Origin of the sequence: Micromonospora sp. WMMD967 (assembly GCF_029626165.1) — a bacterium.
GTDB lineage: Bacteria > Actinomycetota > Actinomycetes > Mycobacteriales > Micromonosporaceae > Micromonospora > Micromonospora taraxaci.
Genome location: NZ_JARUBK010000001.1, coordinates 5,166,237 through 5,223,307, shown reverse-complemented (window position 1 = coordinate 5,223,307; position 57,071 = coordinate 5,166,237). Strand labels below are relative to the sequence as shown.

General features: G+C 73.0%; 54 protein-coding genes and 1 riboswitch (2 of these 55 cut by a window edge). Of the genes, 22 read left to right on the top strand and 32 right to left on the bottom strand.

Translation table 11 applies throughout. The features are described from left to right. The 4 genes in view from O7631_RS23685 to O7631_RS23670 are tightly spaced (each overlapping or abutting the next) and all read left to right on the top strand, a layout consistent with a single transcriptional unit that may run on beyond the window. Positions 1-954 carry the 3' portion of a sugar ABC transporter permease gene (locus tag O7631_RS23685; RefSeq protein ID WP_278146237.1) on the top strand. The gene continues 30 nt to the left of window position 1, outside the view, so 954 of the gene's 984 nt are visible here — the last part of the coding sequence; its start codon lies off the left edge, out of view; it ends in the stop codon at positions 952-954. Continuing rightward, a complete protein-coding gene (locus O7631_RS23680; RefSeq protein WP_278146236.1) occupies positions 954-1,835 on the top strand; it encodes a carbohydrate ABC transporter permease in 882 nt (293 codons plus the stop codon). Before O7631_RS23685 ends, O7631_RS23680 begins: the two co-directional genes overlap by 1 nt. Continuing rightward, the gene (locus O7631_RS23675) at positions 1,819-2,529 is read left to right on the top strand and encodes a hypothetical protein (RefSeq protein WP_278146235.1); all 711 of its coding nucleotides are present in this window, start codon (positions 1,819-1,821) and stop codon (positions 2,527-2,529) included. Before O7631_RS23680 ends, O7631_RS23675 begins: the two co-directional genes overlap by 17 nt. Next, positions 2,526-3,377 (top strand): PmoA family protein, encoded by an 852-nt coding sequence (locus O7631_RS23670; protein WP_278146234.1) that lies wholly within the window; start codon positions 2,526-2,528, stop codon positions 3,375-3,377. Before O7631_RS23675 ends, O7631_RS23670 begins: the two co-directional genes overlap by 4 nt. Before the next feature lie 12 nt (positions 3,378-3,389). Here the strand turns inward: O7631_RS23670 and O7631_RS23665 are convergent, their stop codons facing one another. The 17 genes from O7631_RS23665 to O7631_RS23585 all read right to left on the bottom strand — a co-directional run bounded on the left by O7631_RS23665 (position 3,390) and on the right by O7631_RS23585 (position 19,037). Further along, positions 3,390-4,160: a hypothetical protein gene (locus O7631_RS23665; RefSeq protein WP_278146233.1), complete on the bottom strand. Its 771-nt coding sequence runs from the start codon at positions 4,158-4,160 to the stop codon at positions 3,390-3,392. 5 nt (positions 4,161-4,165) lie between these two features. Continuing rightward, complete coding sequence (locus tag O7631_RS23660; RefSeq protein WP_278146232.1) at positions 4,166-4,627, bottom strand: hypothetical protein; 462 nt, start codon at positions 4,625-4,627, stop codon at positions 4,166-4,168. Then, a complete protein-coding gene (locus O7631_RS23655) occupies positions 4,624-5,547 on the bottom strand; it encodes a hypothetical protein (protein WP_278146231.1) in 924 nt (307 codons plus the stop codon). Before O7631_RS23655 ends, O7631_RS23660 begins: the two co-directional genes overlap by 4 nt. Continuing rightward, positions 5,544-6,059 (bottom strand): phage tail protein, encoded by a 516-nt coding sequence (locus O7631_RS23650; RefSeq protein WP_278146230.1) that lies wholly within the window; start codon positions 6,057-6,059, stop codon positions 5,544-5,546. Before O7631_RS23650 ends, O7631_RS23655 begins: the two co-directional genes overlap by 4 nt. Continuing rightward, positions 6,040-8,772 carry a putative baseplate assembly protein gene (locus O7631_RS23645; protein WP_278146229.1) on the bottom strand — a complete coding sequence of 911 codons (2,733 nt, stop codon included), beginning with the start codon at positions 8,770-8,772 and terminating at the stop codon, positions 6,040-6,042. Before O7631_RS23645 ends, O7631_RS23650 begins: the two co-directional genes overlap by 20 nt. Then, positions 8,769-9,203 carry a GPW/gp25 family protein gene (locus O7631_RS23640; RefSeq protein WP_269679101.1) on the bottom strand — a complete coding sequence of 145 codons (435 nt, stop codon included), beginning with the start codon at positions 9,201-9,203 and terminating at the stop codon, positions 8,769-8,771. The genes O7631_RS23645 and O7631_RS23640 overlap by 4 nt, the downstream gene beginning before the upstream one ends. Further along, the gene (locus O7631_RS23635) at positions 9,200-9,538 is read right to left on the bottom strand and encodes a hypothetical protein (RefSeq protein ID WP_278146228.1); all 339 of its coding nucleotides are present in this window, start codon (positions 9,536-9,538) and stop codon (positions 9,200-9,202) included. The genes O7631_RS23640 and O7631_RS23635 overlap by 4 nt, the downstream gene beginning before the upstream one ends. Continuing rightward, a complete protein-coding gene (locus tag O7631_RS23630) occupies positions 9,538-11,130 on the bottom strand; it encodes a contractile injection system protein, VgrG/Pvc8 family (protein WP_278146227.1) in 1,593 nt (530 codons plus the stop codon). The genes O7631_RS23635 and O7631_RS23630 overlap by 1 nt, the downstream gene beginning before the upstream one ends. After that, entirely contained in the window at positions 11,127-12,002 is an 876-nt protein-coding gene (locus tag O7631_RS23625) for a hypothetical protein (protein WP_278146226.1), read from the bottom strand. The genes O7631_RS23630 and O7631_RS23625 overlap by 4 nt, the downstream gene beginning before the upstream one ends. Next, positions 12,002-13,387 (bottom strand): hypothetical protein, encoded by a 1,386-nt coding sequence (locus O7631_RS23620; protein ID WP_278146225.1) that lies wholly within the window; start codon positions 13,385-13,387, stop codon positions 12,002-12,004. The genes O7631_RS23625 and O7631_RS23620 overlap by 1 nt, the downstream gene beginning before the upstream one ends. Beyond that, complete coding sequence (locus O7631_RS23615) at positions 13,362-13,847, bottom strand: phage tail protein (RefSeq protein ID WP_269679096.1); 486 nt, start codon at positions 13,845-13,847, stop codon at positions 13,362-13,364. Before O7631_RS23615 ends, O7631_RS23620 begins: the two co-directional genes overlap by 26 nt. 1 nt (position 13,848) lies before the next feature. After that, complete coding sequence (locus O7631_RS23610) at positions 13,849-15,108, bottom strand: phage tail sheath subtilisin-like domain-containing protein (protein ID WP_278146224.1); 1,260 nt, start codon at positions 15,106-15,108, stop codon at positions 13,849-13,851. Positions 15,109-15,131: 23 nt separating this feature from the next. Continuing rightward, positions 15,132-15,830, bottom strand: coding sequence for a carboxypeptidase-like regulatory domain-containing protein (locus tag O7631_RS23605; protein WP_278146223.1), 699 nt, complete (start codon positions 15,828-15,830; stop codon positions 15,132-15,134). Further along, positions 15,827-16,435, bottom strand: a complete 609-nt coding sequence (locus O7631_RS23600; RefSeq protein WP_278146222.1) for a glycine zipper family protein — start codon at positions 16,433-16,435, stop codon at positions 15,827-15,829. The genes O7631_RS23605 and O7631_RS23600 overlap by 4 nt, the downstream gene beginning before the upstream one ends. Before the next feature lie 11 nt (positions 16,436-16,446). Next, positions 16,447-16,791 (bottom strand): hypothetical protein, encoded by a 345-nt coding sequence (locus O7631_RS23595; protein WP_278146221.1) that lies wholly within the window; start codon positions 16,789-16,791, stop codon positions 16,447-16,449. A 144-nt stretch (positions 16,792-16,935) separates the two neighbouring features. Continuing rightward, the gene (locus O7631_RS23590; protein ID WP_278146220.1) at positions 16,936-17,712 is read right to left on the bottom strand and encodes a DUF3153 domain-containing protein; all 777 of its coding nucleotides are present in this window, start codon (positions 17,710-17,712) and stop codon (positions 16,936-16,938) included. 161 nt (positions 17,713-17,873) lie between these two features. Continuing rightward, positions 17,874-19,037, bottom strand: a complete 1,164-nt coding sequence (locus O7631_RS23585; protein ID WP_278146219.1) for an FAD-dependent oxidoreductase — start codon at positions 19,035-19,037, stop codon at positions 17,874-17,876. 67 nt (positions 19,038-19,104) lie between these two features. On the opposite strand from O7631_RS23585, the gene O7631_RS23580 reads away from it, so the two are divergent. After that, positions 19,105-19,734, top strand: a complete 630-nt coding sequence (locus tag O7631_RS23580; protein ID WP_278146218.1) for a TetR/AcrR family transcriptional regulator — start codon at positions 19,105-19,107, stop codon at positions 19,732-19,734. A 6-nt stretch (positions 19,735-19,740) separates the two neighbouring features. Next, positions 19,741-20,883 carry an FUSC family protein gene (locus O7631_RS23575; protein ID WP_278146217.1) on the top strand — a complete coding sequence of 381 codons (1,143 nt, stop codon included), beginning with the start codon at positions 19,741-19,743 and terminating at the stop codon, positions 20,881-20,883. Between the two features lie 36 nt (positions 20,884-20,919). On the opposite strand, the gene O7631_RS23570 is transcribed toward O7631_RS23575, so the two are convergent. Next, positions 20,920-21,906: a LacI family DNA-binding transcriptional regulator gene (locus O7631_RS23570; protein ID WP_278146216.1), complete on the bottom strand. Its 987-nt coding sequence runs from the start codon at positions 21,904-21,906 to the stop codon at positions 20,920-20,922. Between the two features lie 160 nt (positions 21,907-22,066). Here O7631_RS23570 and O7631_RS23565 point away from each other — a divergent pair, with 160 nt between their 5' ends. Next, a complete protein-coding gene (locus tag O7631_RS23565) occupies positions 22,067-23,317 on the top strand; it encodes an MFS transporter (RefSeq protein WP_278146215.1) in 1,251 nt (416 codons plus the stop codon). 73 nt (positions 23,318-23,390) lie between these two features. Beyond that, a complete protein-coding gene (locus O7631_RS23560) occupies positions 23,391-24,287 on the top strand; it encodes an aldo/keto reductase (RefSeq protein WP_278146214.1) in 897 nt (298 codons plus the stop codon). Positions 24,288-24,306: 19 nt separating this feature from the next. On the opposite strand, the gene ileS is transcribed toward O7631_RS23560, so the two are convergent. Continuing rightward, complete coding sequence (gene ileS / locus O7631_RS23555) at positions 24,307-27,423, bottom strand: isoleucine--tRNA ligase (protein WP_347403543.1); 3,117 nt, start codon at positions 27,421-27,423, stop codon at positions 24,307-24,309. Positions 27,424-28,100: 677 nt separating this feature from the next. On the opposite strand from ileS, the gene O7631_RS23550 reads away from it, so the two are divergent. Further along, positions 28,101-28,631 (top strand): hypothetical protein, encoded by a 531-nt coding sequence (locus tag O7631_RS23550; protein WP_278146212.1) that lies wholly within the window; start codon positions 28,101-28,103, stop codon positions 28,629-28,631. On the opposite strand, the gene O7631_RS23545 is transcribed toward O7631_RS23550, so the two are convergent. The 5 genes from O7631_RS23545 to O7631_RS23525 form a co-directional block, all read right to left on the bottom strand. Further along, positions 28,561-30,015: a M56 family metallopeptidase gene (locus O7631_RS23545; protein WP_278146211.1), complete on the bottom strand. Its 1,455-nt coding sequence runs from the start codon at positions 30,013-30,015 to the stop codon at positions 28,561-28,563. The genes O7631_RS23550 and O7631_RS23545 overlap by 71 nt on opposite strands. Positions 30,016-30,500: 485 nt before the next feature. After that, positions 30,501-31,025 (bottom strand): hypothetical protein, encoded by a 525-nt coding sequence (locus O7631_RS23540; protein ID WP_278146210.1) that lies wholly within the window; start codon positions 31,023-31,025, stop codon positions 30,501-30,503. Between the two features lie 188 nt (positions 31,026-31,213). Next, positions 31,214-31,720 carry a hypothetical protein gene (locus tag O7631_RS23535; protein WP_278146209.1) on the bottom strand — a complete coding sequence of 169 codons (507 nt, stop codon included), beginning with the start codon at positions 31,718-31,720 and terminating at the stop codon, positions 31,214-31,216. Positions 31,721-32,045: 325 nt separating this feature from the next. Beyond that, positions 32,046-32,756: a hypothetical protein gene (locus tag O7631_RS23530; protein ID WP_278146208.1), complete on the bottom strand. Its 711-nt coding sequence runs from the start codon at positions 32,754-32,756 to the stop codon at positions 32,046-32,048. Continuing rightward, positions 32,749-33,204 carry an RNA polymerase sigma factor gene (locus O7631_RS23525; RefSeq protein WP_278146207.1) on the bottom strand — a complete coding sequence of 152 codons (456 nt, stop codon included), beginning with the start codon at positions 33,202-33,204 and terminating at the stop codon, positions 32,749-32,751. The genes O7631_RS23530 and O7631_RS23525 overlap by 8 nt, the downstream gene beginning before the upstream one ends. Before the next feature lie 248 nt (positions 33,205-33,452). Here O7631_RS23525 and O7631_RS23520 point away from each other — a divergent pair, with 248 nt between their 5' ends. After that, on the top strand, positions 33,453-33,788 hold the full coding sequence (locus O7631_RS23520; RefSeq protein WP_278146206.1) for a hypothetical protein: 336 nt from the start codon (positions 33,453-33,455) through the stop codon (positions 33,786-33,788). An 11-nt stretch (positions 33,789-33,799) separates the two neighbouring features. Here O7631_RS23520 and O7631_RS23515 read toward each other — a convergent pair whose 3' ends face one another. Then, complete coding sequence (locus O7631_RS23515; protein ID WP_278146205.1) at positions 33,800-34,516, bottom strand: MBL fold metallo-hydrolase; 717 nt, start codon at positions 34,514-34,516, stop codon at positions 33,800-33,802. Positions 34,517-34,859: 343 nt separating this feature from the next. Beyond that, a riboswitch (cobalamin riboswitch) is annotated at positions 34,860-34,989 on the top strand. Between the two features lie 282 nt (positions 34,990-35,271). On the opposite strand from O7631_RS23515, the gene cobN reads away from it, so the two are divergent. The 12 genes from cobN to cobA all read left to right on the top strand — a co-directional run bounded on the left by cobN (position 35,272) and on the right by cobA (position 51,622). Continuing rightward, positions 35,272-38,940, top strand: coding sequence for a cobaltochelatase subunit CobN (cobN, locus tag O7631_RS23510; protein WP_278146204.1), 3,669 nt, complete (start codon positions 35,272-35,274; stop codon positions 38,938-38,940). A gap of 89 nt (positions 38,941-39,029) precedes the next feature. After that, positions 39,030-41,279: a VWA domain-containing protein gene (locus O7631_RS23505; protein ID WP_278148008.1), complete on the top strand. Its 2,250-nt coding sequence runs from the start codon at positions 39,030-39,032 to the stop codon at positions 41,277-41,279. Beyond that, positions 41,279-41,890: a cob(I)yrinic acid a,c-diamide adenosyltransferase gene (gene cobO, locus O7631_RS23500; RefSeq protein ID WP_278146203.1), complete on the top strand. Its 612-nt coding sequence runs from the start codon at positions 41,279-41,281 to the stop codon at positions 41,888-41,890. Before O7631_RS23505 ends, cobO begins: the two co-directional genes overlap by 1 nt. Then, positions 41,884-43,248, top strand: coding sequence for a cobyrinate a,c-diamide synthase (locus O7631_RS23495; protein WP_278146202.1), 1,365 nt, complete (start codon positions 41,884-41,886; stop codon positions 43,246-43,248). The genes cobO and O7631_RS23495 overlap by 7 nt, the downstream gene beginning before the upstream one ends. Then, the gene (cobI, locus tag O7631_RS23490; protein ID WP_278146201.1) at positions 43,245-43,985 is read left to right on the top strand and encodes a precorrin-2 C(20)-methyltransferase; all 741 of its coding nucleotides are present in this window, start codon (positions 43,245-43,247) and stop codon (positions 43,983-43,985) included. Before O7631_RS23495 ends, cobI begins: the two co-directional genes overlap by 4 nt. After that, a complete protein-coding gene (gene cobM / locus O7631_RS23485) occupies positions 43,982-44,815 on the top strand; it encodes a precorrin-4 C(11)-methyltransferase (protein ID WP_278146200.1) in 834 nt (277 codons plus the stop codon). Before cobI ends, cobM begins: the two co-directional genes overlap by 4 nt. Next, complete coding sequence (locus tag O7631_RS23480) at positions 44,812-45,963, top strand: cobalt-precorrin-5B (C(1))-methyltransferase (protein ID WP_278146199.1); 1,152 nt, start codon at positions 44,812-44,814, stop codon at positions 45,961-45,963. The genes cobM and O7631_RS23480 overlap by 4 nt, the downstream gene beginning before the upstream one ends. 50 nt (positions 45,964-46,013) lie before the next feature. Further along, positions 46,014-47,429 carry a precorrin-6y C5,15-methyltransferase (decarboxylating) subunit CbiE gene (gene cbiE, locus O7631_RS23475; protein ID WP_278148007.1) on the top strand — a complete coding sequence of 472 codons (1,416 nt, stop codon included), beginning with the start codon at positions 46,014-46,016 and terminating at the stop codon, positions 47,427-47,429. Beyond that, positions 47,417-49,183: a precorrin-3B C(17)-methyltransferase gene (cobJ, locus tag O7631_RS23470; protein WP_278146198.1), complete on the top strand. Its 1,767-nt coding sequence runs from the start codon at positions 47,417-47,419 to the stop codon at positions 49,181-49,183. Before cbiE ends, cobJ begins: the two co-directional genes overlap by 13 nt. Then, on the top strand, positions 49,171-49,368 hold the full coding sequence (locus O7631_RS23465; RefSeq protein WP_278146197.1) for a 4Fe-4S binding protein: 198 nt from the start codon (positions 49,171-49,173) through the stop codon (positions 49,366-49,368). The genes cobJ and O7631_RS23465 overlap by 13 nt, the downstream gene beginning before the upstream one ends. Beyond that, complete coding sequence (locus tag O7631_RS23460) at positions 49,365-49,961, top strand: precorrin-8X methylmutase (RefSeq protein ID WP_278146196.1); 597 nt, start codon at positions 49,365-49,367, stop codon at positions 49,959-49,961. The genes O7631_RS23465 and O7631_RS23460 overlap by 4 nt, the downstream gene beginning before the upstream one ends. After that, a complete protein-coding gene (cobA, locus tag O7631_RS23455) occupies positions 49,958-51,622 on the top strand; it encodes a uroporphyrinogen-III C-methyltransferase (protein WP_278146195.1) in 1,665 nt (554 codons plus the stop codon). The genes O7631_RS23460 and cobA overlap by 4 nt, the downstream gene beginning before the upstream one ends. Before the next feature lie 3 nt (positions 51,623-51,625). On the opposite strand, the gene O7631_RS23450 is transcribed toward cobA, so the two are convergent. From O7631_RS23450 to O7631_RS23420, 7 genes are all read right to left on the bottom strand, one after another. Beyond that, on the bottom strand, positions 51,626-53,779 hold the full coding sequence (locus O7631_RS23450; protein WP_278146194.1) for an ABC transporter permease: 2,154 nt from the start codon (positions 53,777-53,779) through the stop codon (positions 51,626-51,628). Further along, positions 53,776-54,456, bottom strand: coding sequence for an ABC transporter ATP-binding protein (locus tag O7631_RS23445; protein WP_278146193.1), 681 nt, complete (start codon positions 54,454-54,456; stop codon positions 53,776-53,778). Before O7631_RS23445 ends, O7631_RS23450 begins: the two co-directional genes overlap by 4 nt. After that, positions 54,453-54,977, bottom strand: a complete 525-nt coding sequence (locus O7631_RS23440) for a PadR family transcriptional regulator (protein ID WP_278146192.1) — start codon at positions 54,975-54,977, stop codon at positions 54,453-54,455. Before O7631_RS23440 ends, O7631_RS23445 begins: the two co-directional genes overlap by 4 nt. An 87-nt stretch (positions 54,978-55,064) precedes the next feature. After that, complete coding sequence (crcB, locus tag O7631_RS23435) at positions 55,065-55,427, bottom strand: fluoride efflux transporter CrcB (protein ID WP_278146191.1); 363 nt, start codon at positions 55,425-55,427, stop codon at positions 55,065-55,067. Continuing rightward, positions 55,427-55,900 (bottom strand): CrcB family protein, encoded by a 474-nt coding sequence (locus tag O7631_RS23430; protein WP_278146190.1) that lies wholly within the window; start codon positions 55,898-55,900, stop codon positions 55,427-55,429. Before O7631_RS23430 ends, crcB begins: the two co-directional genes overlap by 1 nt. Positions 55,901-56,052: 152 nt before the next feature. Next, positions 56,053-56,811, bottom strand: a complete 759-nt coding sequence (locus O7631_RS23425) for a class I SAM-dependent methyltransferase (protein ID WP_278146189.1) — start codon at positions 56,809-56,811, stop codon at positions 56,053-56,055. A 141-nt stretch (positions 56,812-56,952) separates the two neighbouring features. Next, positions 56,953-57,071, bottom strand: the end of a protein-coding gene (locus tag O7631_RS23420; RefSeq protein WP_278146188.1) for an MFS transporter. Its footprint extends 1,102 nt past the window's final position; the window shows 119 of its 1,221 coding nt (coding positions 1,103-1,221); the start codon falls outside the window, past its right edge; its stop codon occupies positions 56,953-56,955.

The window sequence follows — 57,071 nt, the reverse complement described above, 5'->3', positions numbered from 1 at the left end:
CGACGCGGCGCCGGAACCGACCGGGCCCACACCGACCGGCGTGGGCCCGGCCGTCTCCGGCACAGCGAAGGTCTGGCGGGGTACGTCTTCCTGTCGCCGTGGCTCATCGGCCTGATGGGTGTCACGGCGGTCCCCATGCTGTTGTCGCTCTACCTGAGCTTCACCAACTACGACATCCTCACCCCGTTCTCCGAGGTGGAGTGGGTGGGGCTGGCCAACTACGAGCGGATGTTCACCGCCGACCCGTCGTACTGGCACGCGGTGCGGGTGACACTGACCTTCGCGCTGGTCGCCGTGCCGTTGAAGCTCGCCGCCGCCCTCGGCGTGGCCCTGCTGCTCAACCGCGCCTGGCGCGGCGTCGGGCTGTTCCGAGGGCTGTTCTATCTGCCGTCGCTGCTCGGCGGCAGCGTCGCGCTGGCCATCGTCTGGGTCAACATGTTCAACCGTGACGGCGCGTTCAACTCGTTGTTGAGCCTCTTCGGCATCACCGGCAAGCCGTGGGTCAACGACCCGGACTGGGCCCTGGAGACGCTGATGGTGCTCGCCATCTGGCAGTTCGGCGCGCCGATGGTGATCTTCCTGGCCGGGCTCAAGCAGGTGCCCACCGAACTCTACGAGGCCGCCGCGGTCGACGGGGCCGGCCGGTTCCGCCAGTTCCGCAACGTCACACTGCCGATGCTCTCCCCGGTCATCTTCTTCAACCTGGTGCTGGAGACCATCAACGGCTTCCAGGGCTTCACCGCCGCGTTCGTGCTCAGCAACGGCACCGGCGGTCCGGTCGACTCCACCCTGATGTACACGCTGAACCTCTACATCACCGGCTTCACCGAGCTCGACATGGGCTACGCCTCGGCGATGGCCTGGGTGTTCCTGCTCGCCATCGCGGTGATCACCGCGGTCTTCTTCAGCACCGGACGGTTCTGGGTGCACTACTCCGACGGTGAGGACCGGTGATGGCGACCCCGACGGCCGTAGCGCCACCGAGCCCACGCCGACGCCCCGGCGGCCGGCCCGTACTGCGGTTGCTGATCCTGGTGGCGATCGTCGCCGTGGTGCTCTACCCGTTGATCTGGATGATCGGCACCTCGGTGAAGTCCCAGGAGGAGATCGTCAACAACCTCGGGCTGCTGCCCGAACGGTTCACCCCGGGCAACTACACCGCCGGGTGGTCCAACTTCGACGTCAGCTTCGGCCGGTTCTTCCTCAACAGCGCGATGGTCAGCCTGCTCACCGTGGTCGGCAACGGGCTCTCCTGCCTGCTGGCCGCGTACGCCTTCGCCCGGCTGCGGTTCCGGCTGCGCGGCATGTGGTTCGCCGTGATGATCGGCACGCTGCTGCTGCCCCAGCACGTCCTGATCGTGCCGCAGTACATCCTCTTCCGGACGCTCGGGCTGGTCGGCGGCGACTGGCCCTACCTGCCGCTGCTCATCCCGCAGTTCCTCGCCACCGAGGCGTTCTTCGTCTTCCTCATGGTGCAGTTCATGCGCGGGGTGCCGCGTGAGCTGGACGAGGCGGCCCGGATCGACGGTGCCGGCCCGTTCGGCATCTTCCGGCACATCATCCTGCCGCTGAGCCGCCCCGCGCTGGTCACCACGGCGATCTTCTCGTTCATCTGGACCTGGAACGACTTCTTCCGACAACTGGTCTTCCTGTCCCAACTGGAGGACTACACCGTGCCGGTCGCGCTGACCCTGTTCATCGACTCGACCAGCCAGAGCGCCGTCGGGCCGATGTTCGCCATGTCGGTGCTGTCGTTGCTGCCGGTCTTCCTGTTCTTCGTCGCCTTCCAGCGGATGCTCGTCGAGGGGATCAACACCAGTGGCATCAAGGGCTGAACCGGCATCAAGGGCTGAACCGGCATCCAGGGCTGAACCCGTCGACGTCGCCGGTCGACGCGACTGGCGCGACGTCGTCCGCGACGCCGCCGACCTCGCGCTGCTCGGCATCCTGCTGACCCTCGCCGCCCTGCCGTTGCTCACCGTCGCCGCGGCGGTGGGCACGGCCAGCGCGGCGGTGCACGACTGGACGCGTACCGGCGGTTGGCCGTCCGCGCGTACCACACTGCGCCGCTTCGGTCGCGCGCTGCTGCCCGGGGTGCCGGTCAGCCTGCTCGCGCTCGCCGTGGCCGGGCTGCTCGCCGCCGACCTGGCGGCGCTGGCCACCGGCCGGGTGCCCGGCGGCCCGGTGGCGTTGCTGGTGACCGCGCTGGTCACGGCCGGCCTGGCCGGCTACGCCGGGCTGGTCGTCGTCGAGGTGGGCGGGGGCGGACGGTGGCGGGAGGCGGCCCGCTCGGCGGCGCGGGCCTGCCTCGACGCACCCACCCGCTGGGCCGCGCCCACCGGGGTCGTCGCGCTGGCCGGGCTGCTCGCCGTCCTGGTCACCCCGGTCGCGGTGCCGATCCTCGCCGGATACACGCTGGCCGCCCTGCACGCCGTCGCCAACCGCCGGTCGATCGCCGCCGGCCACCCACTGGCCACCGTCGACCCCGCCGGCGGCCGGTCGGTGCCGGCGCACCCGGAGTCGCTGTGAGCGGGGGAGAGGAGTCGGCGCGGCTACTGGTCGACGGGACCGAGGTGGCCCGGTACGTCATCGACCCGACGCTGGACGCGCGGCACGGCCCCCGGCCGTACCTGCACCCGGTACGCACCCTCGGCGGCACCGTCGTCACCGACGCGCTCCCCGCCGACCACGTGTGGCACCTCGGCGCGTCCCTGGCGGTGCAGGACGTCAACGGCAGCAACCTCTGGGGCGGGCGCACCTACGTGCGCGACGTCGGCTACACCTGGCGCGACGACCACGGCGTCATCGCCCACACCGGCGAGGTTGAGCGGTCCCCGGGCGGGTACGTCCACGACCTCCAGTGGCGCGACCGCGCCGGTGGGGTCCTGTTGACCGAGCGTCGGTGGCTCGCCGCGTCGGCACTGACACCGGACGTCTGGCGGCTCGACCTGGAGACCGTGCTCGTGGCACCGGACGACCGGGAGGTGCGTCTGGGCAGCCCGGCCACCAACGGCCGCCCGGGCGGGGCCGGCTACGGCGGGTTCTTCTGGCGGGCCGTCGCCGACGGCGAACCGGAGGTGTTCACCGCCGACGCCGCCGGGGAGGAGACGGTCAACGGCAGTTCGGCGCCGTGGCTCGCGCTGACCGGCGTCGGGTCGGACGGCGGGGCGTACACACTGGTCTTCGCGGGTCTTGGTCGGGGCGACAGGTGGTTCGTGCGGACCGCGATGTATCCGGGGGTCTGCGTGGCGTTCGCATTCGACCGCCCGGCGGTGCTGCCCGTCGGTGGGAGCCGGCACGGCCGGTACCGGGTGTGGGTGGTCGACGGGACCCTCGACCGGGACGCTGTCGTCGGCCTGGTCGCGATGGCGCCCTGACCTTGCGCGGCGTCAGCGGCTGGGCAGCGCGGCGGTGACGCGGATGGCCTTGACGATCGCCGGGATCGAGCCGATCAGCAGCACCAGCCCCCAGATGATCGCGATGATCGCGAAGACCAGCGCCGCCACGTCGTCGACGATGCTGACCAGGATCACCGGCACCAGGTTGTGCAGGAACTCCAGCACGACGGTGCACAGCAGGGTGGTGAGGATCAGCAGGACGAGGCCCTTGTTCTGCAGGAACCGGGGCTGGGCCAGCACCAGCAGCCCGGCCCACACGAGCTTGAGCAGCAGCACCAGCCCGAGCAGCACCGCCGCGTCGCCGACCGGGAAGAACCCCCACAGAGCGAGATACGCCAGTGTGCCGAACGGAACGGCCAGAAACAGCGACACCATGATCATTAGTTCGACGAAGGCGATGAGCAGCGCGATCAGCCCCACGATGATCAGGATGATCGAGAAGATCAGGCTGGCGACGCCCTGCACCCGGCCCTGGACCCGCTCCGGCAGCAGCAGACCCAGGCAGAACAGCCCGGTGCTCCAGACCGCCACCGCGTCGATCAGCGCCAGGTAGCCGGTGCCCCGGCCGGACGGCTCGCTGACCCCGGACACGTCGTCGATCTGGACGTCCAACGCTCCGGCGCTGTCCGCGAGCGCCGCCCCGGCGTCACCGCCGCCGATCAGCAGCCCGGCACCCAGCTCCACCCCGATCGCCAGGACGATGGCGAGCATGGCCAGCAGCAGGAACGGTTTGCGCAGGTCACCCACGGCGGAACCCTCCACTCAGCTCAGGACGTCGCCACGACGACAGTGCAGGATCCAAGGCCGGGACAGCGCACACCGACCACAGTGGCCTCGTCGACGGCCACCTTCGCCACGGCTCCGGTGCCGTCGGCGGCCGGTTCGACCTCGTCGCGGATGGTCAGGTCGGCGTCGCCCGGGGCGGGCGCGGTGACCGTGAATCGCGCCGCGCTGCGCAGCACCAGGGTGCGTAACCCACCGGGGTCGGCGACCCGCAGCTCGCAGCTACCCGAGAAGACCAGCCGACCGGGCTCCTCGAAGCAGTCGGCGCTGACCGTGCTCGGGTCCACTGCGGCGCGATCGCCGCCCAGTGCCCCCAACCGGTCGACCAGGCCGTGTCGGGCCCCCGGGTCACCCCGGTCGTCGCGACCCGCCCCGATCGCGACCACGAACAGCGCCACCAGCAGACCGGCGAGCACGCCCAGCAGCGCCTTCTGCCGGCCGCTCATCGCGCGGCGGCCGGTGACACGACCTCGCTGAACCGGAGCACGTCGACGCCGGCGAAGTAGCGGTTGGTGCCCTGCGTCTTGCCGACCACCAGCAGGGTGACCTGGTGCGCGCCCCTGGTGAGCTGGACCGTGCCGACGTCCAGGAACTCCGTCTTCCGCACCGTCGGTGTGAAGCCGAGGAAGGTGCCGCCGACCTGGTTGCCGTCGATGGCGAAGACGGTGTTGGCGTAGTCGAGGGCGGTGGTGCGCACCGCGGCGAACCGCCAGGTGCCGTCGGCCGGGATCTGCACCGTCACCGTCACCTTGTCGCCGATGGCCAGGCCCTGGAAGAACAGTTGCTCGCCGCCGGACCAGGTCACCTCACAGCAGTCCGGCTGCGCCACCACCGTCGCCTTGCTCTTGTTCGGCGACTCCACCACCGCGCCGTCGACCAGGCTCTCCGCCTCGACGGTGACCACCCGCGGATCGTCCGGACCCTTGTCGCGGGTCAGCAGGACCACCCCCACGGTCACCACCACCAACACCAACGCCGCCGCGGCGGCGATCCACAACCAGGGGGTACGCCGTGGCGGCGCGACCGCCCGCACCTCGTAGGTGACCCGGCCGCTGGAACGGGAACTCTCCTCCGGCGCGGTGTTCGCCGAGTACGCGAACCCGGTCATGTCGTAGCGCCGGGGGGCGGTGCCGGCCGGCACGGCGAGTTTGACCAGGAACGACACCGAGCCCTGCCCGGGCACCACCCGCTGCGGCTCGGCGACGGTGAACCACGCCCGCTGCGAACCGTCACCGGGAGCCACGTCGAACACCACGGTGTCCGGCGCGTTGCCCGGGTTGGAGACGGTGAACGTCAGCTCGCCGCCGTTACGCGGGTCGAGCGTGAACTGTTCGGCGGCGGCGACGACCGCCCACTCGGTGGTCATGACGACTCCCCTTCCAGGACGATCTCGACGGTGGTCGAGGCGGGCTTCTCCGCCTCGACGATGCGGGTGATCACGGCCAGCTGACCGGCGGCGGCCGCCGGCACCCGCACCACCACGTGGAACGGCTGCTCGGCGGGTTCGTCGATCGCGAAGCCCGACACACCGGTGGCCAGCTCGAGAGCGCGGCGTAACCCGTACGGGGTGCCACGCCACCGGGCCAGCAGCGCCGCGTTGGCCACCAGGTCACGCAGCCGGCCCACCGGCAGCGGCAGCGGGGTGTCCGGCCGGGGTGACGCCACCACGTGGTCCATCGCCACCCAGCGCGTCAACCCCACGACCAGCCCGTCCGGCGCCCGGTACGGGTCGAACAGGGCGTCCACCTCGGCGAGGATCGCCTCGTCCGGGGCGTGCAGCGCCTCCATGACGTCCAGCAGCGTCCAGAGCACGCTGCCGGGCACGCAGGCCCGCTGGTAGGCGGCGGGCAGCAGCCGCTCAATCGCCGAGCGTCGCATCCTGGCGCACCACCTCGATGTCGTGCTCGCCGGAGCAGAGCAGCCAGGTATCCGGGACGGTCACCACGTCGGCGGTGGCCTGGTTGGCGCTGGGTGTCCAGTCGACAGCTGTGGCGCTGCGGTACACACCGCGTTCGCCGCCGGCCAGGATGAGCCGCTCCGCCGCGCCGGAGCCGCCGACGCTCCCGCCGGCTGCGGCACCGCCGCTCCCGCCGGTCACCGGGCCGTTCACGGCGACGGCGTCGACCGGCACGAACCGCGTCCGGTCCCGCAGCGGCAACCCGCAGTTGACCGACACCGGCTGCCACTGCGGCTGCGTGGCCAGGGTGTCCAGCCGCAGCACCCCGCCGCTCTGCGTGGCAGCCACCGCCAGCGACCCGGCGAACGCCAGGTCCCGGCAGGTGCCGCCGATCCACCCGGACTGCGTCGACTGCCACTTCACGTCGGACTCGAACAGACGGGTGCGATGGCAGCCCTGTCCGGGCTTCTTCGGGTCCGGCTCACCGGCCCCGCTCCACAGCAGCGTGGCCGGCCCGTCGTACTGCACGGCGAGGACCCGGTTGTCCACGTTCGACAACCCGACGTGGGTGAAGCTGCCCGGCTGGCCACCGGCGGTCGACAGGTACACCCCGAAACTCGCCTGCGCGGCCACCGCGACGCCCGGCGCGCCCCGCTCCGAGACGAACGTGCGCACCGCGTAGAACCCCCGGTCGGCGTCGGACGGGTCGACCAGGATCTGCAACGGCACCGCCCCCGGCAGCAGCGACACCTCGTACAGGCCGGTGTCGGTGGCCACCAGCAGCGCACCGGCGCCGTCGCGGTCCAGCCAGGCCACGTCGGAGATCCGCGAGTCCAGGTCGGTGAGCAGGGACCACGTCTCCCCGAGGTCGGTGCTCAGGTGCACCCGGGAGCCGCCGGAGGCGCGCACCGTCACCACTGCCACCGAGCCGGGACGTGCCACGATGCCCGGTCGTACGGGGGCGGGGGCGGGCGCCACCCGCAGCACCGTCTCGCCCTCGAAGCGGCCGGCCGGCTCCCAGCCGGCGCCGCCGTTGCTGGAGCGGAACACCACCGGTCCGCGCCCGGCGAACCAGGTGCGTGGCTGGTACTGGTCCACGGCCAGGGCGCGGACCTCCGCGTCCGGCGCCTCGTCGACAACGAACCGGACCGACTCGACATAGCGCACACCCGGCTCGGCGTGCTCCAGCAACCGGTACACGTTGGACGCCCGCAGCGGCTCCCCGAACGGCCAACCGGTCGGGTTGAGCGCCGTCGGCAGCGGACTCAGGGTCTGGTGCAGCCGGTCGTGGATGCGGCTCCGGACGGCGTCCACGTCCTCCTCACGCCGGACCACCACCCGGGCCCGCACCGACACCGCCTTGAAGCGGGCCCAGGTCGCCCGGGACCGGATGCCGACCATCCGGCGTTCCTCCAGGTCCGCCTCGACGCGGTGCCGCGCCTCGGGCACCTCGTGCTCGCGCAGCACCGCCACCGGGAGCCGTCCGTCGGGGCGGGCGGTCGGCGGCACGTACGGCACCAGCACCACCTCGACCTCACCCGGCCGGGCGAAGCTGTACACCGCCGCGCGGGTGAACGCCCGCGCCCTCGCCACCGCACCGGAGCTGGTGGCGAGCACCTCGAAGTCGCGGGCGGTCACCGCCCGCTGCTGCGCGAAGAACTCGTACGGGCCGCGCAGCAGCACCGACTCCAGCGCCTCCATGTCGCGGCCACCGGCGGCCGGCGCGGGGTTGTCCACCTTCACCCCGGGCAGGGGGTCGCGCAGGCTGGTCAGGGTGCCCGCCGCCACGTTGCCGGTGGGCCCGCCACCGGAGCGGTACCAGAGCCGGACCTGCCGCCCGGCCGGCGGCACCGCCGCGACGGTGCTGGGCGGCACTGCAGCGACGGTGCTGGGCGGCACTGCCGCGACGGTGCTGGGCGGCGCCGCCGCGACGGTGACCGGCGTCGGGGTCCCCGCCGAGGGCTGCGCGGCGGCGGGTCGCAGGTCGAGAGCCGGGGCGAAGGTGACGGTGCCCGAGCAGCGGTCGACCAGGTACGCCTTGGACTGGGGGCCGAGCCCCGCGAAGCTGTCCACCGGTTGCCAGATTTCGAACGTGCGGCCGTCGTGCTCGCGGGCCGCCGCGCCCAACTCCACGGTGCCGTTCGGCACCTCCACGCCGAGCAGCAGGTCCAACGGTTCGGCGGTGTGCGCCAGTGGCGCGTGGGCGGCCCGCAGCACCTGACCCGGTTGGCCGGTCCCCACACCGAGCAGTTCCGCCTCGACCGTCTCGCAGTGGTGCATCCGTACCGTCACCGACGTCTCGTCGGCGGGCAGCACCGCCGGTTCGGTGGTGACGAACACGACCGGCCGGGGGTCCGCGCCGCGAGCGGCCGCGACTCGCAGGCCGGCCGGGATCCGGACCGCCGTGCGGTCGGTGCCGGTACGGGTGAAGAGGACGTCCGCCCAGGCGGCGGTGGGCGCGTGCCGGGCGACCCCGAGCAGGTTCAGGAACGAGACGTACGCCTTCTCCGGCAACTGGTTCAATCGGTAGATCATGACCTCGGTCAGGTGCGCGAACGCCTCCACCAGCGCCATGCCGGGGTCGTGTGCCGACAGGTCGGTCCACGCCGGGCAGGACTGCCGGATCCGTTCCCGGGCCTCGGTGACCAGGTCGAGGAAGCCGCGATCGTCCAGGTGCGGCACGGGCAGTGTCATGAGGGTCCTCCCTGGGCGGGGTCGTCGACCGGGAGCAGGTCCACGGAGAAGACCAGCTGCCCGGGTGTCAGGCTGGTCCGCACCCGGTAGTCCAACCTGATCACCAGCCGCCACGCGTCGTCCGGGTCCGGCCCGGCGTCGACGTCGATCACCTCGACCCGGGGCTCCCAGCGGTTGATGGCCTGCCGGACGTAGTGGATGGCCAGGCCGGCAGTGGTGTCGTCGTTGGGTGCGAAGACCAGGCGGTGCAGCCGGGACCCGTACCCCGGTCGCATCAGCCGCTCGCCCGGCGTGGTCGACAGGAGCAGGAACAGCGCCTGGCGTACGCTCTCGTCGCCCTCGGTCATCGCCAGGCCACCGGCAGCGGTGAGCGCCAACCCGCCGGTCCGGCCGGCGTCGAAGCCGGCGCCGACGAAGCGGAAGGCCCTCACCGGTCCGCTCCCAGGAACTGCTGGCGCGGGTCCCGCACCGTGTGCTTGACCAGCCCCGGAGGCGTGCCGTTGGTGAACCCCGACAGGTGGGAGAGCACCACCCGGTGCCCGTCGATGCGAATCCAGTCGCTGTAGCCGACCCGGACGGTCAGCGTCGTCGTACACGGCTTGACGGTCGGCCCGTAGTTCGGGCAGGCGACGATGTCGCGTCCCTCCGGGTCGTCGTCCACCAGCACGGGCACGCCGGTGACGGTCACCCACTCCCGCGACGGCCGGTTCTCGACCCGGCCGTCGTGGTCGCAGGTGATCACGGAGTCGCTGTGGATCCAGCGCATCAGCCGCCTCCTTCGTGGTGGGCGCGGGCGAGGGAACGGGCCTGCTCCGCCGCCGTCGTCTGGTCCTCGGTCGACTCGGCGTGCAGGAAGTCCACGCTGCGGGCGCGCACCACCATGGCCCGGCCGGGTGCGGAGATCACCAGGTCGGACGCCGCGTGCAGGGTGGCCAGATCCGGCGTCAGTTCCAGGAAGCTGCCGCCCTCGGTGGCGAGCCGCAGGCTGCGGTTCACATCGTCGACGACGATCGACTGCCCGCCGGCGGTACGCATCGTCCAGCGTCGTGCCCGCCCGTCGTCGATGCCCGCGTCGTACGGTTCGACAGCGCCGAACAGTGAACCGAGCACGATGCCCGACGCCGGCTCGCCACCGGGCAGCACCACCAGCACCGTGTCGTCCGGGTCGGGGAGCGCCACCAGACCCTTGCCCCGACCCGCGCCGGGACACAGCACGGCGAGCCAGCCGGCGTCCAGGTCCCCGTACGCGGGCAGGGTCAGCCGGACCCGCCCCAGCCCGTCCGGGTCGGCGACGTCGGTGACCGAGCCCAGGGTGACCACCGCCCCGCCGGTGGGGGCCGGTGGGGTGACCGGTGGCACCGTGGAGAACCGGGTCAGGTGCCCGTCGCCGTCCACCGTGTGCACCACCTCGGTCAGCACGTACGCCCCGGCCACCGGGTCGGGCACACCGCCCAGGTCGATCCGTCGGCCCGGTCGTAACGCCGGGTCGCCCTCGGCCACCCCCTCGGCGGTGACCAGCGTCGCCGCCCGGGTGTCCAGGCGGGCCTGGGCCAACGCCGCCAACTCGTCGTCGCTGCGGCCGGGCTGGTCGACGGCGGTTCGCACCCCGTCGGCGCCCACGTCGGCCGGGTCCGGGCGGTCGTCGGCCGGTCGACCGCAGCGCGCCTCGTCGGCCTGCTGGCTGATGACCTCGGCGCGCTGCGGATGCCAGCCCAGCGCCACGCTCGCCCCGCCGGCCTGGTCGGCGTTGGTGGACAGTCGCAGGGTGTGCACGCCCGCGCCGAGGGTCAACGCGACCGGCTCCCCGTAACCGGCGAGCGTGACCAACCGGACCCCGTCACCCTCGGCGGCCAGGTGCAGCCCGGCCCGCCCGGTCACCTCCCGCAGCAGCTCCAGGTCGCTGTGCCGGTGCTGCAACAGCCGTTCCAGCCGTGGACCGTCGACGTCGGCGGTCACCGACAGACCCACCTCGCCGCACAGCTCCCGGGCCAGCTCCACTGCGGTGACCGCTGTGAACACCCGCAACCCCTGCCGCTTACGCAACCGGTGCAGCGGGTCGTACGCACGCAGCCGCAGCAGCGCGGCACCGTCGGCGGCGTACTCGACCTCCACGGCGGTGACCTCCCCGTCGAACAGGGCGTCGGCGTGGTCGGCCAGCCGTACGCCGAGGGTGGTGCCGGGGCGGACCGCCGGGTCGTACGCGCCGGCGCCGGCGGTGGTGGCGAGCACCAGCTCCGCCTGGGTGGGCTGGTCGAGGCGGGCCGCCACGCGCAGCGAGCGGATCCGCTGCCGGGCCGCGTCGGGCAGCTCGACGCCGTCGAGCCTGACGGTCAGCGCCCGGGGCGCGACGCTCGTCACGGCGTACCCCCAGGGCTTGAAGGGGTGGTGGCTGTCGCCGCGCCCCAGGCGGCGGGGGCGGTGGCGATCGACGCTCCGACGAACGCCGCACCGGCGCCCACCGCTCCGGCGAGCGCCCGCGCGGCCGCGGTCACCGCACCCGTCGTCGGGCCGCCGGCCGGTGCCGGTGGTGGGACCGCCAATGTGGTGCCGGCCGGCACGGCGAGGGGGTCGGTGATCCGGTTGTGTTCGGCGAGGAGACGCCAGCGCAACGGTGAGCCGAGCGCGTCGTTGGCCAGCAGGTCGAAGCGCACCCCGGATCGGCCCGGCTCGGCCGCGCCGTCGCCGGCGGCGATCACCGCGCTGCCCGGCGCGGCGGTCGGTGTGCTCGCCGCCGCCAGTTCCTCCTCGAAGCCGGCCTGCGCCTGGTCGGCCGTCTCGGCGGCCCGGACCAGCTTCAGCCGCAACCAGGACCGCCGGGGCGACCCGGTGCCGGTGAACGCGTCGAACCGCTCCGCCACCGCGACGATGACGCCGGGCACGTTCCAGGTCTTGCCCCACACCAACCGCACCAGCGGAGGTCGGAGCCAGCCGTGCTCCACAGCGGAGTTCTCCGCCAGCATCCACAGCGGACGGGTCAGCACCCGCACGTCGGCCGGGCGGACCTGCGCCTCCACGAAGTCGACGTCGAAGAGCAGGTCGAGCACCAGCTCGGTCCGGCCGCCACCGGTGAAGACGAGCGGGTCGTCGGCCAGCCCGGACCCGGTGAGCTGACCTCCGGCGGCACCCCGTCGGCGTACGCCGGCGAGCCGGGTCACCTGCACGGTCTCCGGATTGAGCAGGCAGTCCACCCGAACGCCCGAGGAGTCGATGAGGAAGGCGACGCGTTCCATCAGCCGCCCGCCTGTTCCCGGTCCAGGCGACCCAGGTGGGCGGCGTCGAGCGCCTCACCCGGCACCGTCCACACCGTCGCGTCGTCGGGTAGTGACGGCCACGGGTCGGCGGCCGTCACCTGCGGCGGCATCGCCGGGAGGGCCGGGCTCGCCGGCCAGTGTCCACCCGGTACGCGATCCGGACGGCCGACCCGTTCCGCCGCATGGACCTCGGTACGTTGAACGGGCCGCTGCCCGCCCTGCGGTAGCGCCGCCCGGTCGAGGTGCTGCCCAGGCGACACCCGCTCGCCCGGCAGGGCGGGCCACGGCCCGCCACCCCCACCCCCACCAACCCAACCCCCACCAACCCAACCCCCACCGCCCCCACCCCACGCGTCGTCAGCGGCGGGACGTGTAGATCTTGGAAGGAACGCGCCCCTGGAGGGGCCGAAATCCTCCAAGATCTCGCCGACGGTGGGGGTTGGGCGGGGGAGTGGTTGGCGGGGGGATGCCGGCTCTGGGCCCTGCTGATCGGCGGGCTTCAGGGCGGGGAGGTCGGCGGGCTTCAGGGCGGGGAGGTCGGCGGACTTCAGAGTGGGGGATGAGACGCTGCCGGACCGCGAGATGTGGCCGGGCTCCGAGTTGCCTTCTCGGGTAGCCACTCTGGGCGTGTCGCTCCACCCCGCCGTCGGCCGCGCGTCCGGCGTGGTGCCCGGCCGCCCGACGTGGCTCAGCAGGCGCTGTCCGGCGACGTCGTACGCCGCGCCGGTCGTACCGAAGCTACCCGCCCTGTCGGGACCACCATGCGCTGGAACGGTCCTCGCCGCGCCGCGCCTTCCGGTGGTGCCGAGGCCGTCGGGCCTGACCGCATGTCCAGGCCGAGCCGCACCGTCCGGCACGCTGACGGTTTCCGCGCCGCCCGCCGCGTCGAGGTCACCCGCCGCGGGGCCGCCGGTCGTGCCAGCGTTGCCTGTCGTGCCGGGGGCCGACAGTCGGGTGGCGTCGCGCTCGACACCGGTGCCGGTGGAGAGGCCGGGGTCGGCGGGGTGCCGGGACAGGTCCGCGACCAGGCTGCCGGCCCGGCCCGGGGTGAACCGTCGCTCGTCAGCCGTCGGGGCCGCGGTAGCGTCGCCGGACCCCCCGTGCTGCTCTTCGGGGCCCCGCGTCTGCTCGGGATGCGGTGGTGCCGGGTCGAGGTCCAGGTCGCGCAGCAGGCCGGGGGCGTGCGAGGCCACCACGTCCAACCAGTGCTGCGGAGGTTCCCCGAAGCGGCGTGGCGGGTCCGACGGCGGCTCCTGCCGGGGCGGCCCGACGGGCTCGACCCGCCCGGCGAGACGCTCGACCGCCCCGGCGGCCGAGCGCAGCCGGGCGGCCAACCAGTTACGCGGGCGCTGGCGCGGCGGCACCGCCGGTCTCCAGCTCCAGGCCCTCGTAGCGCAGGGTCAACGAGGCGATGGCGATCTCGTGGCTGAGGGTGTTGAGGTGCGCGCCACGCCAGCGGGTCGGCCAGGCGCCGATCAGGTTCCAGCGCAGGACCTCCGTGGAGCCGACCGAGTCGAGCAGCACCACCGAGACGTTGCGGCGGTTGAGGGTGCCCTGCGCGGTGGCGTTCACCCAGTCCCACAGCTCACGGGAGGCGGTGAGGCCGAAGTGCAGCGTCACCGGCTCGTACTCGGCCTGGCCGGGCACCATCCGCATCCGGCCCAGGCCGTGCTCGCGGTACGGCTGCCCGGGGATGGTCACCTCCAGGCCGGTCATCTCCGTGAAGTGGCCGTTGGTGACCCCGTTGATGAGCAGCCGGAAGTTGTACGCCCGGTACGGGTCGACCGGCGCGCCGGGCTGCTGCGGGGTGGCTGGGGTGGGCATGTCAGCCTCCGATCGTCTCGGTCTCGGTGCCGCCGGCCCACTGGCTCAGCTTGAACACCACGAATTCGGCGGGCTTGACGACGGCGATGCCGATGTGGGCGATCACCATGCCGGCGTCGCGTACGTCCGCCGGGTTGGTCTCCTCGTCGCACTTGACGAAGAACGCCTCCTCGGGGCTGCGCCCCAGCAACGCGCCGTCGCGCCACACCCGGGTGAGGAACGCCCCGATGTCGCGTCGGATCGAGCGCCACAGGGTGAAGTCGTTGGGTTCGAACACCATCCACCGGGTGCCGTTGGCGATGGCCTGTTCGATGGCGATGCTGAGCCGCCGTACGTTGAGGTAGCGCCACTCGCTGGCCTCGGCGGCGAGCGTACGGGCGCCCCAGACCCGGATGCCCTCCCCGGCGAAGTACCGGATCACGTTGACGCCCTTGGGGTTGAGCACGTCGTGTTCGGGTCGGGTGACCAGGTAGCCCAGGTCGACGGCGCCGCGTACGGGTTCGTTGGCCGGTGCCTTGTGCACGCCGCGCAGGGCGTCGGTGCGGGCCCAGATGCCCGCCAGGTGCCCGCTGGGCGGGGTGAGTTCCAACTCGCCGCTGATCGGGTCGCGTACCCGCAGCCAGGGGTAGTAGAAGGCCCCGAACTCGGACTGCCGTGGCCGGTAGGCCGCGCCCTCGTGCCCGCCGGAGCCGCCCGGCTGGGCCGAGCCGCCGCCCGGGCCGCCCGAGCCGCCGCCCGTACCCCCGTCGGGCTTGGGGGGTTTGCCGGAGGACGGTGTGGCGACGCGGGTCAACGCGGAGATGTCGTCGATGTCCGGTGCCGGGTCGCAGATCGCGACCATGGTGCGGGTTCGTTCGGCCATGCTGAGCAGCGCCTCGTGCGACACCGGGTCGTGGAAGCCGGGGGCGGCGATGATGGAGATCTCGTCGACGGCTTCCAGGAGTTGCAGGCCACCGCGTCGCTGCCCGGTGCCGGTGATCGCGCCGCCCTCGCCGACGTTGACGACCCAGCAGCGGGCGCCCCCGTTGTCGAGGAAACCGAAGACCGCCCGGGCGAGCGGGGTGCTCTCCACCCGCTCACCGCCGGCGAAGAGCCGCAGGAACTCCGTCCAGTTGTTGACCGGCACCGCCTTGCCCAGGTGGGCGGAGCGGTCCGGGGCGACGCCGACGAACGCGGCGATGCTGGTGCTCGCCGGGCCGATCGGTCGAGCGCCGCTGGGGACCTCCTCGACATAGATGCCGGGGGAGAAGTAGCTGGGCATCGGTCCTCCTGTGCGGGTGGGCGTCAGTGGGTCGGTGGCGCGCAGACGATGACGAGGTCGGGTTCGGTGGGGTCGACGTCGGCGGTGAGGACGAGCCCGCGACCGGTCAGCCGGAGCCGGACCGGACCCGGGTGGTCGGGGTCGTGCGGGACGCCGGCGATCACGAACCGGCCGTCGGGGTCGGTGCGGGTCGCGGATCCGGTGGCGGGAAGCTCGACCCGCATCGCGGCGAGCGGTTGGTCCTCGGGGCCGACCACCCGGCCGGCGAGGGCGCGCACCCCGAGTTGCCGCAGCCGCAACGGTTGCAGGACCGGCGGCGCGGCCGGGGTGGGATGGTCCACCTGCGCGGGTACGTCGATCAGCAGCGCCGGGCGCGGCACCGCCCCGAACGCGGTCCAGAGTGGCGGGTCACCGGCCTCCAGGACGACCGGATACCTGCCATCGGTGGTCGCGGCGGTGAGCACCCGGTCCAGCCGCGGCAACCCGGCCGGACCGGTCACGCAGAGCAGATAGCGGACCGTGAACCGGTACGGTTCGCGGACCGCGCCGCTGGAGCGGGTCTGCCGGGCCGGGCGCAACTCTAGCGGCCAGAGGGTGAGGCCGGCGGCGTCGCCGTCGGTGCGGGGCGGACCGACCGGGACGGGTTCCCCCACCGCGCCGGTCAGCCAGGAGGCCAACTCGGCGGTGGCCGTCTCGATCGGGCCGCGCCCATCGGTGGTCATCGCGGCGGCGTCCCCTGGATCCGGTACGCGATGGCCTCGTTCCACACGTGCGGGTAGACGCCGATCTCGAAGTACCTGGTGAACCGGTTGATCGGGGCGTTGGTGTGGTCGTGGTACAGCAACCACACCGGGGCGATGGTGAACAGCACGTAGTTCGCCAGCACCAGCGGGATGTAGAGCGGCCCGAGAAGGCGGCCCTGGAAGATGTGCACGTCCTCGTGCCGTTGGATGCCCGAGCTGGCGCCGGCGCAGACGGTGCCGATGGTGGTGGCGTAGCGGGGCGAGACCCCCTCCACCACGCAGACCCGTCCGCTGCCGGCCGAGGTGGGCCGGTCCAGCGAGTGCCCGAAGATCAGGTGCACGGCCAGGTAGATGGCCCCGACGACAGTGTTGAGCAGGCTCCAGGTGTGGTCGACGACGAAGAGGAAGATGCCGCGCGCGTCCGGCGCGTACACCCCGGCGGAGGTCACCGCCCAACCGAAGACCGCGCCGACCAGTAGGCCGACGACAGCGCCGATCAGCAGGCCGATCGTGCCGCCGGCGAGGAAGCCGAGAAGGGCGCCGAGGATGACCTGGATCGCCGCGCTGAGAATTCCGAAGACCATGACGTCACCCCTCAGACCCAGGAGCGGACAAAACGGGGTTCGCGGCCCTGCGCGACCTGAGTCGGCGACGCTTGGGTCGCCTGCCGGTTACCGGGTGGGATCTGGTTGATGCCGAGCGCGGCGGAGAAGATCACCAGCGCGTTGAAGAACGCGATGACCCACTTCTCGCCGCCGGCCTCGTCGGCGAACGCCGCTGTCACGTAGGCCAGCAGGAGCGCGATGCCGATGGCGATCCACTTGCGGGCCTTGTCGCCGCTGGGGCCGATGAGTCCGCCGATGACGTTCGTGGCCAGGAGGGTGGCGGCGCTGGCACCGGCGATGCTGCCCAGGGCTGCCCAGGTGAAGAGATCGTTCACGGCGATCCCCCTTTTCTGCGATGGTGCGACCGGGATGTGGTGGTGGTGAGGTTCGGTGCTCCCACCGGGAGCACCGGGCCGGTCGCCGTCGTCTCGGGGGCGGCCGGAGCCGGGCGCGGCCGGCGGCGCCGGCCACCAGGTGGATCAGCCGGGCCCCGGGGCGCCGGCGGGCGGGCCCGCCGGGGTCGGGCCGGGCGCAGCCGGCACGGTGGGCTGACGGCGGCGCAGCAGGAGTACGCCCACCACGGCGAGCAGCAGCAGAAGGAGTACGCCGCCGCCGACCAGCAACCAGGGGACGCCGCCTCCGTCGTCGCCTGCGGCAGCCGGTGAGGCGGACGGGCGAGGTGGCGCCTCGGCCACGGCCCGCAGTTCGGTCGGCTTGTCCTGGTTGGCGTCGACCTTCCAGCTCACCGAACGGCCGTTGACAGTGCCATTGCTGTCGATCACGCGGCCGGGGAATGTCACCGAGATCTCGAACGACATGAGCTTGAGGAACGCCTGCTGTTGCTGCGGATTCTGTTGCGTGACCTTTCCGCCGTATTTCTTCGGGTCCAGCGGCAGTGTGAAACGGTAGAGATCGCCGTCCCGGACCAGCTTCACGCTCTCCGTGTCGAAACCGGCCAGCGGCGCCTTGCGATAACTGATCTGGGAGCCGTAGAAAGTGTCGTCCTGGTAAAGGGTCTCTTCGCCGGCGGGCAGCGCGGGAATGCTCTGCCGCAGCTCCGCGAAGGCGGCCGGGACGTTCTTGTTCCGGGCGCTCAACACCTGCTTCTGCGCCGTCAGCAGCAGTTGGCCGTCGACTGTGTCGTCGGCGTTGACGGTGAGGCCCATGTTGAGTTGCATGCAACCGCTGAGCGCGGCGAGAAGAATGAGACACACCGCGACGCGGAGTGCCTTACCGCGGTTGACTCTCCTGTTCATGGGCTCAGTGTGTGTGATCGCTTTCACACCAGCAGTCAGCGATCGGTCACAAGACAGTCGCCGATTGTACGGGCGCGCTGTCGCCTTCGAACGAGTCCGCCCCCAGCTTCGATAAATACATTGGAGTGTTGGGGTTCCCCCCCGTCGACCACGGGGTCGGCTCAGCCCACCGGGGGTCTCCAGTCCGCGTAGCGGGCCATGCTCCGCAGGGCGGCCCGGGCCGGGGTGAGGCGCAACGCGTTGTCCCGTACCGCGACGGCGATCGGGTTGCGCAGTTGCTGGCCGAAACGACCGGCGATGAAGGAGGCCCGGGCAACGGCCTGGCTACGTGGTCGACGCTGCTCGTCGTACGCGGCCAGCGCGGCGGGCACCGCGGTGGCGCCGGCGGAGCAGACGGCCCCCAGCACCACCGCGTCCTCGATCGCCTGCCCGGCGCCCTGCCCCAGGTTGGGTGTCATCGCGTGGGCGGCGTCGCCGAGCAGCGCGACCCGTCCCCGCACGTACGTGGGCAGCGGCGCGGCCAGGTGGTGGATGTCGTTGCGCAGGACGACTCCGGGTGGGGTCGCCGCCATCAGCGCCGGGATGGGGTCATGCCAGTCGCCGAAGCGCTCCCGCAGGGCCGCCAGTTCGTCGAGGGCGTGGCCGCCGGGTGGCGCGTTCAGCGCGGCGTACCAGTAGAGCTGGCCGTCGCCGATCGGCACCATGCCGAACTCGGCGCCCGGTCCCCAGGTGATCGCGGCCGGGACCGGGTCGGGAAACGCGATCGCCGCTCGCCAGGCCGTCGATCCGGCGTACACCGGGCCGGGGTGTCGCGGCCAGAGCTGGGCGCGGACCCGGCTGCGCAGGCCGTCGGCGCCGACCACCAGATCGGCGCGGAGGGTCTGCGGCCCGTGCGGGCCCTGGTAGCGCACCTCGGCGTGGTCGGGGCCGGACTCGACGTGCTCCACAGTGGCGTCGGTGTGCAGGGACGAGGCGGGCAGGGCCTCGCGCAGGGTGCGGTGCAGGGTGGCCCGGTGCACACCGAGGGCTGTGGTGCCCAGCTGCCTGACCATCTCGGTGGCGTCCACCCGGGACAGCCACCGCCCGTGCCGGTCGCGGATCCCGCCGGGTGCCTCGCCGTGCCCACCGTCGCGCAGGGCCGGGCCGAGGCCGAGGGCGTCCAGCCCGCGCACCGCGTTGGCCATCAGGCTCAGACCGGCGCCGACCTCGCGCAGCTCGGCGGCGCGTTCCAGCACCGTGACCCGCCAGCCGTGCCGGTGCAGGGCGAGCGCCGCGCTCAGCCCGCCGATGCCGCCGCCCACGACCACCGCGTGTGAGTCGTCCATCTCGATCCACCCTTCTACACCTGTAGAAAGAGGATACTACCTGCGGACCTCGGAGAGGGGGAGTGCCGTGACGGCCCGGACGAACCGGATCGCGCTGCTGACCGACGCCGCCATCGAGCTGATCGCCGACGGTGGCATGCGAGCGCTGACGCACCGGGCGGTCGACGGGCGCGCGGGAATGCCTCCCGGTACCACCTCCGCGTACCTGCGGACCCGCCAGGCGCTGATCGAGGCCGTGGTGGGACGGCTCGCCGACCGGGACCGGGCCGACCTGGCGGCGTACGACCTGCCGACCGGGCCACCGCCCCCGACCCCCGCCCCCCGGCTCGACGGCACCGACCTCGACCTGCTCGCCGCCGGCATCGCCGAGGTGCTCGACAGGTGGTTGAGCACCGGGCGTAGCCGGACCCTGGCCCGGTACGCCTGCCTGCTGGAGGCGGTGCACCGGCCCGAGTTGCGGGGCATCCTGCACCACGGCACCGGTTTGCGGGTGCAGGCCCGGGACTTGCTGGCCCGCGCCGGGGCCACCGATCCCGACCGACAGGGCGACCAGTTCGTCGCGTTCGTGGACGGGCTCCTCTTCGACCGGCTGGTCGGCGCGGGCGCGCTCACCGCCCCACCGCCCGGCAGCCCGGCCAGTCGTACCGACCTGGGCTTCGCAGTCCGCACGCTGCTTCGTGCCCTGACCGGAAGCTGACCGCGCGTGTTCTCGAAACGGGTGACGGCACGGTTCGGCGCGTTGCGGACGGCCGGCGGGCGGCTCCGGCACGGCTGGCGGCCGGTGCTGGAGGCCACCGTCGCCGCGACGGTGGCCTGGCTGCTGGCCACCCGGTTGCTCGGGCATCCGCAACCCTTCTTCGCGCCGGCCGCCGCGCTGATCGTCCTCGGCCAGACCCGGGGCCAACGCATCCGTCGGGCCGTCGAGGTCGTCCTCGGCGTCGCCGCCGGGGTGCTCGTCGCGGACCTGGTGGTGCAGGCGCTCGGCCCGGGAAGCACCTGGACGGTCTTCACCGTCATCCTGCTCACCGTCCTGCTCGCGGTGGCCTTCGGCGCCACCGGCGTGACGCTCGTGCAGGCGGCGGTCTCGGCGCTCTACCTGGTGGTGGTCGCCCCGCCGGACGGGACGTTGGTGCCGTTCCGCTTCGTCGACGCTCTCATCGGGGGTGTGGTCGCGCTCGCGGCCAGCCTGCTGGTCGACGCCCGTCGCCCGCTGGCTCCGCTGGTCGCCGAGGTCCGACGGGCCTTCGACGAGTTGGCCGGGCTGCTCGGCGGGATCGCGGACGCCCTCGACCGCCGCGACGAGGACGCCGCGGTCACCGCGTTGACCCGAGCCCGGGGGATGGATGCCCGCGTCGACGGGTTACGCGACGGAGTGCTCGCCGCCGGCGAAGCGCTGCGGCTCAACGTCCGTCGACGACGCCACATCGGTCGGCTGCGCTCGGTGGACCAGTCGATCCGGCAGACCGACTACGCCGTCCGCAACGTCCGGGTGCTGGCCCGCGCCGGCGTGACGCTCAGCCGGCTGCACACCCCCGTCCCGCCCGAGCTGGGTGTCGCCCTGCGGTCGCTGGCCGAGGCGGTCCGCCACGCCGGCGCCGCCCTCGCCGCCGACCTGAACGGCCAGGACGACAACGCCGACCAGCACGCCGCGCGGGCCGACGAGGCGGCGCTGGCCGCCGTGCACACCGCTGGGCAGCTCTTCGGTGCCACCCAGACGCTCCCGCTGGCAATGATCATCGGGCAGGTCCGGGCCACGGCCATCGACCTGCTGCGCGGCGTCAACCCCGAGGACGATGCCGCCGTCCTCGCCCGCGTCGACGAAGCCCTCGGCCTCCCCGCCGTCTGATCGGGCCGTCGGCCCCGCCACCCACCGAACCGCCGGTCAGGCGCTGGCCCGGGCCACCAGGGCGGACGGGAAGAGGGTCACCGGCGCGGCCGGACGTCCGTCCAGCAGGGCGGTGGCCGCGGCGGCGGCGATCCGCCCCACCGGGTGGCTCGCCGTGGTCAACGTCGGGGCGGTCAGCCCGGCCAGAGGGATGTCGTCGAACCCGGCCACCGCGACGTCGCCGGGCACCCGCACCCCGGCGTCGCGCAGGCCGGCGATCACCCCGAGCGCGGTGTCGTCGCTGATCGCGTAGATCGCGTCGACGTCCGGCCACTGACGCAGCACCACGTCGGCCGCCGCCCGGCCGCACGCCGCCGTGAAGTCGCCGGGCAGCACCCGCTCCGGCATGCCGGCCTGACGCATCAGCCGGCGGTACGTCTCCACGGGACGTTGCGCGCACGGCAACCACCGGGGGCCGGCCACCATGGCGATGCGGCGTCGACCGGTGGCGTACAGATGGCGCAGCACCGCCTCGGACCCGGCGACGTTGTCGACGTCGAACGACGGCACGCTCGCCGAGCCGACGCCGATCGAGACGACCCGCCCCCGCAGCGACCGGGGCACCGACTCCAGCAGCTCCTCCGTGGTGTTGACCAGGATCACCCCGCACACGCTGCGATCGTCGAGCCGGGCCAGCCCGCCCGGGTCGTTCAGCGGCAGCCAGTGCAACGCCACACCGACACCGGCGGGCGTGCACACCCGGGCCGCCGAACCGACGACCTGGTGCACGTACGGGTCGTCCAGCACGGCCGCGCTGGCACCCAGCACCGCCACGACCATCCGTACGCCGCCGCCGCGGACCAGCGCCCGGGCAGCCGGGTTGGGCACGTAGCCGAGCTGGTCGACAGCCGCCGCGACCAGTTCCCGGGCCGTCGGCGAGGCGAACCCCGTGCCGGCGATCACCCGCGACGCGGTGGACCGGGACACCCCGGCGACCCGCGCGACGTCCTCGAGAGTTGCCGGTCGGTGTGCCGCTGTCGTCATCGTCGCCTCCCCGCCGAGGCCCGCCCGGTCGGACAAACGCCTGCTCACATCATGCCCCGGCGGACACATCAGCGGTAAGGGGCGGTTGCCGGTTGTGGTGGTAGCGCTCTCAGGTGTGCGATCGTCCCAGGAGATCACCCCGAGGAAGAGGACCCACCCCGTGAGCGCCCCCACCAGTCGACCCGTAGCCCCGGCCGCCGTGCCGTCCGCGAAAGCGGTGCTGCTCGCCAGAAACGGTGTCGCGGCCACCTTCACCCTCAACGGGCTCGCGGTCGGCAGCTGGTTCTCCCGGGTACCGGCGGTCCGCGAGGCGTTGGACCTCTCCGCCGGCCGGCTCGGGCTGCTGCTGCTGGCCATGAGCGTCGGCGCGCTGCTCGCCATGCCCACCGCCGGGCTGCTCGCCCAGCGTCTCGGTGCGGCCCGCACCGTCACCCTCGCCACCGGGGTGGTCGCGGTCGGTCTGACCGTGGCGGGGCTGGGTGCCACGATGACCGGGTCGTTCGCCGTCGTCGCCGTGGGCCTCGTCGCGTTCGGCTACGGCTCCGGCGCCTGTGACGTGGCGATGAACGTCGAGGGCGCGGCGGTGGAGCGTCGGCTCGGCCGCACGATCATGCCTCGTTTCCACGCGGGATGGAGCCTCGGATCGGTGGCCGGAGCGGCGCTCGGCGCCGGGGCGGCCCGGTTCGACGTGGCGGTGGGCACGCACCTCGTCGCGGTGGCGGTGGTCGTGTTGACCGGCACGGTGCTCGCCGCCCGGACGTACCTGCCCCAGGGCGTCGACGCCACCGGCGACCCGGCGGACGCCACCCCGGCCGCCCGCCGTCGGGCGCAACTCGCCGCCTGGCGGGAGCCGCGCACCCTGCTGATCGGGCTCTTCGTGCTGGTGGCGGCGTTCACCGAGGGAGCCGCCAACGACTGGCTGGCCGTCGCGTTCATCGACGGACGGGACCTCAGCGAGGCCGCCGGCGCGGCCGTCTTCGCGGTCTTCGTCGTGGGCATGACCGTCGGGCGCACCGCCGGCACCATCGCGCTGGACCGGTGGGGTCGGGTGCCGGTGCTCAGCGGCACCATCGGGCTCGCCGTGGTCGGCGCCGGCCTGGCCGTGCTGGCCGGCTCCGGGCCGGTGGCCGTCGTCGGCGTCGCGCTGTGGGGCCTCGGCGCGTCGCTGGGCTTCCCGGTCGGCATGAGCGCTGCCGCCGACGACGAGGCGCACGCGGCGGTGCGGGTGAGCGTCGTCGCGGTGATCGGCTACACCGCGTTCCTCGGTGGCCCTCCGCTGCTGGGGCTGCTCGGCGACGAGGTCGGCACCCTGCGGGCCCTGCTGGTGGTGCCGCTGCTGTTGCTGCCGACACTGCTGCTGGTGCCGGTGCTGCGCCCGCCGCACGCCGTTTCGTCCGCCACTAAAAACTAACCCACGCCGCCGTCGAGCGGTATCGGGTGCGTGGCCGACTGCGTCACGTACCCGAGCTGGTTAGGGTCGCCCGATGCCAACCGACGAGATCACCGCCGCAGCGGCGGGCACCTGGACACTGGGCGACCGCACCGTGCGCCGGATGGGCTTCGGCTCCATGCGGATCACCGCCGACCCCGACCCGGCCCGGGCCGTCGCGCTGCTGCGCCGCGCCGTCGAGCTGGGCGTCAACCACATCGACACGGCCGCGTTCTACGTCTCGCCCGGCGGAACCCTGCGGGTCGGCACCGGCCCGGCCCGCTACGCCACCGAGCTGATCCGCGCGGCGCTCGCCCCGTACCCCCAGGACCTGGTCATCACCACCAAGGTCGGCTTCGGGTACGACAGGGAGGCGGGCTTCACCGAAGCGTTCACCCCGACGCAGTTGCGTGCCCAGGTGGAGGAGAACCTGCGTCGGCTCGGCCGCGACCACCTCGACGTGGTGAACCTGCGTCTCGGCCGAGGGCCCGGCGAGGTGCCGCTGACCGAGCGGTTCGGCGCGCTCGCCGACCTGCGTGCCGCCGGGCTGATCCGGCACCTCGGGCTCTCCAACGTCCGGCCCGAGCAGCTCGACGAGGTGGCGGGCATCGCGCCGGTGGTCTGCGTCCAGAACAACTACGGGGTGGACGCCTACCGGGAGCAGGACGCCGTCGTCCGGCTCTGCGGCGAAAGGGGCATCGCCTACGTGCCGTTCTTCGCGCTCGCCGGCACCGGCCGGGAGAAGGGCGCGACCGCCACCCAGGGCGAGGCCGTCGAGGTCGTCGCCCGTGCGCACGGTGTCACCGGGCACCAGGTACGCCTGGCGTGGACCCTGCACCAGGGCCCACACGTGCTGGCCATCCCGGGCACCGCGGACCCGCACCACCTGGAACAGAACATCGCCGCCGGAGCCCTGCGCCTGACCGCCGACGACCTGACCCGTCTTGCGTGATCGTCTGTCCCCCCACCGCTCAGGTCCGTACGACGTGCACGACGATCTCCTGACCGTCGCCCACGGTGCCGGTAAAGCCCTCCGACACCGCGTCCGCCACCGTCAGGCGGAGCGCGAGGGTCTCGTGCGCGATGAGCTTCCGATGCGCGGAGATCGCCGCCGCGACATCGGCGGGCGCGGCGATCGACACCGTGATCCGGTCGGAGACCTCCAGACCAGCCTCGCGGCGGGCCTGCTGGACGATGCGGACGACGTCGCGAGCGACGCCCTCGGCTGCCAACTCCGGGGTGATCCCGGTGTCCAGCGCGATGGTCACTCCGCGCTGGGACTCCACCACCCAACCGGTGCGCGGCACCTCCGTGACCAGGATGTCGTCCAGACCCACCTCGACCAGTTCGCCGTCGACCGACAGCGGGTACGTCCCGTTCGCCCGGACACCGTCGACCAGATCCCGCGCGGACACACCGGCGACGGCCTTCGCGACCTGCTGGGTACGGTTGCCGAACCGGCGACCCAGTGTCCGGAAGTTCGCCTTGACCCGCACGTCGATGACTCCGCTCTGGGAGTCGAGCGGCTGGAGGACCTTGACGTTCAACTCGTCGCCGATGTCGTCCAGCAACGCCTGCGGGAGCACCGTGCCGGCCGGCAGTCCCACGAGCGCCCGACTCAACGGCTGACGGATCCGCAGGCTGCTCGCCTTACGGGCGGACCGGCCCGCCTCGGCCAACGCCCGCGCCGTGGCCACCTGGGCCGACAGCTCCGTGCTGATCACCGTGGTGTCGGGCATGGGCCAGGTCGCCAGGTGCACCGACTCCGGTGCCGACGCGGCCCCGCGCCGGATGACCTGCTGCCACACCTCCTCCGTGATGAAGGGGATGAACGGCGCGAGAAGCCGCGTGAGGATGTCGAGGCACTCGTACAGGGTGGTGAGGGCGTCGGTGTCGCCCTCCCAGAAACGCTGCCGCGAGCGCCGCACGTACCAGTTCGACAGGTCGTCGATGAAGTCGGCGAGCAGCCGGCCGGCGCGGGCCGTGTCGTAGTTGCGCATCCGTTCGTCCACGGCGGCGGCGAGGGCGTGGACCTCGCCGACGATCCACCTGTCCAGCACCGGTCGTCGGGCGACCGGCTGGGCCAGGTGCGGCGTCCACGTCGCGTTCGCCGCGTACAGGGAGAAGAACGCGGCGGTGTTCCAGTAGGTCATCAACACCTTGCGGACGATCTCGTCGAGCGGACCGGGACCGATCCGGCGCGGCGACCACGGTGAGCCGGAGCACGCCATGAACCAGCGCACCGCGTCGGCGCCGTGGGTGTCCATCAACGGGATCGGCAGCAGGATGTTGCCCAGGTGTTTGCTCATCTTGCGGCCGTCCTCGGCCAGGATGTGCCCCAGGCAGACGACGTTCTCGTACGGGGACCGGTCGAAGACCAGGGTGCCCACCGCCATCAGCGTGTAGAACCAGCCCCGCGTCTGGTCGATCGCCTCGCAGATGTACTGGGCCGGGTAACTGCGCTCGAAGATCTCCTCGCTGCCCGGCACGTGGGGGTAGCCCAACGACGCGAACGGCATCGCCCCGGAGTCGTACCAGGCATCGATCACCTCGGGAACCCGGGTGGCGGTCCGGCCACAGTCCGGGCACGCGAAGGTGATCTCGTCGACGTACGGGCGGTGCGGATCCAGCTCGGACAGGTCGGCGCCGGCCAGCTCCCCGAGCTCGGCGCGGGAGCCCACCGCTGTCACGTGGTCGTCCGGGCACCGCCACAGCGGCAACGGGGTGCCCCAGTAACGGGAACGGGACACCGCCCAGTCGATGTTGTTCTTCAGCCAGTCGCCGTACCGGCCGTGTTTGATGTGCTCCGGGAACCAGTTCGTGTTCTCGTTCTCCCGGGTCAGCTGGTCGCGTACCTCCGTGGTCCGGATGTACCAGGACGGCTGCGCGTAGTACATCAGCGGGGTGTGGCAACGCCAGCAGTGCGGGTAGGGGTGCTCGAACGGCTCGTGCCGGAACAACCGACCGGACTCCCGGAGCCGGTCGATGAGCAACGCGTCGGCGTCCTTGAAGAACACCCCGCCAACCAGGTCGATGTCGTCGGTGAACCGCCCGTTCGGGGCGACCGGGTTCACCAACGGCAACCCGTAGGCGCGGCAGACGGCGAGGTCGTCCGCCCCGAAGGCCGGCGCCTGGTGCACCAGGCCGGTGCCGTCCTCGGTGGTGACGTAGTCCGCGAGGACCACGCGGTGCGCGTCCGGGATCTCCACCAGGTCGAACGGTCGCTCGTAGCGCAACCCCTCCAGGGCCGATCCCGGCACCGTCGCCAGGATCTCCGCCTCCTCACCGAGGACCCGCCGGGCCAACGGCTCGGCGACGACGAACGTGCCCCGTTCGGTGCGGGCGAGCGCGTACATCACAGTGGGGTGGACGGCGACGGCGGTGTTGGACACCAGGGTCCACGGCGTGGTGGTCCAGATCAACAGCTCGACGTCGCGGTGTCCGGCCACGTCCTCGCGCAACGGAAACCGCACGTACACGGACGGGTCGGTGACCGTCTCGTACCCCTGCGCCACCTCGTGGTCGGACAGGGTCGTGCCGTCGCGGGTGCAGTACGGCGCCACCCGGAAGTCCTCCACCAGGCGCCCGCCGTCGTGGATCCGCTTCAGTGACCACCAGACACTGTCCACGTACTCCGGGGACATCGTCTGGTACGGGTGCTCCAGGTCGATCCAGTAACCCATCCGCTGGCTGAGCTGGACGAACTCGTCCACGTGCCGCAGCACCGAGGTGCGGCACAGGGCGTTGAACTCCGCCACACCCATCTTCTCGATGTCGGGCTTGCCCCTGAGCCCCAGCTCCTTCTCCACAGCGAGCTCGACCGGCAGGCCGTGGCAGTCCCACCCGGCGCGGCGGGGCACCGAGAAGCCCCGCATCGTCCGGTACCGGGGGAAGAGGTCCTTGAACACCCGCGCCTCGATGTGGTGGGTGCCCGGCGTGCCGTTGGCGGTCGGCGGTCCCTCGTAGAACACCCACGGCGGCCCGTCGGCCGTCCGTTCCAGGCTCCGGTCGAACACGTCGTTGGCCCGCCACCACTCGATGACCGCACGGTCCATCCCACCAAGGTCGATCCTGGTGGGCAGTGGCACGAATGGCGACTTCGATGGACCGTCCGGCACCGACGTTCTCCCTACACTCCACGTCCGCTCACGCGGGCATCAGCTCACTGCCCACGCGGGGACGAAGCGTCAGGCGTATGGCCAGAACTCCGCGGTACCACCCCGCTTGCGCCCCGGTGGTGCGGGCGCCGCTCGATTTCGCGACGTGACGTGCCGCGACGTCCGGTTCTACTGGGGCGTTGACGTGCCCGTTCTTCCGGAGGCTCCCCGGTGATGGCCGGATCGGTGCCGATGCCGTCGAGCATAGCCGTCCGTGCGCGGGGCCAGCGGCCTCACGTTCAGACAGGACGACCCTCACGTCCCAGGGTTACGTCCGACATTATTTCGTGGGAATTCTTGTTTGACCGTGACCAAAGTCTGACACATCGCTCCACCGGTCTCGCTTAGTGCGCAACGATACCGAGAAGTCGAGCCTACTTGAGCAGTAGTGCCTGACAGGATGAGCGGGAAGGTGGCTCATAACGCGAGGATGGCTTGCCTCTCGGGTTCTTGTGAAGAATGCGTTCGGCGTGTCGCGCAGCCACGGCCATTCCCGCCGCCCTTTGCATGAGGCGCCAGGCCGCGCGCCCTCTCGCACAACTCAAACCATGCCTACGGCTTCGTCTCCAGCTCAGCCCTAGGCGGTAGAAGCCGTTGAAGGATGGACGATGCGCGCGCATCTCAAAAGCTTGGCGGTCTTGGTCGTGCTCGCCCTCGTGGGCCTGATCGCGTTGCGGCACTGGGCATCCAGAGGGGAGGCTCCGGAGTCGAAGCCATTGTCGGCCGTCGAGATCGATGCCGTGATGGCAGAGGCGGACTATCGCCGGGTTGACATGCCGGACCTTGATACCAACATCCTTGGTGCCACTGCGGCCTACGCCTACAAGGGGCAAACTGGTCTGATTGTCCCGAAGTATCCAATGGTCGTGCTGTCTGGCGTGGTTCCTGTGCACATCGCGTTCCGCATCGGAATCTACGGTAAGTCGTGCTTTTCCAAACTGAAAATCGGACCACCCGTTACCGACAAAGAATGGCTCACCGCCCTCCGCGGGGTGTTTCCAGCCAGCGAGCCGGGGTGGAACGATGCGATGTGGGAGGACCCCACGAAACTCCCGTTTGTCACGCCCGTCATTCCATCTGGCCCGGGCAACGATCCCGACGGCGATGGTTGGCACTGCACGCCGGGCATATTCTATTGACGTCGTCAACCTGGTGAGGGTGCTCTGCGCGGATGTCCGGCGCCCTGAGGCCGGACACGTGGATGCTCCGGCCGCCCGACATTCCAGTCAACAGACCAACTACCGGCAGCGCCAGCATCACTATCAGCAACATGATCATTGCCTGGCGCGGAACGACCTCGGTGAAGCCGTCGGTAAGGTAATCAAAGTACCGGCCGGCGTCGCCAGCCACCGCTGCCGGCTCACTCAGCGTCCGATGCCCCAGCAGTGGCGTGAGCCAGCCCGTCATGGCCACCGCACCCACGGTGGTGGCCAGCCACACGACGGCCGCCGGTTGGTGTGAAGACGAATAGCCGAGCCGGCGGCCGCCCAGGCGAAGCAGCGACGTGCGCCAGGCCACGGCGCTCACCGCCGACCAGCAGACGAACAGCCACGCACCGACCAGGAGTAGCCCCGCGTACGCCAGACGAGCGGGCGGTTCCAGAACCGCCGCGTGCAGCAACCCGAACGCACCGGGGCCGAGCAGAGAGTCCTGCGGGGTAAGCAGTTCACCGCCCGCAAGTCCTGCGCCCAAGCTAAGGCCAAAGAGGTGAATTCGCCGCCACACGGCTGCGTCGGCGAGGGTCGTCAGTACCGCGCGCCAGACAAGCACGCCGACAGCTAGGCCGAACAGCGAGGTCAGCGGCGCGAGCGCGGGCACGGCCACCGCAGGCAAGGTCAAGGCGTCAGGGAGCAGACCGGTCGACCGTTCCACCGTGGAGAGAACGAGCAGACTGGGCATCCAGGTCAAGCCGACGATGAGTCCCAGCATCAAGGCCTGCGATGCAGGTAGCGGTTGAGCCCTCGGCCCGGAGCCCGGCGCACCCAGCGCGGCGGCCCGGAGCCACGGTTCAGGGTGCAGAACGATCAGGCCGTGGAGGAAACGGCGTATGCGGTGCCACCCGCTCTCCTCGTATTCGCGCGGTGCAAGCCGAGCGAAAGTGCGGCGTAGGGCGTCGTCAGCCCCCCAGGAGCCGGCGCGTAGGTCGGCCTCTAGTTCCCGTTCCCGCAGCACCGCGTGGTGGCAGAGCAGAACCACGACGGCGAGGATCCACACCTGCAGCAGAAGCCCGAAAGGACCGCCTCGAGAGAAGCTGGCATTACTCAACGCATCCTCGAACAGCAGCACGATCGGGATCAGGAACACGCCCACGAAGACCCGCCACAGCAGCACGGTGAAGTACGCGACGTCGATGTCGCGGTTTCTGACATGGGCCAACTCATGGAGAACCACGCCACGAAACTGGGCCGGATCGCGATCAGCCAAGGCAATCAGCCCTCGGTTGAGCGCGATGTAACGCCGCCCGGCATGGCCAAACGCGAGCCCCGTGACCCTAGGACTTGTCAGATCCACCACAAAACGCACCCGTACGCCGGCGATACTCCGTAGCTCCCGTAGCTGGGGGCCGACGCCGGGGAGGGTCTCCGCGTCCGACAGGCCCTCTCGGGTCAACCTCCAGTACGGCCAGACGAGATACGCCACGAGACAGGCCCCGAGCAACACCAGGGCGGCCAGAGGCAGGATCGGTGAGGGCAAGTCAGGTTGGGGGCGATTGAAGCAGTCCGGGTACCTGTCCGCCAGAGCCGCAACCTGCGAGGACCACGAGGGATCCGTCGGTCGGGGCAGCTTTAGCGGGCCTTGGCCCAGCAGTCCGAGTCGAACCTGCCAGCACTCGGTGCCGGGCTCGGGGAGGGGGATCTCCCGTGCGTTAGACGCCACTACCTCGGTCAACGCCGTAGCCGTGGCCAGTACGGCACAGACCAGTACACCGAATCGAGGGCCCAGCGCGGAAGGCAGCGACCATGGCGCGACAGCGCGCCGCGTGGCGATGTGCGGCGATCCGACCCCGGTCACGCCTCCTCGGACGGCGGATCGTTGTTGAGCGGCAGACCTAGCCGACCCACGATGGCGTCCGCCAGGATGTCGGCATCTCCTCGGTCCAGGCCGAAGTCTCGCGCGGTAGCCCGCGCGACCCGCCTGACCCGTCGGAGCTCTTCATCATTCAGAACAATGGCCACTGGGTCACCGGGCTGGCCGGCCTTCTTGTGAGCGCGCCGGGTGAACCACCGGCGAACGCGTTTCCGGGCGGCAGTGGACACCTCCTCACGCAACACCTCACCGGCCTGCTCGCCGACGAACACCAGAACCGCCTGCGCCGCGCCGATCGCCGCGAACGTCAGAACCGAGGTCGACTCGTCCCAGCCGAAACCCAGCATCTCCTCACTGCGGCTGACGCGCCGCCCGTGCGTCCGCCGCTGACTCGCCGCTACGGTGGCTTCCAGCAGCGGCAGTTCCTCAGGTGCTAGTCGGGCGACCGCAGGTCGAGCCAGGGCGACGATCTGAGCCTGCCTGTCGGCTTGCGTGGTCAGCTCCATACCCGGACGGTACTGACGCGGGGTACCTCGCGAATCCTGCGACTCGGCAGTAGCTGTGTCGAGAATGCGGCAGAGTGTGCTGCGCTCGTATGCTGGTCACACGCCGACACCGAGCCCCGCACCTGCCACTACCGACGACACGGCTCCCCCTGACCGAGTGCCGTTGCAGCACCAGGCGGGCCGTGCGCTCAGGGCGCGTAGACCAGGTCCATCGTGTCGGTGTGCCCGGACCAGCGCAGGTCGAGGCGCCAGCAACCAGCCTGGGGCACGTCGATGATCGACGGACCCGGACCGCCGGCGACCTCCCGGGTGACGGTGGTGTCGGTGCCGTCCAGCGTCGCGGTGATCACCAGGGTCGCGGGCGCGGTGGGGTCAGCGGACGTCGTGGAGGCCTGGGCCACCCACAGGATCTTGTTGTTCGACCCGTCCTCGCGGTGCTGCCGCAGCGGGTGAGCGAACAGCACCGCCACGATGTCGCCCTTCGCGCCGAAGACGTGCGGGACGCGGGCGTCACCGCTGAAACCGGCGTCCGCCCAGTCCGGCAGCGACCCCGTCTCGACCCGCGCCGCGCAGGCAGTGGGGGCGCTAACGGTGGTGGCGGCACCCGCCGTCGGCGCCGCGCCGCTGGTCGCGGTGGTGCACCCCGCCAGCAGGACCATCGAGAATGCCAGCGTCAATCTGCCCCAGGAAACCATCTCGACCCCTTCCGGTACCCGTCGACGACTCGTCACGTCTTTCCGACACCGCCCGGGCCTCCCGGGTTCCTACTGCGTCGTCGTTGCCCGGTGGTGCACCACCCGTGCGTGACGAGGCGCTAGTTGCCGACGCCGAGGCTCGACATGAACGCCGCCGGGTAACGGTCACCACGCGCGGCACCCTTCGGCACGGCCGCTGCTGGTGCTGACGCCGGCCGACGCCGAGTCCCGGGAGAAGCTCGAGCTGCTGCGGGTGCTGGGGGTCGAGGAGTTCCCGGCCGGCGTGCCTCACTGACCGTGCCGCGATAAACGGTCGACGACGCCCCTAACGCAGTGAGCGGGCGATCTCGATCGCCTCGGCCTTGCTGAGGGACCCTTCGAGCCGGTAGCTCACGTCGGCGTCCCGCCAGATCAGCGTCGAGGCGGCGAGTCGGGCGGTCTCCTCGTGGACCTCGCCCGCCCGGTCCACGTACGACAACACGTGTGGTCGGTCGACCCAGACCGCGAAGTCGCCGTCGACCTGCGTCCACTCCGCCCCCGGCGGGGTGACCTCCTTGTGGAAGGCCAGGTTGAGGCGACCGTCGAACGCGTCGATGCGCAGCGCGCCCCCGTCGTAGAGCAGCGTCGCCACCCGGCAGACACCCGAAGGGTCGGGATCGGCGACCAGCACCTGCTCGGGCGGACCCAACGACGCCGGTAGCCGGATCGGGAACCGCACCGCCCGCTGCGCCTCGTCCAGGGCGACGGTCCGCTGCGCGGGCAACGGCGACGGGATGCCGACGGCCGGCGACGGGGCGGACGAGGTGGCGATGCTGACACCGGCGAACCGCAGCAGCCCGGCAACGGCGTCCGCGACGGCGGCGCGCGTCGGCGGCACCAACGCGACCAGGAGGGCGACCAGCGCCGCCGCGGCGAGCGGACGCCACCGGCGCACGGGCCTGTCGAGTCGTACGCGGACACGGGCGGTCACGTCGGGCGGCTCGGGTGTCTCCAACCAGGCGGACAGGTCGCGCAACTCCCGTTCGAGGTCACCCATGCCGGACCTCCTCCCGCTCGAGGAGACCGCGGAGTTTCGCCAACGCACGGGAGGTGCGCGACTTCACTGTCCCCCGGGGCCAGCCCAGTGCCGCCACCGTCTCCTCCTCGGTGAGATCGAGGAAGTACCGACAGACGATCACCTCGCGGTCCCGTACCGGCAGTTGCCGCAGGGCCCCGACCAGCGCCTCCCGGCGCTCCCCGGCGAGGACCGCGCCGACCGCCCCGTCCTCGGCGATCTCCGACGTCGGGTCGGCCGCCGCCGCCCGCAGGACCAGCCCGTCCCGCCGGCCCCGGGACCGGTGCAGGTTGCGGGTCTCGTTGGCGACGATCGCGAGCAACCACGAGCGGAAGGACGAATCGCCCCGGTAGCGGGACAGCTTGCGGTACGCCTTCACGAACGCCTCCTGCGTGACGTCCTCGGAGTCCGAACCGGCGCCGAGCAGCACCGCCGTCCGGTACGCGGACGCGGTGTGCCGGGCGACCAGGAGGTCGTACGCCTCCAGGTCACCGGCCCGAGCGCGGGTGACGAGAGTGTCGTCGTCCAGGGGAGGCCTCCGTTCGGATCACACTCATGACACCGCCCACGCGTCGCGGGTTCCATCCGGCGCGGGTCAGGTTGCTCCCACCCGGCGTGCAGCGTATTGCCAGGATTCGGTGGTGCACTGGGGGGAGGTGTCGAGGAGAGGGGCTGGTCATGAGCTGGTTCAATCGCCGGGCACGGGGTGCCGAGACGACCCCGACGAAGCTGGACCGGGAGGCGACCCGCGAGGACCTCGCGGCGCTGGAGGCGTTCGTCGCCAGCCGGCGGGGCGTGGAGTTCTACCTGGAGCCGGAGACCACGGCGACGGACACCACGGTGGTGGTGATCGCCCACGACGGTGAGTGGATCCGACGGCGCACCGGTACGCCCCGGGCGGCGGGGACCATCGCCCGCAAGCACGCGGTGCCGCTGTACGAGGCCGCCCGCACCGGCTACCCGGAACGGATGCGGGTGTGGAACCGCGCCCACCCGGAACGCCACGCCCGGTGAGACTCGCCTGCTCAGGCGTCCTCGACGGCTGAGCGGGCCTGTACGGCGGTCATCGGCTCGGCGTGGCTGGAGACGTACCAGTGGTAGTCGTCGGCGAGCAGTCGTCGGACCAGGCCCAGGTCGAGGCCGTCCCCGGGTCGGCGCAGGTGGGCCGGCGGCGGGTAGAAGCAGTCGCCCAACACCATGACACCCGAGTCGGGCACCAGGACGACTGTCGAATCCGGGGCGTGACCACCTCCGACGTGCCGTAGCCCCACGCCGACCGGCAACTCGTCGGCGTCGGTGAAGGTCCGGGTCGGTGGGAGGACCGTGAAGTCGTCCCAGGAGTTCACCGCCCGTGCCCGCGCCCGGAAGCTCGGGCCGAGGCGCGGGTCGGCGCGTACCTGCTCGTCCAGGTAGTGGTGGCTCCAGGGCCGGCCGGCCTCGGCCTGCAGCAGCGGCACGGCCGTCTCGTGCCCGACGATCTCGACACCGGGCCAGGCGCAGGCTCCCCAGACGTGGTCCCAGTGGTGGTGGGTGTAGACGAGCCAGCGTGGCTGCGGTAGCCCGGCGGCGGCGAGCGCGACTTGGATCTCGCGGGCGTGCGTGGGGCTCTGCCCGGCGTCGATCATCACACTGCCGCGCTCGTCGACCACGACGGCGACGCCGGCCTGGACGGCCTCCGGGTCGGGATCGCCCGGACAGATCCAGACACGGCCGGCCAGGTGGTGGAACTGTGGGGCGACCATGGTGATCGACCTCCGGAATTGATCGTGGACGCTGCTGCGGCGTGCGCCGATCGTAGGGGACGGTGCCGCCCGGCACCGTCCCGACGGACGATCGGCGCAGGCCAGAGTAGGTCCAGCCATCCTTTGCTCTGCATACCTGGAGGCACCGGTAACGGTCCGTGTCTGGTGCGGATAGGTATGCAGAGCAAAGGGCCCGGGGCATTTATCCGGGGCATTGCGACAGCGTGCATCCGTCGTCGCGTCGAATCGCTGAAGTTCGATGGATGGCGGCCGTCGGGCCGGGTCGGAGCGGCGTTGACCCGCAGCGCAAGGGTGTGGCAGCATTCGCGGCCTGACGGCAGTGAAGGAAGTCGGTGCGATTCCGACGCGGTCCCGCCACTGTCACCGGGGAGTGATCCCCCCTCGTGCGCCACGGCCGTGTGTCTGCGGTTGGAAGGCCGGGGGAGAGCGTCGATCCGGAAGCCAGGATACTTCGGCCGTCGGGACGTACCCCAGGGCGTGGACACCCGAGGAGGACCCGATGACGCACGGCGTCTCATTCATCGACGAACTTCGTCATGGCTCGCACGGTGGGCGATTCACCGCCCCCGCGACCGGTCACGCCCCGCTGAGCTGAGCGCCGCCCGCCGCCGACCGGCCCCGCCGCTCGCGCCCGCGAGCCGTTCGCCCCGCCGTCGTACCGGCTGACGCCGCACCCACCCGCATCGTCGCGGTCACCCTCGTGGTGGCCGGGGCGTCACTCCCCGGAGCCCGCCGTGCGCATCCTGCTGCTGTCCACCGCCGACACCGACCTGCTCGCCGCCCGCGCCAGCGGCGCCGACTACCGGCTGGCCAACCCCGCCCGGGTCGCCGCCGACGAGGTACCCGCCCTGCTCGACGACGTCAACCTCGTCGTCGTACGCCTGCTCGGCGGCCGTCAGGCCTGGCCGGACGGCCTCGCGGCGGTGCTCGCCACCGGCGTGCCGACTGTCGTGCTCGGCGGTGAGGCGCTGCCCGACGCGGAGCTGATGGCCATCTCCACGGTGCCGTCCGGGGTCGTCACCCAGGCGCTCGCGTACCTGGTCGAGGGCGGGCCGGACAACCTCGGGCAGCTGGCCCGGTTCCTCTCCGACACGGTGCTGCTCACCGGCGAGGGGTTCGACCCGCCCACACCCACCCCGGCGTACGGCGTGCACCGTGAGTACCCGACGAATCCGGAGCAGCCCACCGTCGGGATCGTCTTCTACCGGGCGCACGCCCTCGCCGGTAACACCGGCTTCGTCGACGTGCTCGCGGAGGCGGTCCGCGAGGCCGGCGGCAACCCGCTGCCGATCTTCTGCGGCTCGTTGCGGGGGCTGACCACGGGGTCCGGCCCGCTCGGGCTCTTCGCCCGCTGCGACGCCCTGCTGGTCACCGTCCTCGCGGCGGGCGGCGCGGTCGCCGCGGACGCCTCCGGCGGTGGCGACGAGGACGCCTGGGACGTCGGCGCCCTGGCCGCCCTGGACGTGCCGATCATCCAGGCGCTCTGCCTGACCAGCACCCGTAAGCAGTGGGCCGACAGCGACGCCGGACTGTCCCCGTTGGACGCGGCGATGCAGGTGGCCATCCCGGAGTTCGACGGCCGGATCATCACCGTGCCGTTCTCGTTCAAGCAGATCGACTCCGACGGGCTGTCGGTCTACGCCGCCGATCCCGAGCGGGCCGCCCGGGTCGCCGGGATCGCGGTGCGCCATGCCCGACTGCGGTACCTCCCCAACCCGGACAAGCGGGTGGCCGTGGTGCTCAGCTCGTACCCCACCAAGCACTCCCGGGTCGGCAACGCCGTCGGGCTGGACACCCCGGTCTCGGCGGTCCGGTTGCTCGCCGCGCTGGCCGAGGACGGCTACGACCTGGGCGACGCACCGCCGCCCGCCGACGGGGACGCGTTGATCCACGCGCTGATCGCCGCCGGTGGGCACGACGTGGAGTGGCTCACCCCGGAGCAGTTGGCCGCCGCCGAGGCCCGGATACCGGGGAACACGTACCGGCGGTGGTTCGACCAGGTCCCGGCCGAGCTGCGCGAGCGGATGCGGGAGCACTGGGGTGAGCCGCCCGGCGAGCTGTACACCGACGGCGGGGACATCGTGCTCGCCGGTCTGCGCTTCGGCAACGTCGTGCTGCTGATCCAGCCGCCGCGCGGCTTCGGGGAGAACCCGATCGCCATCTACCACGACCCGGACCTGCCGCCCAGCCATCACTACCTGGCCGCGTACCGCTGGTTGGCCACGCCGGCCACCGACGGCGGCTTCGACGCGGACGCCGTGGTGCACCTGGGCAAACACGGCACCCTGGAGTGGTTGCCCGGCAAGGGCCTCGGTCTGGCCGCCGACTGCGCGCCCGACACGGTCCTCGGTGACCTGCCGCTGGTCTACCCGTTCATCGTCAACGACCCCGGCGAGGGCACCCAGGCCAAGCGGCGGGCGCACGCCGTCGTCATCGACCACCTGGTGCCGCCGATGGCCCGCGCTGAGACCTACGGCGAACTGGCCAAACTGGAACAACTGCTCGACGAGTACGCCACCGTGCAGGCCCTCGACCCGGCCAAGGTGCCCACCGTCCGGGCACAGATCTGGGACCTGGTGCGCGCGGCCGAACTGCACCACGACCTGCACGCCGAGGCGATGCCCGACGCGGACGACTTCGACGACTTCGTGCTGCACCTCGACGGGTACCTGTGCGAGGTCAAGGACGTGCAGATCCGCGACGGTCTGCACATCCTCGCCGACGCGCCCACCGGGGAGCCCCGGGTCAACCTGGTCCTCGCGGTGCTGCGCGCCCCACAGATCTGGGGTGGCGCCCACGCTCTGCCCGGCCTGCGGCAGGCCCTCGCCGTCGCCTACGGCCTCGACGAACAGGAGCTGCTCGCGTCCCCGGGGCAACGACTGGCGCTGCCCAACGCGTTGACCGACGTGGTGGACGGGCCGGCCGGCACCGCCGCCGACGCGGTCGACCTGATCGAGGCCCTCGCCCGGCGGCTGGTCATCGGCATGGAGACGCTCGGCTGGGACGCGGACACCGTCGACGCGGTGGTCGCGGAGGTGACCGGGCAGCCGATCCCGGACGTCGCCGCGGTGCTGCGCTTCGCCGCCACCGAACTCGTGCCCCGGCTGGACCGCACCACCGACGAGCTGACCAACACCCTCGGCGCGCTCGACGGCCGGTTCGTGCCGCCCGGCCCGTCCGGTTCACCCACCCGGGGCCTGGTCAACGTGCTGCCCACCGGCCGCAACTTCTACTCCGTCGACCCGAAGGCCATTCCCAGCCGCAACGCCTGGGACGTCGGGGTGGCCCTCGCCGACTCCCTGCTGGCCCGGCACCTCGCCGACACCGGCGCGTACCCCCGCTCGGTGGGTTTGACAGTCTGGGGCACCAGCGCCATGCGGACCCAGGGCGACGACATCGCCGAGGTGCTCGCGCTGATGGGCTGCCGCCCGGTCTGGGACGACAGGTCGCGGCGGGTCACCGGCATCGAGGTGGTGCCCACGGCCGAGTTGGGCCGGCCCCGCGTCGACGTCACGGTGCGGATCTCCGGCTTCTTCCGCGACGCGTTCCCGCACGTGGTGGCGCTGCTCGACGACGCGGTCCGGCGGGTCGCCGCCCTGGACGAGCCGGCCGAGGACAACTACCTGCGGGCGCACGTCGCCGCCGACCTCGCCGAGCACGGTGACGAGCGGCGGGCCACCGCGCGGATCTTCGGGTCGAAGCCCGGGGCGTACGGCGCCGGGCTGCTGCCGCTGATCGACGCCCGGACGTGGCGCACCGACGCCGACCTCGCCGAGGTGTACGCGGTGTGGGGCGGCTACGCCTACGGCCGGGGCCTGGACGGGCGGGAGGCGCGGTCCGACATGGAACGGTCCTTCGCCCGGATCTCGGTGGCGGTGAAGAACCAGGACACCCGCGAGCACGACATCGTCGACTCCGACGACTACTTCCAGTACCACGGCGGGATGGTGGCGATGGTCCGTCACCTGACCGGCACGTCCCCGCAGGCGTACGTGGGTGACTCGGCGATGCCGCACGACGTGCGGACCCGCACCCTGGGCGAGGAGACCCGTCGGGTGTTCCGGGCCCGGGTGGTCAACCCGAAGTGGATCGCCGCGATGCGCCGGCACGGCTACAAGGGTGCCTTCGAGCTGGCGGCCACCGTGGACTACCTGTTCGGCTACGACGCCACGGCCGGTGTCGTCGACGACTGGATGTACGAGCACCTGGCCGCCGCGTACCTCTTCGACGACACCACCCGGGAGTTCCTGGAGCAGTCCAACCCGTGGGCGTTGCGCGGCATCACCGAGCGGCTGTTGGAGGCCGCCGACCGGGGGCTGTGGGCCAAACCCGAACCGGCCACCCTGGACCAGCTGCGCGACACGTACCTGGCCAGCGAGGGCGACCTGGAGGACCGGGTGTGAGCGCGAGGAGTGAGCCGGTTCTGCGAGCCCCGCAGTCGCGAACGAAGGAAGGTCCAGTGCGTACGTATCCGTTCAGCGCTGTGCTCGGCATGGAGGACATGCGGTTGGCGCTGCTGCTCAACGCGGTGTCCCCGGCGATCGGCGGGGTCCTCGTGCGGGGCGAGAAGGGCACCGCCAAGTCCACCGCCGTACGCGCGCTCGCCGCACTGCTGCCCCCGGTCCGCCGGGTCGCGGGCTGCCGGTTCGGCTGTGATCCGGCCGAGCCGGATCCGGCCTGCCCGGACGGGCCGCACCCGGCCGGCGTGGCCGCCGAGATCCGCCCGGCCCGCCTCGTCGAGTTGCCGGTAGGTGCCGCCGAGGACCGGGTGGTCGGCTCGCTGGACCTGGAGAAGGCCCTCGGCGAGGGGGTACGCGCCTTCGAGCCGGGTCTGCTCGCCGCCGCGCACCGGGGGGTGCTCTACGTCGACGAGGTGAACCTGCTGCACGACCACCTCGTGGATCTGCTGCTGGACGCGGCGGCGATGGGCCGCAGTCACGTCGAGCGGGAGGGCGTCTCGGTCAGCCACGCTGCCCGGTTCCTGCTGGTCGGCACGATGAACCCGGAGGAGGGGGAGTTACGCCCCCAGCTTCTCGACCGGTTCGGGCTGACCGTGGAGGTGGGTGCCAGCCGCGATCCGGCGGTCCGGGTGGAGGTGGTCCGCCGTCGGCTCGCCGCCGACGCCGACCCGGCCGGGTTCGCCGCCCGGTGGGCCGACGCGGACGCGGAGATCGCCGCCCAGGTGGCCGCCGCCCGCCGCCGTCTGTCCGGGGTACGCCTGCCGGACGCCGCGCTGCGGCAGATCGCCGAGGTGTGCGCCGCGATCGACGTGGACGGGATGCGCGCCGACATCGTCACCGCCCGTACCGCTCTGGCGCACGCCGCCTGGCACGGCCGGGACCGGGTCACCATCGACGACGTACGGGTGGCGGCTCGGCTGGCCCTGCCGCACCGCCGTCGCCGCGACCCGTTCGACACGCCCGGGCTGGACGAGAAGCGTCTGGACGAGGCGTTGCAGCGGGCCCAGGACGCCCACCCCGACGACGACGGCGGTCCGCACGACGGCGGCCCCGCTGGCCCGCGCCCCGACGGCCCGGGTCCCGACGGTGGCGGCCCCGGCGGCTTCGGCGGTGCGGGTGGCTCCGGCGGTGCGGGCGGTGACAGTGGCAGGCCCAGCCGCGAGGGAAGCGGCTTGGACGATCATGGCCGCGACGGCAGCGGCCCCGACGCGACCAGCGTGGACGGTCGGGACCGACACAGGCCCAGGAGCAGCGGGGACGAGCGAGCCGCCGGCGAGGCCGCGCGAGGCAGCGACCAGGATCCCCGCACAGCCGATGACGGCACGGCTGGGCACCAGGGCCGGTCGGGGATGAACGGCCGGGGCAGCCGCAGGCGGGCCGAGGCGGGTGACCCCAGCGGCGCCGGAGACGATCGGGACTGGGACGGCGGAGCGGTGGCCGTACCCCGGGGTGGTCTGCGGGCCCGGCTGCTCACCGCGTCCGGCGTCGGTGACGGGGTGCCCGGCCGGCGGTCGCCCGCCCGCACCGGACGCGGGCGGACGACCGGCGCGCGCCTGCCGGCGGGCCGGGTCGGTGCGCTGCACCTGCCGGCCACCATCCGTGCCGCCGCTCCGCACCAGGCGCCCCGGGGGAGGCTGGCGGGCCCGCTGCGACTGCGCCCGGAGGACGTGCGGGAGGCGGTCCGGGAGGGGCGTGAGGGCAACCTCGTGTTGTTCGTGGTGGACGCCAGCGGTTCGATGGGTGCCCGGCAGCGGATGACGGCCGTGAAGGACGAGGTGCTCGCGCTGCTCACCGACGCGTACCAGCGGCGGGACAAGGTCGCCGTGATCGCCTTCCGGGGCTCCGGAGCGCGGACGCTGCTGCCGGCCACCTCCTCGGTGCTGGCGGCCTCGACGCGGCTGACCGAGTTGCCGACCGGTGGGCGTACGCCGCTGGCCGAGGGACTGCTCGCCGCCGTGGATCTGCTGCGGGTGGAGCGCCTGCGCGACCCGAAGCGGCGCCCCCTCGTCCTCGTCGTCACCGACGGCCGAGCCACCGCCGGGCCGCGCCCACTGGATCGGGCGGCAGCGGCGGCGAGTGTCCTGGCGGCAACGGGGGCCTCCTGCGTCGTCGTCGACTGCGAGACCGGGCCGGTACGCCTGAACCTGGCGCACCGCCTGGCACTGCACCTACGCGCGCCCCGCCACCGACTGGGAGATCTTGGCCGGAATACGCCCTCCCAGGGGCACTCTTCTTCCAAGATCTACAACGGCGGCGCCACCGCAGACAGGGGAGATCGCTGATGCCGCAGGGACAGCCGAGTGTGGTGCCCGCCGACGGGTTGACGACCCGGCAGCGGCGGCACCGGCCACTGCTGATGGTCCACACCGGACAGATGAAGGGGAAGTCGACGGCCGCGTTCGGATTGGCGCTGCGGGCGTGGACGGCCGGCCTCCCGATCGGCGTGTTCCAGTTCGTCAAGAGCGCCAAGTGGCGGGTGGGGGAGGAAAACGCCTTCCGGGCCCTCGGCGAGATGCACGAGCGTACCGGCCAGGGCGCAGCGGTGGCGTGGCACAAGATGGGTGAGGGCTGGTCCTGGATTCAGCGCGGCGGCGACGCCGACCACGCCGCCGACGCCCTGGAGGGGTGGCGGCAGATCCAGCGGGACCTGGCCGCCGAACGCTACGGGCTGTACGTGCTGGACGAGTTCACCTACCCGATGAAGTGGGGCTGGGTGGACGTGGACGAGGTGGTCGCGACCCTCGCCGACCGGCCCGGCTTCCAACACGTCGTCATCACCGGCCGCGACGCCGACCCGCGCCTGGTCGCCGCCGCCGACATGGTGGCCGAGCTGACCAAGGTCAAGCACCCAATGGACGCCGGCCAGAAGGGCCAGAAGGGCATCGAGTGGTGAGTGCCAGCACCGAACCGCTGTCGCTGCCCCGGGTGGTCGTCGCCGCGCCGGCCAGCGGCCACGGCAAGACGACGATCGCCACCGGGCTGCTCGCCGCGCTGCGCCGACGTGGCCTGACGGTCAGCCCGCACAAGGTCGGCCCGGACTACATCGACCCCGGCTACCACGCCCTCGCCGCCGGCCGGCCCGGTCGCAACCTCGACCCGTTCCTCGTCGGCGCCGAGCGGATCGCCGGTCTGCTGCGGCACGGCGCGAGCGTCCCCACGCCCGCCGACGTCGCAGTGGTGGAGGGCGTCATGGGTCTGCACGACGGCGCTGTCGGCCGTCGCGACTTCGCCTCCACCGCCCACGTCGCCCGGCTGATCGACGCGCCAGTGCTGCTGGTGCTGGACACCACCGCGCAGGGCCGTTCCGCCGCCGCGCTGACGCTGGGCATGGCCGCCTTCGATCCGGCCGTACGGATCGGCGGGGTGATCCTCAACCGGGTCGGGTCGTCCCGGCACGAAACCCTGCTGCGCGACGCCCTCGCCGAGGTGGGCGTGCCCGTACTCGGGGCCGTCACCCGCGCCGCCGAGGTGGCCGCGCCCGCCCGGCACCTCGGGTTGGTGCCGGTCGCCGAGCGGGCCCCCGAGTCCCTGTCGATCGTCACCGCGCTCGCCGAGCTGGTCGAGGCAACTGTGGACCTGGACGCCGTGCTCACCCTGGCCCGCAGCGCCGGGCCGCTGACCGCCCCGGCGTGGGACCCGGTCGCGGCCGTCGGCGGGGCGGCCGACGCGGGGCGGCCACGGGTCGCGCTCGCCGGGGGTCCGGCCTTCACCTTCTCGTACGCGGAGACCACCGAACTGCTCACCGCCGCCGGCGCGGACGTGGTCACCGTCGACCCGCTCCGTGACCCGGCGCTGCCCACCGGCACCGGCGCGGTGGTGATCGGCGGCGGCTTCCCCGAGGCGTACGCGGAGGCGCTGGCCGGGAACACCGCGCTGCGCGCCGAGCTGGCCGACTTCGACGGGCCGATCGTGGCCGAGTGCGCCGGGCTGCTCTACCTCGGGCGGTCCCTGGACGGCGTACCGATGTGCGGCCGGCTGGACCTGACCGCCCGGATGACCGGCCGCCTCACCCTCGGCTACCGCGCGGCGGTGGCGGTCACCGACTCCCCGGTGGCCCGGGCCGGCGAGCCCGTACGCGGACACGAGTTCCACCGCACCACCACCGACCCGGGGCACGGCGACCGGCCGGCGTGGCGGTGGGACGACACCGCGCACGGCTTCGTCGCCGGACGGGTGCACGCCTCCTACCTGCACACCCACTGGGCCGGTCACCCCGAGGCGGCCCGCCGGCTGGTCGAGGCCTGCCAATGACCGCCACGCTGACCGGGGTCGGCGTCGGCCCCGGCGACCCGGAACTGCTCACCGTCAAGGCGGTGCGGGTGCTGCGCGAGGCCGACGTGGTCTTCGTACCCGTAATGGCGGACAGACCCGAACCGGACGCCGGGCGGGCCGAGACGACAGTGCGGGACCACGTCCCGGCGGACCGGCTGCGGCGGCTGCCGTTCGCCCTGGACGACCGCGGTGGGGTGACCGCCCGCCGGGCGGCGGCCTGGGACGACGCGGCCCGCGCCGTCATCGAGGCGGTCGACGCCGGCGCGCTGTCGGTGGCCTTCGCCACCATCGGTGATCCCAACGTCTACTCCACCTTCGGCTACCTGGCGCAGAGCGTGCGGGCAGTGCGCCCGGCCGTGCGGGTGGTGACCGTCCCGGGCGTCACCGCCATGCAGGAGCTGGCCTCGCGCAGCGGCACCCCGCTCTGTGAGGGACGCGAACCGTTGACCCTGCTGCCGGCCACCGCCGGGTCGGCGCTGTTCGCCGATGCCCTCGCCGGGCCGGGCACCGTCGTCGTCTACAAGGGCTGGCGGCGGCACCCGGACCTGCTCGCCGAGCTGCGCCGACAGGGCCGCCTCTCCGACGCGGTCCTCGGACGCAGCCTCGGGCTGCCCGGCGAACGCGTCGGCCCGGTCGACGCCACCGAGAACGACCTGCCGTACCTGTCGACGCTGCTGGTCCCGGCCCGCCGCGACCATCGAGGAGGAAAACTGTGACCAGCGACGGCAGAGTGTGGTTCGTCGGCGCCGGCCCCGGGGCCGCCGATCTGCTGACCCTGCGGGCCGCCCGGGTGATCGCCGAGGCGGACATCGTGATCTGGGCGGCCAGCCTGGTGCACGCCGACGTGCTCGGCCACGCCCGCCCCGACGCGGAGATCGTCGACTCGTCGCAGCTGCCCATCGAGGGCGTGCTGCCGCTCTACCAGCGGGCCGCCGAGCAGGGGCTGACGGTGGCGAGGATCCACTCCGGCGACCCGGCGCTGTGGGGCGCGGTACAGGAGCAACTGGACCTGTGTCGAGGGCTCGGCCTGGCCGTCGAGATCGTGCCCGGGGTGTCGTCGTTCACCGCCGTCGCGGCGATCGTCGGGCGGGAGCTGACAGTGCCCGAGGTGGCCCAGTCGGTGATCCTCACCCGCCTCGAAGGCGGCAAGACCCCGATGCCGCCCGGCGAGCGGGTCCGCGACTTCGCCCGGCACGGCACCACCATGGCGCTGTTCCTCTCCGCCGCCCGCTCCGGTCAGGTGCAGGCCGAGCTGCTGGCCGGCGGTTACTCCGACGACACCCCGGCCGTGGTGGCGTACCAGGCGACCTGGCCCGACGAGCTGGTGGTGCGCTGCACTGTCGGCACCCTGGAGGCCACCGTCAAGCAGCACAAGCTGTGGAAGCACACCCTGTTCCTGGTCGGCCCGGCCCTCGCCGCCGAGGGCACCCGCTCGCACCTCTACCACCCCGGGCACTTCCACACCTTCCGCCGGGCGGAGCCCGCTGCCCGCGCCGAGCTGCGCCGCCAGGCCACCGGCCGCGCCGGGGGAACAGGCACACCATGACGTACCCCGAGCCGCCGCTGCGCGAGCCGGACCTGCCGCGTACCGCGAAGGTCCGGCCCACCGCGCTGCGGACCGGTTGGACCACCGGCGCGTGCGCGACGGCGGCGGCCAAGGCGGCGGTCACCGCGCTGGTCACCGGGGAGATCCAGCCGGACGTGGAGATCGGGCTGCCCGCCGGACGGCGGGTGCGCTTCCCGGTCGAACGCTGCGAGGTGACCGGCGACCCACCGGTGCGCGCCGAGGCGGTCGTCGTCAAGGACGCCGGGGACGACCCGGACGTCACCCACGGCGCGGAGCTGACCGCCACGGTGGGCTGGACCGACGTGCCCGGTCTGCGGCTCGCCGGCGGCGACGGCGTCGGCACCGTCACCAAGCCCGGCCTCGGCCTCGCGGTGGGCGGCCCGGCGATCAACGACACCCCCCGCCGCATGATCGGCGAGGCGGTGGCCGAGGTGGTCGACCTCACCGAGGTCGGCGTACGCGTGGTGATCAGCGTGCCCCGGGGCGAGATCATGGCCCGCAAGACCACCAACCGGCGGCTCGGCATCCTCGGCGGCATCTCGATCCTCGGCACCACCGGGATCGTCCGCCCCTTCTCCACCGCGTCCTGGCGGGCCAGTGTCGTGCAGGCAGTGCACGTGATGGCCGCCCAGGGGGAGCGGACGGTGGTGCTCTGCACCGGTGGGCGTACCGAGCGGGCGGCCCGCGCGCTCCTGCCCGACCTGCCCGAGGTCTGCTTCGTCGAGGTCGGCGACTTCACCGGTGCCGCGGTGACCGCCGCCGTGGGCGACGCGATGACCGGTGTCGTCTTCGTCGGCATGGCCGGCAAGCTGGCCAAACTCGCCGCCGGTGTGCTGATGACCCACTACACCCGCTCCACTGTGGACCTCTCGCTGCTCGGCGCGGTCACCGCCGAGGCCGGCGGTGACGAGGCCCTCGTCGCCGCCGTGACCGAGGCGAACACCGGGCGGCACGCGTACGAGCTGTGGGAGGCCGCCGGGCTGCTCGAACCGGCCGGCGACGCGCTCTGCCAGCGGGTCCGTCAGGTGCTGCGCCGCTTCGCCGGGCCGACGGTCACCGTGGACGTCGCGATGGTCGACTTCGCCGGTGCGCACATCGTCGCCTCGTCCGGCCGGTGGCCCCGATGAGCGGGGCGGAGCCGCTGGCCCCGATGACCGGGGCGGAGCCGCTGGCCCCGATGACCGGGGCGGAGCCGGTGGCCCCGATGACCGGGGTGGAGCCGGCGACCCCGGTGGATCCGGGGGCCGGCGTGACAGTGGTCGGCCTCGACGCGGCGGGCGCTCCGCCGCATCCCGCGCTCGCGCCGGTGCTGGCCACCGCCGGGCTGGTCGTCGGGGCCGCGCGGCACCTGGCGGCGGTGCCCGTGCCGGCCGGCGCGGACACCGTCATCCTCGGGCCGCTCGTCCCCGCCCTGCACCGCCTCGCCGACGCCGTCGCCGCCGGGGTGCCGGCCGTCGTGCTGGCCAGCGGCGACCCGGGCCTGTTCGGCATCGTCCGGCGGCTGCGCGCGGCGGGGCTGCCGCTGCGGGTGGTGCCGGCGGTGTCCAGCGTGGCCGCCGCGTTCGCCCGCGCCGGCCTGCCCTGGGACGGAGCCGCCGTGGTCACCGCGCACGGCCGTGACCTCCGACCGGCGTTGAACGCCTGCCGGGCGCTGCCACTGGTCGCGGTGCTCACCGCGCCCGGCGCCGGTGCGGCCGAGCTGGGCGCGGGCCTGATCGGCTGGCCCCGCCGCCTGCTGGTCGCCGAGCACCTGGGCGCCGACGCCGAACAGATCCACGAGGTGACCCCGGAGCAGGCCGCCATCGGGACCTGGGCCGACCCGCACGTGGTCCTCAGCCGCACCGAACCCGAGGTTGCCGACGCTGCTCCACCCCGGGCGTCTGCCGGCGCTGCTCCACCCCGGGCGTCTGCCGACGCCGCCGCACCCCGGGCGTCTGCCGCCGCTGCCGCACCCCGGGCGTCTGCCGACGCCGTGCCCGATGCGGTCACCGCCGGTGGGATGCGCGTCGACAACCAGCCGGCCGCCGCGCCGGCCGGTGGGTGGGCGCTGCCGGAGATCCGGTACGCCCACCGCGACTCCATGATCACCAAGTCGGAGGTGCGGGCCCTCGTCGTCGCCCGGCTGCGCCCCCGGCTGGGCCGGCTGGTGTGGGACGTCGGCGCGGGCAGCGGCTCGGTCGGCATCGAGTGCGCCCTGCTCGGCGCGGCAGTGCTCGCCGTCGAGCAGGACCCCGAGGCCGGCGCGACCATCCGGGCCAACGCCACCGCGCACGCGGTCACCGTCCGGCTCGTCACCGGGCGGGCCCCGGAGGCGCTGGCCGGGTTACCCGAGCCGGACGCCGTCTTCGTCGGTGGTGGAGGCGCGGACGTCGTCGCCGCCGTGGTGGCCCGCCGGCCCGAACGGGTGGTGCTGACCCTGGCCGCCCTGGACCGGGTCGCACCGGCGCTGGGTCTGCTGCGCGCCGCCGGCTACACGGTCGAGGGCAGCCAGCTGTCCGCCGCCCGCCTCGCCGACCTGCCCGGCGGGTCGATCCGACTCGCGGCCACCAACCCGGTGGTCGTCCTCACCGGGGAGCGCCAGTGCCCGACCTGACAGGGACCACCAGCATCGGACTGGTGGCCGCCACCGCCGCCGGCCGCCGGCACGCCGACACCGTGGCCGCCGCATGGCCGCACGCCCGACTGGTCGAGGGGGACACCGTGGCCGACGCGCTGCGGTCCGCCTGGGCCGGCTGTGATGCGGTGGTCGCGTTCCTGGCCACCGGAGCGGTGGTACGGATCCTCGCGCCGCTGCTCGGCGACAAGCACAGCGACCCCGCCGTGGTGGTCGTCGACGAGGCGGCCCGGCACGCCGTGGCGCTGCTCGGCGGGCACGCCGGCGGCGGCAACGACCTCGCCGAGCAGGTGGGCGCACTGCTGGACGCCCGACCGGTGATCACCACCGCCACCGACGCCGTCGGTCTGCCCGGGCTGGACACCCTCGGCTGGCCGGTGCAGGGCGCGGTCGCCGCGGTGTCCCGGGCCATCCTGGACGGTGAACCCGTCCAGCTGATCGCCGACGCCGACTGGCCGCTGCCCGCCCTGCCACCGAACGTCCAACCCCCGGCCGACTCCCACCGGGACGGGGACACCCACGGAGCCGCCCGTGGGGACACCGCCGGCCGCGGGTACCGGCTGCTGGTCACCGACCGGGTGGTGCCGCTCGACGAATGGACCGCCGTCCTACGGCCACCGTCCCTGGTCGCCGGGGTGGGCGCGAGTCGGGGCGTACCCGCCGCGGAGGTGGCCGAGCTGCTGCACCGGGTGCTGGCCGAGGCCGGGCTGCACCCGGCGAGCCTGCGATGCCTGGCCAGCGCCGACGTCAAGGCCGACGAGGCAGGCATCCGCAGCACCGCCGACGCGCTCGGCGTACCCCTGGTGACCTGGCCGGCGCCGCGCCTGGCGGCGATCGACGTGCCGCACCCCAGCGAGGTGGTCCGCGCCGCCGTCGGCACACCGAGCGTCGCGGAGGCCGCGGCGCTGCTCGGCGCGGACGGCCGGACCGGCGACGCCACGCTGCTGGTCGACAAGACCGCGACGGCGATGGCCACCGTGGCGGTCGCCCGGCACGCCCCGCGCGGCCGGCTGGCCGTCGTCGGCCTCGGACCGGGCGCGCCAGACCTGCGCACCCCCCGCGCGGTGGCCGAGCTGCGCCGCGCCGCCGTGGTGGTCGGCCTGGACCAGTACCTCGATCAGGTCCGCGACGTGTTCCGCCCGGGCACCCGGGTCCTGTCCAGCGGCCTGGGCGCGGAGGAGGCGCGGGCCCGCGCCGCCGTCGCCGAGGCCGCCGCCGGCCGGGCGGTCGCGCTGGTCGGGTCCGGCGACGCCGGGGTGTACGCGATGGCCAGCCCCGCCCTGGAGTACGCCGACGAGCGGATCGACGTGGTGGGCGTGCCCGGGGTGACCGCCGCCCTCGCCGCCGGCGCGATGCTCGGCGCGCCGCTCGGCCACGACCACGCCTACGTGAGCCTGTCCGACCTGCACACCCCGTGGGAGGTCATCGAGCGACGGGTGACCGCCGCCGCCGAGGGTGACTTCGTGACGGTGTTCTACAACCCGCGCAGCCGGGCCCGGGACTGGCAGCTCGGCAAGGCGCTCGGCATCCTCGCCGCGCACCGCCCACCGGACACCCCGGTCGGTGTGGTGCGCAACGCCAGCCGCCCCGGCGAGCGGGTGCACCTGGCGACGGTGGCCACCCTCGACCCGGCGGTGGTCGACATGTACAGCGTCGTCGTGGTCGGCAACAGCGACACCAGGCTGGTCGCCGGCCGGATGGTCACACCACGGGGGTACCGGTGGCGGTCGTGACGATCGACGCGTGCCAGGGCTGCGGCGCGTGCCTGCGCACCTGCCCCACCCACGCCATCCGACCGGTCCCCGGCGGCCTGACGGTCCGCGCCGACCGGTGCACCGGCTGCCTGGAATGCCTGGAGATCTGCCCCGTCGACGCGATCAGCGTCGCCGCGTCCGACCCTTCCGAAGGAGCCCGATGAACCGGGTCGTGCACCCGATCGAGGTCGAGTCGTACCGCATCCTGCGCGAGCGCGTCGACCTGTCCCACCTGCCTCCGCTGACCCGGGCGGTGACCGAGCGGGTGGTGCACGCCAGCGCCGACCTCGCGTACGTCGACGAGCTCGTCTGCGACGAGGCCGCCCTCGAATCCGGTCTGGCCGCGCTCCGCGCCGGAGCGCCAGTGGTCACCGACGTGGCGATGGTCGCCGCCGGCATCACCCGAGCCGGCCTGGACCTGATCTGCCCGGTCGCCGAGCCGGCCGCCGCCGAGCTGGGCCGGTCGGCCGGGATCACCCGCTCGGCGGCGGCCGTGCGGATCGCCCTCGACCGGGTCGGCCCCGGCGCGGTCTGGGTGGTCGGCTGCGCGCCGACGGCACTTGTCGAACTACTCACACTGGACGCCGCTCCGGCGCTGGTGGTCGGCCTGCCGGTCGGTTTCGTGGGCGCCGCCGAATCGAAGGCGGCGCTGCGGGCCAGTGGCCTACCCGGGGTGTCCAACGTGGGCGAGAAGGGTGGTTCGGCGGTCGCCGCCGCCGCCCTCAACGCCCTGCTCTACGTCGAGGAGAAGTCATGACCGGATTGGTCATCGTCGGGCACGGCACGCGCAGCACGGCCGGGGTCGACCAGTTCGCCGCGCTCGTCGAACGGGTCCGCCGCCGCGGCGACATCGGGGACGTCGAGGGCGGCTTCATCGAGCTGTCCCGCCCGCCGCTGACCGATGCCGTCGGCGCGCTCGTCGCGCGCGGGCACCGCGCGCTGGTGGCGCTGCCGTTGGTGCTCACCGGCGCCGGACACGGCAAGGGCGACATCCCCGCCGCGATGGCCCGGGAGCAGGAACGTCACCCGGGATTGACCTACCGCTACGGCCGTCCGCTCGGGCCCCACCCGCTGCTGCACACCGCCCTCGAGGAACGCATCGACGCCGCACTGGCCGGTGCCGGCCAAGCCGGCACTGAGCCGGTGGGTGCCGACCGGGCCGGCACGTGGGTCGCGTTGATCGGGCGGGGGTCCACCGACCCGGACGCCAACGCCGAGGTCGCCAAGGTCGCCCGTCTGCTCTGGGAGGGACGCGGCTACGCCGGCGTCGAGCCGGGGTTCATCTCCCTCGCCCAGCCGTCGGTCCCGGCGGTGCTGGAGCGGCTGCGTCGCCTCGGCGCGCGGCGCATCGTCGTCGCGCCGTACTTCCTGTTCGCCGGCGTGCTGCCGGACCGCATCGTCGCCCAGTCGGCCGAGTTCGCCGCGGCCCACCCCGACCTCGACGTGCGGGTGGCCCAGGTGATCGGCGACTGCGACGCCCTCGCCGACCTGGTCCGGGAGCGCTACACCGAGGCGCTGGGCGGCGACATCCGGATGAACTGCGACACCTGCGCGTACCGGGTGTTGATGCCCGGCTTCGCCGACAAGGTCGGTCGCCCGCAACGCCCGCACGACCACCCCGACGACCCGGTCGGCCACCACCACCACGGGCACGACCACCACCACCATGACCACCACGAGCACGGGTCGGTCGCCGTGGTCGGCGGCGGGCCGGGCCCCGACGACCTGATCACGGTACGCGGGAAGGCACTGCTCGACGCGGCGGACGTCGTGGTGGTCGACCGGTTGGCCCCGCAGGGACTGCTCGCCGGCCTGCGTCCCGACGTGCTCGTGGTCGACGCCGCCAAGGTCCCCCGTGGTCCCTCGATGGCCCAGGAGGCCATCAACGCGGCGCTGGTGTCGCACGCCAAGGCCGGCCGCCAGGTGGTCCGCCTCAAGGGCGGCGACCCGTACGTCTTCGGGCGCGGTCACGAGGAGGTGCAGGCCTGCGAGGCGGCCGGGGTGCCGGTGACGGTGGTGCCCGGGGTGAGCAGCGCGCTCGCCGCACCGGCCCTCGCCGGTGTGCCGGTCACCCACCGAGGGGTGGCGCACGACCTCACCGTCGTGTCCGGACACCTTCCGCCCGGGCACCCCGACTCGCTCGTGGACTGGGCGGCGCTGGCCCGCGCCCGGGGCACCGTCGTCCTGCTGATGGCCGTCGACACCATCGCCAAGATCGCGGCGGTGCTGATCGAACACGGTCGCGCCCCGGAGACCCCGGTGCTCGCCGTGCAGGACGCCGGGCTGCCCGAGCAGCGGTCGGTGCCCGCCCGGCTGGACGAGATCGGTGCCGTGGCAGCCCGGGAGGGCGTCGGCCCGCCCGCCGTCTTCGTCCTCGGCCCGGTGGTCGCCCTCAGCGCCACCGGGCCGACGGGGTGACGACTACTCGCTGCGGGCGGTCTCCGGGCCGGTGATGCGTTCCAGCAGCGGCAGAGTGGAGGCGATGACACCGAGGCAGGCGGCCAACCCGACGACGATGATCAGGTAGAAGCCCGGCTCCGGCGCGACGAGGGTGTAGCCCATCTGCGCCCGCAGGAACAGGTGGGCGGCGAGCAGGCCCATGCCGATGGCGACGGCGGCGACGGCGAGCATCGGTACGGCACTCTCCAACGCGACGACCCGGCGCAGGACCCGCACCGGCGCGCCGCTGAGGCGTAGCAGGCTGAACGGGCGTCGGCGTTCGGTGAGGCCGCCGATCACGCTGACCGCGAGGCTGCACCCACCGAGCGCGAGGCTGGCGACGATGACGACGTTGGCCAGTTGCTCCCAGCCGCGCAGTGTGTTCGCGAAGTCCGACTCGAAGTCGCCGGGCACGTTCGGCCCGACCCAGAAGGTCGGGAAGGCGATCTCCAGCAGGGTGCGGGTGCGCTCGATCGCGGCGGCGGAGCCATCGGTGCCGACGACCATCGCCACCACCGGAAGCCGCTCAAGGTCGTCAACGGTGAGCGACGCGGCGGGCCAGACCGTCGCGGACGACGCCGACTCCCGCCAGCGGCTGAGGCCCAACGGCACCTCGATGACGCTCGCGCCGTCGGCGCACCGGCCGTACACGCTGGGCAGGTCGGTGCACGCGATCACCCCTACCTCACCGCCGTCCGTCATGGTCGGGTTCTCGCGGATGGCGGTCGCGGACCGCACGCCGGCGACCGCGCGCAGGTCGGAGACGAGCGCGTCGGGCACCGTCGGCACCTTCTCGTCGAAGACGGTGGTCACCGTCCTCGCGTCGGTCGAGCCGGTGGGCGCCGGGCCGCGGTTGGCGACGATCGTGGTGATCACGCCGACGGCCACGCTCGTCACGAAGAGCGCCAGCATGATGCCGCTGATCGCCCGGAAGCCGGCCTTCGGGTTGTCGGCGAGGCGTCGCGCGGCGATGAGCGTGGCCGGGCGGTTGGCGTAGCGGGCCATCACCCGGGCGCCGACCATCGTCAACCAGGGGCCGGCGACGACCAGGCCGACCATGATGAGCAGCAGCCCGGGCAGGAACACCGCAGCCTGACCGTCGGACGTCTCGGGCCGGAAGCCGATGGCGAAGAACAACACGGCGACACCGAGCAGGGCCGGGATCAACCGGTACGCGCCCGGGGTGCGGGGGGTGACCCGCCGGGTGACGCCGAGCGGCGAGATCCGTACCCGACGCAGTGAGACCTGGGCCGCCACCGCGGCGCCGGCCGGGACGCCGAGCGCCACCAGGAGGGCGTCCAGCACGCCCAGGGACATGTCGCTGGGGAAGAACGGCATGCCGGTGAACGGGATGCCCGCGAGCGGGTCGCGCAAGGCGTAGAACAGGCCGAAGCCGACGGCAGTGCCGGCGACAGCGGCGGCGGCGGCCTCCACGGCGGCGACCGTCGAGATCTGCCGAGGTGTCGCGCCCACCAGGCGCAGCGCGGCGAAACGCTGCTCCCGGCGGGCGGCGCTGAGCCGGGTGGCGGTGCCGATGAAGATCAGCACCGGGAACAACAGCCCACCGGCGACCACGCCCAGGATGAGGTTCACAGTGGTCTCGGGGAGGGCGGGGGTGTCGCCGACGCTGGTGACCTGTTTCGCGGCGGGTAGCTTGGCGACCTGGTCGGGGGTGCCGCCCGCGATGACGAGCAGGGTGTCCGGCGAGGTCAGCGCGGCCGGGCCAACGGTGCCGAGGTCACGCCCCGGGTAGCGGTCACCCAGTTGGTCGGCCGGGTGGTCGGCCAGCAGGTCCCGCAACGCGGGCGAGGCGTAGTACTCACCCGGCCCCGGAACGGCCGGGACACCGACCGGGGTGGGCGCGCTCGGACCGGTCGCGGCGACGTCGATCCGGATGATCTGCCTGCCCTGGAAGTAGTCCTGCCGGGTCGACCACCACAGCTTGTCGGCGCCGCCGGTCGAGGCGTTGGGATACATCGACGCGTACCGGGTGAGCTGTGCGTTCGTGGCGTTGACCCCGGCCAGGGTGGTCAGCAGCAGCCCGCTGCCGACAGCGACGGCGGCGGCGATGACGACCAGGCGGGTGAGCGCCTCACGACCGCCGGCCACGGCGAGACGGAGCCCGAAGCGGATCATGAGGCGACCCGGTCCGGCGCGTTGACCCGCCCGTCGCGGACCATGACCTCGCGGTCGGCGTACGCGGCGATCCTCGGCTCGTGGGTGACCAGGATGACTGTGGTGCCCTGCTCCCGGGCTGCGCCGACGAGCAGGTCCATCACCTGCTCGCCGGTGAGCGAGTCGAGCGCGCCGGTCGGTTCGTCGGCGAAGAGCACCTGCGGCTCGGCGACCAGGCCCCGGGCCAGGGCGACGCGTTGCGCCTGCCCGCCGGAGAGCTCACCCGAGCGCCGTTGCTGCAGGCCGTCCAGGCCGAGCCGCGAGAACCAGTCGTGCGCCCTGGGCAGCGCCTGCTTGCGGTGTACGCCGCTGAGGAGCAGTGGCAGCGCGACGTTCTCCACCGCGGTGAGTTCGGGGACGAGTTGACCGAACTGGAACACGAAACCGAACCGGTCCCGGCGCAGGCTGCTGCGCTCGGCCTCGGCCATGGCGTGCACCGAGGCCCCGTCGAAGAGGATCTCGCCGGAGTCGGGCACCAGGATGCCGGCCAGGCAGTGCAACAGGGTGGACTTGCCCGAGCCGCTGGGGCCCATGATGGCGAGGACCTCGCCCGACTCCACGGCGACGCTGGCACCGCGCAGGGCGGGGGTCTGGCCGAAGGAGAACTCGACGTCGCGCGCTTCGATCACGACACTCACGGCCGTACCTCTTTCCGCAGGGCGTCCAGTCGGGCGCTTGTCATCTCGATCCACCGGAGGTCCGCCTCCAGGTGGTATAGGCCGTGGTCGGCGAGTAGCGCGTCGACCAGGCTGCCGGCGCGCTTGATCTCGGTCAGCTCCCGCATGCGGTGCAGGTGCGCGCTGCGCTGGGTGTCCAGGTATTCGGCGGCGGGCCGGTCGAGCATCAGCGCGAGCACGACCTTGGCGAAGAGCACCGTCTGTAGGTGTGGCTCCGGGTCGACCGGCTGGGTGAGCCACTGCTCGACCTCGGTCGCCCCGACGTCGGTGATGACGTAGCGCTTGCGGTCCGGGCCGGCACCTGGGGCGACGTCGCTGATCACCACTTTGCCGTCCCGCGCCAGGCGGCTGAGGGTGGAGTAGACCTGGCCGAACGGCAGCGGCTTGCCGCGCCCGAAGAAGGCGTCGTAGTCGCGTTTCAGGTCGTAGCCGTGGCTGGGCTCTCGTTCGAGGAGGCCGAGGAGGGTCAGTGGCACGCTCATGCCAGGAGACTACACCGAGGGTATACCTCGCGTATATACCCTCAGGACGTTCTCGCTCGGCTCCTGGTCACCGGAGCGATGGTCAGGTCAGTTCGACAGAGCGCGGGCCAGGGCGTAGCCGGCGGTGGCCGCGACGAGCCCGGCCGTGACGCTGCCCAGCACGTAGGTGATCGCGAGGAGTCGGTTGCCGCCCCGGACGAGTCGCAGCGTCTCGTAGCTGAAGGTGGAGTAGGTGGTCAGCGCGCCGCAGAACCCGGTGCCGAGCGCCGCGGTGACCGCCGGGCCGACCGGCCACCCGACGAGCGCGCCGAGCAGCAGCGACCCGATCACGTTGACGGTCAGCGTGCCCCAGGGGAACGCCGAGTCGTGCCGGGACTGCACGGCCCGGTCGGTGAGGTAGCGCAACGGAGCGCCGACGGCCGCGCCCAGGGCGATGAGCAGGACGGTCATCAGGCCGTCCTCCGTCGCAGCGCCCGGGTGGTCACGGCGTCGCCCAGACCCACCGCGGCGAGCGCCCCGAGCAGCGTCGCGGCCAGGTAGACCAGCGCGGTGCCCGGAGCGCCCGCGACCAGCGCCTGCTGGACGTCGACCGCATAGGTGGAGAACGTGGTGAACCCGCCGAGCACCCCGACCCCGAGGAACGGGCGAGCCAGGGGATGCCCGCCGTCGAGGTGCCCGAGCACCGCCATCAGCACACCGATCAGCAGACACCCGGACGTGTTGATGCCGAAGGTCGCCCACGCAAACCCCGTGGGCGGGTGCGGTGCGACGTGCTGCAGGCCGGCCCGGGCCAGCGCGCCGAGCACCCCGCCGACCGCGATGGCGGCCAGGACCGTCGCGGGGCGCGCGGTCAGCTCACCCCGGTCGGCGGGGACCCGGAGGTCGACGTCGGGGTCGGTACGCGGGTCCAGCGGCTCTGCCACGGGTCACCAGCGTAGTGCCGCCACCGGCGGCCCGAGTGCGCTGCCGCCACCGGTGGCCGGAGTGCGCTGCCACCACCGGCGGCCCGAGTGCGCTGCCACCCACCAGTGGCGTCAGCGGGCTGCGCGGCGACGGTGCCCAGGTGGCGGTGGTGTCAGCGGACTGCTGCGACGGCGGCGTCCGGGCCGCCCCGCCACACGGTGCCGACCTCGCCGAATCCGGCGGCGGTGAGCGCGGCGAGGTGCCAGGAGACCGGTGGGCTCCACTCCGGGCTGTGCCCCGTCGGGTAGATGTCCTGTCGCTGGCCCACCAACGGGGACAGCGCCGGGTCCGCGCCGGCCCGGTCCCACCAGTCCGACCAGGACAGCATCGTGCCGGCCGCGTACCGGGCGTTGCGCCGGGTCCGGGCCCGGTCCATCAGGCGCTTGGTCAGCTCCGGCAGGCCGTCGTCCGGCATGTGGTCGGCGTTGACGAAGACACCGCCCGGTCGCAGCACGTCGCGCAGTTCGGCGTAGAGCTGGCCGAGTCGGTCGGCCGGCACCCAGTGCAGAGCGGTGGCGGTGAGCACGGCGTCGTACTCGCGGTGGGGGAGCGCGGAGCGCCAGTCCGGGGTGCCGAGGTCGGCCGTGACGATGGTGGCCCGGTCACCCAGTGAGGCGCGGGCGATGGCGAGCAGCGCCGGGTCGAGGTCCAGCAGTGTCGCCTCGGCGTCGGGGAAGCGCGCCAGTGTGCGCAGCGAGATGCTGCCGGTGCCACCGGCCAGGTCGAGCACGCGCGGTGGCCGACCGTCGAGGATCGCGTCGACGGTGTCGAGCATGGCGGTGAACCGGTGTTCCCGGTCCGGCATGAACGCCTCCTGCTGGCGGTCCCAGCTCTCCTGCCACGCCCACGGATCCGTGATGTAAGGACTCATGGAGGGAAGGCTAGTTACGGCTCGTTGGCGTTGTCCAGACCTTGTTGCACATAACTTGCAATTGCGAGATAATGGCGGGGCGATGATCAGAGTGGCGCCGGGTCGGGCATCCGCCCGGCCCGGCGTACTCCTGTCGGTGGTTCAGGCCGCCGTGTCGACCAGGTCCGCTCCGGTCGTCGCCGGCTCGCTGCGGTGGGCCAGGCGCAGCGCCCCGAGGAGGACGCCCAGCCCGGCCAGTGTGAGCGCGGCGCCGGCCCAGA

What these genes read in the sequence shown, in the direction of transcription:
- O7631_RS23680 (WP_278146236.1), top strand. Translation starts at nt 954, where the DNA reads ATGGCGACCCCGACGGCCGTAGCGCCACCGAGCCCACGCCGACGCCCC.
- O7631_RS23660 (WP_278146232.1), bottom strand. Translation starts at nt 4,627, where the DNA reads ATGAGCGGCCGGCAGAAGGCGCTGCTGGGCGTGCTCGCCGGTCTGCTG.
- O7631_RS23655 (WP_278146231.1), bottom strand. Translation starts at nt 5,547, where the DNA reads ATGACCACCGAGTGGGCGGTCGTCGCCGCCGCCGAACAGTTCACGCTC.
- O7631_RS23650 (WP_278146230.1), bottom strand. Translation starts at nt 6,059, where the DNA reads ATGCGACGCTCGGCGATTGAGCGGCTGCTGCCCGCCGCCTACCAGCGG.
- O7631_RS23645 (WP_278146229.1), bottom strand. Translation starts at nt 8,772, where the DNA reads ATGACACTGCCCGTGCCGCACCTGGACGATCGCGGCTTCCTCGACCTG.
- O7631_RS23635 (WP_278146228.1), bottom strand. Translation starts at nt 9,538, where the DNA reads ATGCGCTGGATCCACAGCGACTCCGTGATCACCTGCGACCACGACGGC.
- O7631_RS23625 (WP_278146226.1), bottom strand. Translation starts at nt 12,002, where the DNA reads ATGGAACGCGTCGCCTTCCTCATCGACTCCTCGGGCGTTCGGGTGGAC.
- O7631_RS23615 (WP_269679096.1), bottom strand. Translation starts at nt 13,847, where the DNA reads ATGCCCACCCCAGCCACCCCGCAGCAGCCCGGCGCGCCGGTCGACCCG.
- O7631_RS23610 (WP_278146224.1), bottom strand. Translation starts at nt 15,108, where the DNA reads ATGCCCAGCTACTTCTCCCCCGGCATCTATGTCGAGGAGGTCCCCAGC.
- O7631_RS23605 (WP_278146223.1), bottom strand. Translation starts at nt 15,830, where the DNA reads ATGACCACCGATGGGCGCGGCCCGATCGAGACGGCCACCGCCGAGTTG.
- O7631_RS23600 (WP_278146222.1), bottom strand. Translation starts at nt 16,435, where the DNA reads ATGGTCTTCGGAATTCTCAGCGCGGCGATCCAGGTCATCCTCGGCGCC.
- O7631_RS23590 (WP_278146220.1), bottom strand. Translation starts at nt 17,712, where the DNA reads ATGAACAGGAGAGTCAACCGCGGTAAGGCACTCCGCGTCGCGGTGTGT.
- O7631_RS23585 (WP_278146219.1), bottom strand. Translation starts at nt 19,037, where the DNA reads ATGGACGACTCACACGCGGTGGTCGTGGGCGGCGGCATCGGCGGGCTG.
- O7631_RS23570 (WP_278146216.1), bottom strand. Translation starts at nt 21,906, where the DNA reads ATGACGACAGCGGCACACCGACCGGCAACTCTCGAGGACGTCGCGCGG.
- O7631_RS23560 (WP_278146214.1), top strand. Translation starts at nt 23,391, where the DNA reads ATGCCAACCGACGAGATCACCGCCGCAGCGGCGGGCACCTGGACACTG.
- O7631_RS23550 (WP_278146212.1), top strand. Translation starts at nt 28,101, where the DNA reads ATGCGCGCGCATCTCAAAAGCTTGGCGGTCTTGGTCGTGCTCGCCCTC.
- O7631_RS23540 (WP_278146210.1), bottom strand. Translation starts at nt 31,025, where the DNA reads ATGGAGCTGACCACGCAAGCCGACAGGCAGGCTCAGATCGTCGCCCTG.
- O7631_RS23535 (WP_278146209.1), bottom strand. Translation starts at nt 31,720, where the DNA reads ATGGTTTCCTGGGGCAGATTGACGCTGGCATTCTCGATGGTCCTGCTG.
- O7631_RS23530 (WP_278146208.1), bottom strand. Translation starts at nt 32,756, where the DNA reads ATGGGTGACCTCGAACGGGAGTTGCGCGACCTGTCCGCCTGGTTGGAG.
- O7631_RS23520 (WP_278146206.1), top strand. Translation starts at nt 33,453, where the DNA reads ATGAGCTGGTTCAATCGCCGGGCACGGGGTGCCGAGACGACCCCGACG.
- O7631_RS23515 (WP_278146205.1), bottom strand. Translation starts at nt 34,516, where the DNA reads ATGGTCGCCCCACAGTTCCACCACCTGGCCGGCCGTGTCTGGATCTGT.
- O7631_RS23505 (WP_278148008.1), top strand. Translation starts at nt 39,030, where the DNA reads ATGGAGGACATGCGGTTGGCGCTGCTGCTCAACGCGGTGTCCCCGGCG.
- cobO (WP_278146203.1), top strand. Translation starts at nt 41,279, where the DNA reads ATGCCGCAGGGACAGCCGAGTGTGGTGCCCGCCGACGGGTTGACGACC.
- cobI (WP_278146201.1), top strand. Translation starts at nt 43,245, where the DNA reads ATGACCGCCACGCTGACCGGGGTCGGCGTCGGCCCCGGCGACCCGGAA.
- O7631_RS23480 (WP_278146199.1), top strand. Translation starts at nt 44,812, where the DNA reads ATGACGTACCCCGAGCCGCCGCTGCGCGAGCCGGACCTGCCGCGTACC.
- cbiE (WP_278148007.1), top strand. Translation starts at nt 46,014, where the DNA reads ATGACCGGGGCGGAGCCGGTGGCCCCGATGACCGGGGTGGAGCCGGCG.
- O7631_RS23460 (WP_278146196.1), top strand. Translation starts at nt 49,365, where the DNA reads ATGAACCGGGTCGTGCACCCGATCGAGGTCGAGTCGTACCGCATCCTG.
- cobA (WP_278146195.1), top strand. Translation starts at nt 49,958, where the DNA reads ATGACCGGATTGGTCATCGTCGGGCACGGCACGCGCAGCACGGCCGGG.
- O7631_RS23450 (WP_278146194.1), bottom strand. Translation starts at nt 53,779, where the DNA reads ATGATCCGCTTCGGGCTCCGTCTCGCCGTGGCCGGCGGTCGTGAGGCG.
- O7631_RS23440 (WP_278146192.1), bottom strand. Translation starts at nt 54,977, where the DNA reads ATGAGCGTGCCACTGACCCTCCTCGGCCTCCTCGAACGAGAGCCCAGC.
- crcB (WP_278146191.1), bottom strand. Translation starts at nt 55,427, where the DNA reads ATGACCGTCCTGCTCATCGCCCTGGGCGCGGCCGTCGGCGCTCCGTTG.
- O7631_RS23425 (WP_278146189.1), bottom strand. Translation starts at nt 56,811, where the DNA reads ATGAGTCCTTACATCACGGATCCGTGGGCGTGGCAGGAGAGCTGGGAC.